At 39.7% G+C, this 55,501-nt stretch carries 64 protein-coding genes, 4 tRNA genes and 1 pseudogene; 45 read left to right on the top strand and 24 right to left on the bottom strand.

All coding sequences use genetic code 11. The features are described 5' to 3' along the window. Positions 1–65 precede the first annotated feature (65 nt). Positions 66–677 (top strand): glutathione binding-like protein, encoded by a 612-nt coding sequence (locus E0H79_RS08120; RefSeq protein ID WP_131261343.1) that lies wholly within the window; start codon positions 66–68, stop codon positions 675–677. 99 nt (positions 678–776) lie between these two features. Here E0H79_RS08120 and E0H79_RS08115 read toward each other — a convergent pair whose 3' ends face one another. The 5 genes from E0H79_RS08115 to E0H79_RS08095 all read right to left on the bottom strand — a co-directional run bounded on the left by E0H79_RS08115 (position 777) and on the right by E0H79_RS08095 (position 3,638). Continuing rightward, complete coding sequence (locus E0H79_RS08115) at positions 777–1,559, bottom strand: thiazole synthase (protein WP_131261342.1); 783 nt, start codon at positions 1,557–1,559, stop codon at positions 777–779. Positions 1,560–1,572: 13 nt separating this feature from the next. After that, entirely contained in the window at positions 1,573–1,770 is a 198-nt protein-coding gene (thiS, locus tag E0H79_RS08110; RefSeq protein ID WP_004971499.1) for a sulfur carrier protein ThiS, read from the bottom strand. 42 nt (positions 1,771–1,812) lie between these two features. After that, positions 1,813–2,178: a DUF423 domain-containing protein gene (locus E0H79_RS08105; RefSeq protein ID WP_131261341.1), complete on the bottom strand. Its 366-nt coding sequence runs from the start codon at positions 2,176–2,178 to the stop codon at positions 1,813–1,815. 170 nt (positions 2,179–2,348) lie between these two features. After that, positions 2,349–3,218, bottom strand: coding sequence for an RNA polymerase sigma factor RpoH (gene rpoH / locus E0H79_RS08100; protein ID WP_004971496.1), 870 nt, complete (start codon positions 3,216–3,218; stop codon positions 2,349–2,351). Positions 3,219–3,383: 165 nt separating this feature from the next. After that, the gene (locus E0H79_RS08095; RefSeq protein WP_096902533.1) at positions 3,384–3,638 is read right to left on the bottom strand and encodes a sulfurtransferase TusA family protein; all 255 of its coding nucleotides are present in this window, start codon (positions 3,636–3,638) and stop codon (positions 3,384–3,386) included. Between the two features lie 477 nt (positions 3,639–4,115). On the opposite strand from E0H79_RS08095, the gene E0H79_RS08090 reads away from it, so the two are divergent. Both E0H79_RS08090 and rhlB read left to right on the top strand, forming a co-directional pair. Beyond that, positions 4,116–4,328, top strand: coding sequence for a cold-shock protein (locus E0H79_RS08090; protein ID WP_004648643.1), 213 nt, complete (start codon positions 4,116–4,118; stop codon positions 4,326–4,328). A 110-nt stretch (positions 4,329–4,438) separates the two neighbouring features. After that, positions 4,439–5,590 carry an ATP-dependent RNA helicase RhlB gene (rhlB, locus tag E0H79_RS08085; protein ID WP_004971493.1) on the top strand — a complete coding sequence of 384 codons (1,152 nt, stop codon included), beginning with the start codon at positions 4,439–4,441 and terminating at the stop codon, positions 5,588–5,590. Positions 5,591–5,699: 109 nt separating this feature from the next. Here the strand turns inward: rhlB and E0H79_RS08080 are convergent, their stop codons facing one another. Further along, a complete protein-coding gene (locus tag E0H79_RS08080; protein WP_004971490.1) occupies positions 5,700–6,077 on the bottom strand; it encodes a hypothetical protein in 378 nt (125 codons plus the stop codon). 380 nt (positions 6,078–6,457) lie between these two features. On the opposite strand from E0H79_RS08080, the gene E0H79_RS08075 reads away from it, so the two are divergent. The 14 genes from E0H79_RS08075 (at position 6,458) to E0H79_RS08010 (ending at position 19,908) form a co-directional block, all read left to right on the top strand. Continuing rightward, on the top strand, positions 6,458–7,033 hold the full coding sequence (locus E0H79_RS08075) for a nitroreductase (RefSeq protein ID WP_131261340.1): 576 nt from the start codon (positions 6,458–6,460) through the stop codon (positions 7,031–7,033). Positions 7,034–7,059: 26 nt separating this feature from the next. Beyond that, positions 7,060–8,133 (top strand): NAD(P)H-dependent glycerol-3-phosphate dehydrogenase, encoded by a 1,074-nt coding sequence (locus E0H79_RS08070; RefSeq protein WP_004971486.1) that lies wholly within the window; start codon positions 7,060–7,062, stop codon positions 8,131–8,133. 154 nt (positions 8,134–8,287) lie between these two features. Further along, positions 8,288–8,743: a SixA phosphatase family protein gene (locus tag E0H79_RS08065; protein WP_004971483.1), complete on the top strand. Its 456-nt coding sequence runs from the start codon at positions 8,288–8,290 to the stop codon at positions 8,741–8,743. A 46-nt stretch (positions 8,744–8,789) separates the two neighbouring features. Then, on the top strand, positions 8,790–9,929 hold the full coding sequence (gspL, locus tag E0H79_RS08060) for a type II secretion system protein GspL (RefSeq protein ID WP_131261339.1): 1,140 nt from the start codon (positions 8,790–8,792) through the stop codon (positions 9,927–9,929). Beyond that, positions 9,929–10,408 carry a type II secretion system protein GspM gene (gene gspM / locus E0H79_RS08055; RefSeq protein ID WP_096902527.1) on the top strand — a complete coding sequence of 160 codons (480 nt, stop codon included), beginning with the start codon at positions 9,929–9,931 and terminating at the stop codon, positions 10,406–10,408. The genes gspL and gspM overlap by 1 nt, the downstream gene beginning before the upstream one ends. A 111-nt stretch (positions 10,409–10,519) precedes the next feature. Then, positions 10,520–11,521: a quinone-dependent dihydroorotate dehydrogenase gene (locus tag E0H79_RS08050; protein ID WP_004971477.1), complete on the top strand. Its 1,002-nt coding sequence runs from the start codon at positions 10,520–10,522 to the stop codon at positions 11,519–11,521. Between the two features lie 3 nt (positions 11,522–11,524). Continuing rightward, a complete protein-coding gene (locus E0H79_RS08045; protein ID WP_004971476.1) occupies positions 11,525–12,106 on the top strand; it encodes a CvpA family protein in 582 nt (193 codons plus the stop codon). Between the two features lie 25 nt (positions 12,107–12,131). Further along, a complete protein-coding gene (gene purF, locus E0H79_RS08040; RefSeq protein ID WP_096902526.1) occupies positions 12,132–13,670 on the top strand; it encodes an amidophosphoribosyltransferase in 1,539 nt (512 codons plus the stop codon). A gap of 96 nt (positions 13,671–13,766) precedes the next feature. Continuing rightward, positions 13,767–15,656, top strand: coding sequence for a M48 family metalloprotease (locus tag E0H79_RS08035; protein ID WP_131261361.1), 1,890 nt, complete (start codon positions 13,767–13,769; stop codon positions 15,654–15,656). Positions 15,657–15,826: 170 nt separating this feature from the next. Then, positions 15,827–16,477, top strand: a complete 651-nt coding sequence (locus E0H79_RS08030; protein WP_004971470.1) for a hypothetical protein — start codon at positions 15,827–15,829, stop codon at positions 16,475–16,477. 63 nt (positions 16,478–16,540) lie between these two features. After that, the gene (locus E0H79_RS08025) at positions 16,541–17,515 is read left to right on the top strand and encodes a 2-hydroxyacid dehydrogenase (RefSeq protein ID WP_131261338.1); all 975 of its coding nucleotides are present in this window, start codon (positions 16,541–16,543) and stop codon (positions 17,513–17,515) included. A 105-nt stretch (positions 17,516–17,620) separates the two neighbouring features. After that, the gene (locus tag E0H79_RS08020; protein ID WP_171458219.1) at positions 17,621–19,057 is read left to right on the top strand and encodes a M48 family metalloprotease; all 1,437 of its coding nucleotides are present in this window, start codon (positions 17,621–17,623) and stop codon (positions 19,055–19,057) included. A gap of 49 nt (positions 19,058–19,106) precedes the next feature. After that, entirely contained in the window at positions 19,107–19,481 is a 375-nt protein-coding gene (locus E0H79_RS08015; RefSeq protein WP_131261337.1) for a GFA family protein, read from the top strand. A gap of 64 nt (positions 19,482–19,545) precedes the next feature. Then, positions 19,546–19,908, top strand: a complete 363-nt coding sequence (locus tag E0H79_RS08010; RefSeq protein WP_131261336.1) for a hypothetical protein — start codon at positions 19,546–19,548, stop codon at positions 19,906–19,908. Positions 19,909–20,133: 225 nt separating this feature from the next. On the opposite strand, the gene E0H79_RS08005 is transcribed toward E0H79_RS08010, so the two are convergent. After that, positions 20,134–20,580 carry a GatB/YqeY domain-containing protein gene (locus E0H79_RS08005; RefSeq protein ID WP_131261335.1) on the bottom strand — a complete coding sequence of 149 codons (447 nt, stop codon included), beginning with the start codon at positions 20,578–20,580 and terminating at the stop codon, positions 20,134–20,136. 31 nt (positions 20,581–20,611) lie between these two features. Then, positions 20,612–20,827, bottom strand: coding sequence for a 30S ribosomal protein S21 (gene rpsU, locus E0H79_RS08000; RefSeq protein WP_001136722.1), 216 nt, complete (start codon positions 20,825–20,827; stop codon positions 20,612–20,614). A 146-nt stretch (positions 20,828–20,973) separates the two neighbouring features. Between rpsU and tsaD the strand changes: the two genes are divergently transcribed. After that, positions 20,974–21,990, top strand: coding sequence for a tRNA (adenosine(37)-N6)-threonylcarbamoyltransferase complex transferase subunit TsaD (tsaD, locus tag E0H79_RS07995; protein ID WP_131261334.1), 1,017 nt, complete (start codon positions 20,974–20,976; stop codon positions 21,988–21,990). A 94-nt stretch (positions 21,991–22,084) separates the two neighbouring features. Here the strand turns inward: tsaD and E0H79_RS07990 are convergent, their stop codons facing one another. Next, positions 22,085–22,342, bottom strand: coding sequence for an EexN family lipoprotein (locus E0H79_RS07990; RefSeq protein WP_131261333.1), 258 nt, complete (start codon positions 22,340–22,342; stop codon positions 22,085–22,087). 358 nt (positions 22,343–22,700) lie between these two features. Between E0H79_RS07990 and E0H79_RS07985 the strand changes: the two genes are divergently transcribed. Next, positions 22,701–23,012, top strand: coding sequence for a hypothetical protein (locus E0H79_RS07985; protein ID WP_004971456.1), 312 nt, complete (start codon positions 22,701–22,703; stop codon positions 23,010–23,012). 76 nt (positions 23,013–23,088) lie between these two features. Here E0H79_RS07985 and E0H79_RS07980 read toward each other — a convergent pair whose 3' ends face one another. Next, positions 23,089–23,961, bottom strand: coding sequence for an ATP-binding protein (locus tag E0H79_RS07980; RefSeq protein WP_096902520.1), 873 nt, complete (start codon positions 23,959–23,961; stop codon positions 23,089–23,091). A 185-nt stretch (positions 23,962–24,146) separates the two neighbouring features. Here E0H79_RS07980 and E0H79_RS07975 point away from each other — a divergent pair, with 185 nt between their 5' ends. From E0H79_RS07975 to E0H79_RS07955, 5 genes are all read left to right on the top strand, one after another. After that, positions 24,147–25,676, top strand: a complete 1,530-nt coding sequence (locus E0H79_RS07975; RefSeq protein ID WP_131261332.1) for a DUF3336 domain-containing protein — start codon at positions 24,147–24,149, stop codon at positions 25,674–25,676. Further along, positions 25,666–26,517: a protein kinase domain-containing protein gene (locus tag E0H79_RS07970; protein WP_004971453.1), complete on the top strand. Its 852-nt coding sequence runs from the start codon at positions 25,666–25,668 to the stop codon at positions 26,515–26,517. The genes E0H79_RS07975 and E0H79_RS07970 overlap by 11 nt, the downstream gene beginning before the upstream one ends. A gap of 117 nt (positions 26,518–26,634) precedes the next feature. Beyond that, positions 26,635–26,719, top strand: a tRNA-Leu gene (locus tag E0H79_RS07965). A 33-nt stretch (positions 26,720–26,752) separates the two neighbouring features. Then, positions 26,753–26,826, top strand: a tRNA-Trp gene (locus E0H79_RS07960). Positions 26,827–26,862: 36 nt separating this feature from the next. Next, positions 26,863–26,947 (top strand) — tRNA-Leu (locus E0H79_RS07955). A 244-nt stretch (positions 26,948–27,191) separates the two neighbouring features. Here E0H79_RS07955 and E0H79_RS07950 read toward each other — a convergent pair. Next, positions 27,192–27,395: a hypothetical protein gene (locus E0H79_RS07950; RefSeq protein ID WP_004971452.1), complete on the bottom strand. Its 204-nt coding sequence runs from the start codon at positions 27,393–27,395 to the stop codon at positions 27,192–27,194. A gap of 418 nt (positions 27,396–27,813) precedes the next feature. Between E0H79_RS07950 and E0H79_RS07945 the strand changes: the two genes are divergently transcribed. Then, positions 27,814–28,086 carry a hypothetical protein gene (locus E0H79_RS07945; RefSeq protein ID WP_104851819.1) on the top strand — a complete coding sequence of 91 codons (273 nt, stop codon included), beginning with the start codon at positions 27,814–27,816 and terminating at the stop codon, positions 28,084–28,086. A 41-nt stretch (positions 28,087–28,127) separates the two neighbouring features. Here E0H79_RS07945 and gloB read toward each other — a convergent pair whose 3' ends face one another. Both gloB and E0H79_RS07935 read right to left on the bottom strand, forming a co-directional pair. Then, positions 28,128–28,859, bottom strand: a complete 732-nt coding sequence (gene gloB / locus E0H79_RS07940; protein ID WP_131261331.1) for a hydroxyacylglutathione hydrolase — start codon at positions 28,857–28,859, stop codon at positions 28,128–28,130. A gap of 209 nt (positions 28,860–29,068) precedes the next feature. Then, positions 29,069–30,304: a pyridoxal phosphate-dependent aminotransferase gene (locus E0H79_RS07935; protein WP_004971448.1), complete on the bottom strand. Its 1,236-nt coding sequence runs from the start codon at positions 30,302–30,304 to the stop codon at positions 29,069–29,071. Positions 30,305–30,457: 153 nt separating this feature from the next. Between E0H79_RS07935 and msrB the strand changes: the two genes are divergently transcribed. Continuing rightward, positions 30,458–30,877 (top strand): peptide-methionine (R)-S-oxide reductase MsrB, encoded by a 420-nt coding sequence (msrB, locus tag E0H79_RS07930; RefSeq protein ID WP_096902313.1) that lies wholly within the window; start codon positions 30,458–30,460, stop codon positions 30,875–30,877. Beyond that, positions 30,874–31,353, top strand: coding sequence for a glutathione peroxidase (locus tag E0H79_RS07925; RefSeq protein WP_096902294.1), 480 nt, complete (start codon positions 30,874–30,876; stop codon positions 31,351–31,353). The genes msrB and E0H79_RS07925 overlap by 4 nt, the downstream gene beginning before the upstream one ends. Positions 31,354–31,426: 73 nt before the next feature. Here E0H79_RS07925 and dapC read toward each other — a convergent pair whose 3' ends face one another. The 5 genes from dapC to E0H79_RS07900 form a co-directional block, all read right to left on the bottom strand. Further along, on the bottom strand, positions 31,427–32,596 hold the full coding sequence (dapC, locus tag E0H79_RS07920) for a succinyldiaminopimelate transaminase (protein WP_096902293.1): 1,170 nt from the start codon (positions 32,594–32,596) through the stop codon (positions 31,427–31,429). A gap of 20 nt (positions 32,597–32,616) precedes the next feature. After that, positions 32,617–35,283, bottom strand: coding sequence for a [protein-PII] uridylyltransferase (gene glnD, locus E0H79_RS07915; protein WP_131261330.1), 2,667 nt, complete (start codon positions 35,281–35,283; stop codon positions 32,617–32,619). A gap of 27 nt (positions 35,284–35,310) precedes the next feature. After that, the gene (gene purT, locus E0H79_RS07910) at positions 35,311–36,528 is read right to left on the bottom strand and encodes a formate-dependent phosphoribosylglycinamide formyltransferase (RefSeq protein ID WP_096902292.1); all 1,218 of its coding nucleotides are present in this window, start codon (positions 36,526–36,528) and stop codon (positions 35,311–35,313) included. 181 nt (positions 36,529–36,709) lie between these two features. Further along, positions 36,710–37,057, bottom strand: a complete 348-nt coding sequence (gene ygaH, locus E0H79_RS07905; RefSeq protein WP_004971441.1) for an L-valine transporter subunit YgaH — start codon at positions 37,055–37,057, stop codon at positions 36,710–36,712. Then, positions 37,054–37,791: an AzlC family ABC transporter permease gene (locus E0H79_RS07900; protein WP_171062558.1), complete on the bottom strand. Its 738-nt coding sequence runs from the start codon at positions 37,789–37,791 to the stop codon at positions 37,054–37,056. Before E0H79_RS07900 ends, ygaH begins: the two co-directional genes overlap by 4 nt. A 119-nt stretch (positions 37,792–37,910) precedes the next feature. Here E0H79_RS07900 and E0H79_RS07895 point away from each other — a divergent pair, with 119 nt between their 5' ends. After that, positions 37,911–38,402 (top strand): hypothetical protein, encoded by a 492-nt coding sequence (locus E0H79_RS07895; RefSeq protein ID WP_026438320.1) that lies wholly within the window; start codon positions 37,911–37,913, stop codon positions 38,400–38,402. A 127-nt stretch (positions 38,403–38,529) separates the two neighbouring features. Here the strand turns inward: E0H79_RS07895 and ychF are convergent, their stop codons facing one another. After that, positions 38,530–39,621, bottom strand: coding sequence for a redox-regulated ATPase YchF (gene ychF, locus E0H79_RS07890; protein WP_004971435.1), 1,092 nt, complete (start codon positions 39,619–39,621; stop codon positions 38,530–38,532). 268 nt (positions 39,622–39,889) lie between these two features. Between ychF and E0H79_RS07885 the strand changes: the two genes are divergently transcribed. After that, positions 39,890–40,654, top strand: coding sequence for a glutathione S-transferase family protein (locus tag E0H79_RS07885; protein WP_096902290.1), 765 nt, complete (start codon positions 39,890–39,892; stop codon positions 40,652–40,654). A 79-nt stretch (positions 40,655–40,733) separates the two neighbouring features. Here the strand turns inward: E0H79_RS07885 and E0H79_RS07880 are convergent, their stop codons facing one another. Continuing rightward, complete coding sequence (locus E0H79_RS07880; RefSeq protein ID WP_218946623.1) at positions 40,734–41,921, bottom strand: hypothetical protein; 1,188 nt, start codon at positions 41,919–41,921, stop codon at positions 40,734–40,736. Between the two features lie 488 nt (positions 41,922–42,409). Between E0H79_RS07880 and E0H79_RS07875 the strand changes: the two genes are divergently transcribed. Next, positions 42,410–42,880: an Lrp/AsnC family transcriptional regulator gene (locus E0H79_RS07875; RefSeq protein WP_004971430.1), complete on the top strand. Its 471-nt coding sequence runs from the start codon at positions 42,410–42,412 to the stop codon at positions 42,878–42,880. 85 nt (positions 42,881–42,965) lie between these two features. Here the strand turns inward: E0H79_RS07875 and E0H79_RS07870 are convergent, their stop codons facing one another. Both E0H79_RS07870 and E0H79_RS07865 read right to left on the bottom strand, forming a co-directional pair. Then, positions 42,966–43,715, bottom strand: a complete 750-nt coding sequence (locus E0H79_RS07870) for a YebC/PmpR family DNA-binding transcriptional regulator (protein WP_070155957.1) — start codon at positions 43,713–43,715, stop codon at positions 42,966–42,968. Between the two features lie 99 nt (positions 43,716–43,814). Then, the gene (locus E0H79_RS07865) at positions 43,815–44,393 is read right to left on the bottom strand and encodes a 1-acyl-sn-glycerol-3-phosphate acyltransferase (protein WP_131261328.1); all 579 of its coding nucleotides are present in this window, start codon (positions 44,391–44,393) and stop codon (positions 43,815–43,817) included. Positions 44,394–44,699: 306 nt separating this feature from the next. Here E0H79_RS07865 and E0H79_RS15265 point away from each other — a divergent pair, with 306 nt between their 5' ends. The 5 genes from E0H79_RS15265 (at position 44,700) to E0H79_RS07850 (ending at position 46,899) form a co-directional block, all read left to right on the top strand. Further along, entirely contained in the window at positions 44,700–44,843 is a 144-nt protein-coding gene (locus E0H79_RS15265) for a hypothetical protein (protein ID WP_154320842.1), read from the top strand. A 138-nt stretch (positions 44,844–44,981) separates the two neighbouring features. Further along, positions 44,982–45,058 (top strand) — tRNA-Ile (locus tag E0H79_RS07860). A gap of 412 nt (positions 45,059–45,470) precedes the next feature. Next, the gene (locus E0H79_RS07855) at positions 45,471–46,436 is read left to right on the top strand and encodes a hypothetical protein (protein WP_131261327.1); all 966 of its coding nucleotides are present in this window, start codon (positions 45,471–45,473) and stop codon (positions 46,434–46,436) included. Between the two features lie 70 nt (positions 46,437–46,506). Continuing rightward, entirely contained in the window at positions 46,507–46,665 is a 159-nt protein-coding gene (locus tag E0H79_RS15260) for a hypothetical protein (RefSeq protein ID WP_165382332.1), read from the top strand. Positions 46,666–46,677: 12 nt separating this feature from the next. Next, on the top strand, positions 46,678–46,899 hold the full coding sequence (locus E0H79_RS07850; protein WP_131261326.1) for a helix-turn-helix domain-containing protein: 222 nt from the start codon (positions 46,678–46,680) through the stop codon (positions 46,897–46,899). 4 nt (positions 46,900–46,903) lie between these two features. Here E0H79_RS07850 and E0H79_RS07845 read toward each other — a convergent pair whose 3' ends face one another. Then, positions 46,904–47,158 (bottom strand): helix-turn-helix domain-containing protein, encoded by a 255-nt coding sequence (locus E0H79_RS07845; RefSeq protein WP_032011982.1) that lies wholly within the window; start codon positions 47,156–47,158, stop codon positions 46,904–46,906. A gap of 114 nt (positions 47,159–47,272) precedes the next feature. Here E0H79_RS07845 and E0H79_RS07840 point away from each other — a divergent pair, with 114 nt between their 5' ends. From E0H79_RS07840 to E0H79_RS07815, 6 genes are all read left to right on the top strand, one after another. Continuing rightward, complete coding sequence (locus E0H79_RS07840) at positions 47,273–47,788, top strand: hypothetical protein (RefSeq protein ID WP_032011980.1); 516 nt, start codon at positions 47,273–47,275, stop codon at positions 47,786–47,788. 19 nt (positions 47,789–47,807) lie between these two features. Continuing rightward, a complete protein-coding gene (locus E0H79_RS07835; protein ID WP_131261325.1) occupies positions 47,808–48,110 on the top strand; it encodes a hypothetical protein in 303 nt (100 codons plus the stop codon). A gap of 27 nt (positions 48,111–48,137) precedes the next feature. Beyond that, positions 48,138–48,587, top strand: a complete 450-nt coding sequence (locus E0H79_RS07830) for a hypothetical protein (RefSeq protein ID WP_131261324.1) — start codon at positions 48,138–48,140, stop codon at positions 48,585–48,587. A gap of 74 nt (positions 48,588–48,661) precedes the next feature. Next, positions 48,662–49,231, top strand: a complete 570-nt coding sequence (locus E0H79_RS07825; RefSeq protein ID WP_131261323.1) for a hypothetical protein — start codon at positions 48,662–48,664, stop codon at positions 49,229–49,231. Beyond that, positions 49,206–49,547, top strand: coding sequence for a hypothetical protein (locus tag E0H79_RS07820; protein WP_131261322.1), 342 nt, complete (start codon positions 49,206–49,208; stop codon positions 49,545–49,547). The genes E0H79_RS07825 and E0H79_RS07820 overlap by 26 nt, the downstream gene beginning before the upstream one ends. Positions 49,548–49,606: 59 nt before the next feature. Beyond that, entirely contained in the window at positions 49,607–49,885 is a 279-nt protein-coding gene (locus E0H79_RS07815; RefSeq protein WP_032011975.1) for a hypothetical protein, read from the top strand. 109 nt (positions 49,886–49,994) lie between these two features. On the opposite strand, the gene E0H79_RS07810 is transcribed toward E0H79_RS07815, so the two are convergent. Further along, entirely contained in the window at positions 49,995–50,468 is a 474-nt protein-coding gene (locus E0H79_RS07810; protein WP_131261321.1) for a hypothetical protein, read from the bottom strand. A 290-nt stretch (positions 50,469–50,758) separates the two neighbouring features. Between E0H79_RS07810 and E0H79_RS07805 the strand changes: the two genes are divergently transcribed. The 4 genes and pseudogenes from E0H79_RS07805 to E0H79_RS07790 all read left to right on the top strand — a co-directional run. After that, positions 50,759–51,502 (top strand): hypothetical protein, encoded by a 744-nt coding sequence (locus E0H79_RS07805; protein WP_131261320.1) that lies wholly within the window; start codon positions 50,759–50,761, stop codon positions 51,500–51,502. A gap of 113 nt (positions 51,503–51,615) precedes the next feature. Beyond that, a complete protein-coding gene (locus E0H79_RS07800; RefSeq protein ID WP_131261319.1) occupies positions 51,616–52,812 on the top strand; it encodes a site-specific integrase in 1,197 nt (398 codons plus the stop codon). A gap of 59 nt (positions 52,813–52,871) precedes the next feature. Further along, complete coding sequence (locus tag E0H79_RS07795; RefSeq protein ID WP_131261318.1) at positions 52,872–55,115, top strand: DEAD/DEAH box helicase; 2,244 nt, start codon at positions 52,872–52,874, stop codon at positions 55,113–55,115. A gap of 301 nt (positions 55,116–55,416) precedes the next feature. Next, positions 55,417–55,501, top strand: a pseudogene (locus tag E0H79_RS07790) (helix-turn-helix domain-containing protein); the annotation flags it as partial.

Genomic DNA, 55,501 nt, shown 5'->3' with positions numbered 1-55,501 from the left:
TCAATCACTTGCAAGTTTGTGACAAGCGATTTACAACAGAGATAGTTATATAACAAGGATCAAATATGAAGCTTTATTATTCACCTGGCGCATGCTCTTTGGCAGCACATATTATTTTAAATGAAGTGAATGTCGATTTTGATATTGAGCGTGTAGATTTAAAAACCCATAAAACAGAAAAGGGTGCCGATTATTATGAAATTAACCCTAAAGGTTATGTACCTGCTTTAGAAATTAACCCAGGTTTAATTTTGACGGAAAACGTAGCGCTATTGCCATTTTTAGCGCAGCAAGACCCTAAACAGGATTTAATTCCGCCATCTGGTTTAGGTCGTGCTAAAGTATTGGAATGGTTGGGTTATTTAAACTCTGAATTACATGACGCTTACTCAGTATTTTTTGGCGCGCCTTTAGATGCAGAAGCCAAAGAAAAAGCCTATGCAGAAATTGATCGCTTGTTGACTTATATTGATCAAGCGATTGCATCATCAGACCATGAATATTTGGTGGATGATAACTTTGGTCCAGCCGATGCGTATTTGTTTGTTATCACTAATTGGTCAAACTATATTGAGCATGATTTAACTCCGTATAGCCATGTGGTTGAAATCCGTAATAAAGTTGCTGCGCGTCAGTCGGTACAAATTGCTATGCGTGATGAAGGCTTGATTCCTTAATCGGCTTTTACTTGCCAGAATCAGATAATAAAAAAGACGTTGAGTTAACACTTAACGTCTTTTTATTTGAGTTGTCGGACTTGGAAAAGACCCTAATGATTATTTAAAGAAATAACCCGTTTCAGGTGAGCTGGCATTCGCCATACGCTTACGTGGCATACGTCCTGCCAAATAAGCTTCACGTCCTGCTTCTACTGCTTTACGCATCGCAGATGCCATTAGCACTGGGTTTTGTGCTGCTGCAATTGCAGTATTCATCAGCACACCATCGCAACCTAATTCCATTGCAATCGCAGCATCACTTGCGGTACCCACACCTGCATCTACCAATACAGGTACTTTGGCATTTTCTTTAATAATTGAAATGGTATGCGGGTTAAGAATACCTAAGCCCGAACCAATTAAACTACCCAACGGCATAATTGCCACGCAGCCCATACTTTCCAATTCTTGTGCCACAATCGGGTCATCTGAAGTATAGACCATGATCTCAAAACCATCGTCAATTAGCGTGCGCGCAGCTTTTAAAGTTTCGGTGATATTTGGGTAGAGGGTTTTTTCATCGCCCAAAACTTCTAGTTTGACGAGGTTTTGACCATCTAGCAATTCACGCGCCAACATGCAGGTGCGCACGGCACTGTTGGCATCAAAACAGCCTGCTGTATTTGGCAAAATGGTGTATTTTTCTGGTGGAATTACGGAAAGTAAGTTTGGCTGATCTGGATGTTGCCCAATGTTTACACGACGAATGGCAACCGTAACAATTTCTGCGCCACTGGCTTGAATCGCCAAATCTGTTTCGGTTAAATCTTTGTATTTGCCCGTACCCACCAATAAACGTGAATTAAAGGTACGTGAACCGATTTTAAAGGTATCTTGCATGGGTGCTCCGAGTTTAGCCGCCACCAACGGCATGAATAATTTCAATGCGGTCTTGATCGCAAATAGGGGTTTCGGCAAGTTTGCTTTTGGCAATAATTTTTTCGTTTTGCTCCACAGCAAAACGTTTGCCTTCTAAATCTAATGCCTGAATCAGTTGTAACAGGGTCGTGTGAGTGGTCTGTTGTGCTTCGCCATTCAGATAAATTTGCATGACCGAGAATCCATCTTCAAAATTACAAAATATAATTGAGCTTTATTTGGCATATTTCATGGCTTGCCACGCTAAGCTTAGCCAGCCTGCAATCATGAGTGCTCCACCAATTGGGGTAATCATGCCCAAGCCACGGGCTAAATCCAATGCCATGATATACAGTGAACCGCAGAAAAATAAAATACCCAGTTGAATCAGAATAAAACTGGCTTTAATAGGAAGTTGTGGAATTACTTTGGCCAATATGCCCAATGCTAAAAGTCCAAGGGCATGATAGAAAAAATAATCTGTTGCAGTTTGCCACCAAAGCAATTGCGCTTCAGTTGCACGGGCCTTTAAGCCATGTGCACCAAATGCACCGAGCATGACTGCTATAGCTAAATTCAGGGCAGAAATTGCAATCCACATACGCAAATTGACCTATTTAATTTTGCGCTTAACCTTAGCACATTTTTAGGGGCGGGAAAATCTGAGATTTGCCTGCCTGTATGTAGCTGTACCAATTAAAGACAATAAAAAAGGGCAGTTTGCCCAATTTTATTTTTCGATGTGTCTGCATCAATTTGGAGAATGTCAGTTTAGTTTGATGACATCGCCACTTTAATTTTTTCCATGGCATTTTTTTCGAGCTGACGAATACGTTCTGCCGAAACATTATATTCTGCTGCCAATTCATGCAGGGTCGATTTATCATCATCTAACCAGCGACGCTGCAAAATGTTACGTGAACGATCATCCAACTGCTCCATGGCTTCATGTAGGGCAGAAGTGCTTTGTTCTTCGTAGTCTTCGTTTTCGACCAAACGTGCAGGGTCGTAACGGTTATCTTCCAAATACAATGCAGGTGCAACATAAGTTGAACCTTCATCGTCATCATCGCCCTGTGCTTCAAAAGCTGCGTCATAAGCGGTTAAACGACCTTCCATTTCCAAGACTTGTTCTGCAGTTACATTTAAGTCATTGGCAATAGATTGTGCTTCTTCAAGCGTCAGTTTTTTGCTAGATTTTTTGAGGCTACGCAAATTAAAGAACAATTTACGCTGCGCCTTGGTGGTGGCAATTTTAACAATACGCCAGTTACGAATAACATATTCGTGAATTTCAGCTTTAATCCAGTGCACGGCAAATGACACCAAACGCACGCCCATATTCGGGTCAAAGCGTTTCACGGCTTTCATTAAGCCCAAGTTGCCTTCCTGAATTAAATCGCCCTGCGGTAAACCATAGCCCGCATAACTTCGTGCAATATGCACCACAAAACGTAAATGCGACATGACCAACATTTTGGCCGCGTCTAAATCTTGATCGTAATAATAACGCTCGGCTAACTCTTTTTCTTGTTCAGCCGTTAAAATAGGAATTTGGTTAACAGTACTAATATAAGCCCCGAGGTTTACCCCTGGTGCAGATAATGACAGGGGCATCAACTGATTGCTGCTGTCACTCATGAGATCTCCTTATAGGATTAGGTAGGTAAAATAACCGATGTCTTTATCTTAATGCCAATATTCTACTTAAATAAGTAAAATTGGTGTAGATATGTAAATCTTTATAGCAATAAGCGGCGAATATTAAGTCATTAAAACAAATGAACAATCAAACAGATACGCTTATTACGATGCTTTTGGCTTGGCAACATCAATCACATAATGAAACTCTGTTGCCGAAATCTGACTTGCTTCACAGCTATATTGATGTAACTGACAATAACGCGCCACATCTTGCTGGCTATGCGGATCAGATGACTTCAATAAAAACCGTGCAGAATCTGATTGTTTAAGGGCACGTTTTAGCATCAATAAAGGCATAGGACAAGGTTGTCCCATGGCATCAATCACTATGATAGGTTGTTCAGCATCACACAGCATTGAAGTAAAAATTCGCCTTAAAAAACAGAATGATCATACTAGCAAATTCGCTCACAAATCCCAAATAAATTTCATCTGAAGCATCGGGGCTATTCATTGCGCGGCTTACTGCGCATAAGGGCAAGAGAATTGGCTTATTTTGTGAGATATTTGCAATAAAATTTATAGATCAAAATTGTGCTAAGTCACTTAACAGAAATAAAAATTTTCCATTTGTTCAAATCGTTTCAAACTGAACAAGATAAATCAAAAAAAATCTATTAATTGTCATAAACCCGTGTTAAGCTCGATGCGTATTTAGGATTTTAGATAGACAATCGTTGTTTGTCGCCCTATTACAAATGGATGTAACCGGGATTTTGTTAATAGTTATACAGAATGATTACAAGCTTAGAAATAAAAATATTTTTAAACTTTGTTTGCTCTGCTGTTTGCAACACCGGGTGGTCCTTCTTTTTAATCAATGAGGATTAACTTATGACAGCTCGTGAACAAGGCGTAGTTAAATGGTTCAACGACACTAAAGGCTTTGGCTTTATCCAACGCAATGGCGGCGACGATGTATTCGTTCACTTCCGTGCGATCCAAGGTGACGGCCACCGTTCACTTCGTGACGGCCAACGTGTTGAATTCAGCGTAGTAAAAGGCCAAAAAGGCTTCCAAGCTGAAGAAGTACAGCCACTAGACTAATCACTCGATTATTCTAAAAAAACGCTCCAATCCTGATTGGGGCGTTTTTTATTTGTATTTCTGTTTATAATAGGTCAGTTTTTTGTCTGTATAAGTTCGAGCACATATTTATGTCATCTGGTTTTGAAACCTTAAATTTACATCCGCAATTGAAACAGGCTATTGATGCTTTGGGTTTCAAGGAAATGACGCCAATTCAGCAAAAGGTTTTAAAATTTACTTTGGCTGGACATGATGCCATTGGTCGTGCGCAAACAGGTACAGGAAAAACTGCTGCCTTTTTAATTAGTGTCATCAACGATTTATTGAATAACCCAATTCAAGGGCAGCGTTATCGTGGTGAACCACGTGCATTGGTTTTAGCGCCTACGCGTGAATTGGCTTTGCAAATCGAAAGTGATGCAAAAGACTTAACCAAATTTACCGACTTAAATGTGGTGACTTTGTTGGGTGGTGTAGATTTTGATAAGCAAAAGTCACAACTCAATAAAAACTTTGTCGATATTATTGTTGCGACACCAGGGCGCTTGATTGATTTTGTAGAACAAAAAGAAGTTTGGCTAGATCAGATTGAGTTTTTAGTGATTGATGAAGCAGACCGCTTGCTGGATATGGGCTTTATTCCATCGGTAAAACGTATTGTGCGTTATTCACCGCGTAAGGAACAGCGTCAGACGTTAATGTTCTCGGCAACTTTTAGTTATGATGTGTTGAACTTGGCTCAACAGTGGTTATTTGAACCTGTTACAGTCGAAATTGAACCTGAAAAGAAAACCAATGCCGATGTTGAGCAACGGGTATATATGGTTGCCAAAACCGACAAATATAAATTGCTTGAAGAAATTTTACGTGATGAGCCGATTGAAAAAGTCATGATTTTTGCCAATCGGCGTGATCAGGTGCGTAAGCTTTATGATCATTTAAAGCGTGATGGCTATAAAGTGGTGATGTTGTCAGGTGAAATTGCCCAAGACAAACGCTTAAAAATGCTGGATCAGTTTAAAAATGGCAAACATAACATCATGATTGCAACAGACGTTGCAGGGCGTGGTATTCATGTCGATGGTGTTTCGCATGTGGTGAATTTCACTTTGCCTGAACAGTCAGATGATTATGTCCACCGTATTGGTCGTACAGGTCGTGCAGGTACACGTGGTGTGAGTATTAGCTTCTTGTCGGAAGATGATGCGTTCTATTTACCAGAAATTGAAAAAGCCATTGGTCAAAAATTGCCATTAACACGTTTAGATGGTTATTGCTAATTACTCATTTAAGCTATTTTTTAGTTTAAATCCTGCTGTTCTTAGTTTAAAAGTCGCTCTCAGTGGAGCGACTTTTTTGTATTTGCTTCTTATGTCGTGCTGTAATAATTTACTTTGCCTGACATCTAAAGGTCAGCACAGTTTGATAATCATCATCACGGGCAATATCAGTATTACGTCCCGCAATTGTACCTAAAACAGTTGCTGCCGCCTGAATCATTTGTCCCGTTTGCTCATCGACTACACCTTTGAGTGCGCCGTTATAAGATGTTTTTTCATCAACCAAGACTGGAGCGGCACGAGTACCACAGGTTTTATTGGCAGCTGTAATTGCATTATTTTTGGCAATAATATTACTTTTACCTAAACCTGTGACTTCATATAGGTTGTTTTCTTTTTGAATGGCAAGAGAATTATTTGGCGTGGTGGCACATGCGGTTAAAAGTGCAAAAACGGCAAGGCTAGAAAAGGCGACTATTTTTTTCATATCTACCTCGGGGCTAAAACGCTGTAGCGCGTATTGTTTGTTGATGATATTTCAATTCAAATGTGTAGAGATTGAAAATAACAATTTGATCTAGTTGAACATAATTTGGATGGTTTTAGATGTAGACACTGTATAGGCTGTGTTGATAATTCGTCATTCATTTATACACATCAAACCCAATCCATAATGTATTTTCATGCTCTTAAACTATAGATGAATGCGTCAAAGCATCATTGTTTAGATGTGCTGAGCAGGTTCATCTTAAAAGTGCAGACATATAGACCCTAATCAGAATCTTGCAAATAAGCATACGGAAATAGCGCAATTTTTTGAGTTTATGCTAATCTTAACCGAGCTTTTTGAAATAGTTATATAAGTCAATGACGGATACAGCGGTAGAAATCGTTCATCAAAATATTCATCAACGTCAGTCTACGGGGCAGTTAGTTGAACCTGCACCAAATACTGAGCAGCTAGAAATGGCTTTTCAGGCAGCTTTAACCGCACCAGATCATCATCGTTTAAAACCTACGCGCTTTGTGGTGATTACTGCCGAGCAACGTGCAGCATTTGGTGAGTTACTTTCTCAAGCCTTGGCAGACATGGGCGAAACCGATGCGGTTCAGTTGGAGCGAGTGAAACAGCATCCATTTCGTGCGCCACTTTTAGTGTTGGCGTTAACGCAATTTCAGGATCATCCAAAAGTGCCACGTTTTGAGCAGACTTTAAGTACAGGTGCTGCGGTACAGAACTTTTTACTGTCTTTGCAGGCGCAGGGCTTTGCCAGTATGTGGCGTAGTGGGGCAGTCGTTGAGTCGAACTTGCTGAAACAAGCTTTAAACTTAAATGCAGATGATTTAATTTCAGGCATTATTTATGTGGGAACAGCGGCTAAAGCCATTCCTGCACGCGCTGAGTTGAATACGCAAGCTTATGTTCGTTATTGGAACGCATAAGTCTTTATTTTTAGGATATAACAATAATGTCAGAGTTAAATTTTGCCGATTTGGTTGAACCTGTTGCAATAGATCGAAAAACTGCGTTACGTATTACAGTATTGGGTGGTGGCAGTTTTGGCACAGCAATGGCCAATACAGCAGTACGTAATGGCTGCGACACGATGATTTGGATTCGTGATGAAGCAACTGCCAAAGAAATTAATGAAACGCATATTAATCGACGTTATTTGCCAGATTTTCAGTTGGAGCAGGGTTTAAGAGCCGTTTCAGATTTGGAAACTGCAGTTCGTGACCGTGACATTATTTTAGTGGCTATTCCAAGTCATTCTTTCCGTGATGTGTTGCGTCAAATTAAACCTTTTATTAGTGCGCAAGCAGTGGTGTCTTTAACCAAGGGTATTGAAGCCAAAACCTTTAGTTTTATGAGCGATATTATCCGCGAAGAATTGCCTGAAGTGCCGTATGGCGTATTGTCTGGCCCAAACCTTGCTAAAGAAATTGTGGCGGGGCAGCCTGCAGGTACGGTCATTGCCAGTCATTCTGAATTGGTGCGTTATGCAGTGCAGCAAGCTTTACACAGTGCATTATTCCGTGTTTTTGCCAGCGATGATGTGAATGGTGTGGAATTAGGCGGTGCGCTAAAAAATATTTATGCTGTGGCGATGGGCATGGCAGCCGCTTATAACGTGGGTGAAAATACTAAGAGTATGATTTTAACCCGCGCTTTGGCAGAAATGAGTCGTTTTGCGGTTAAGCTTGGTGCAAATCCATTGACCTTCTTAGGGTTGTCTGGTGTCGGTGACTTATTTGCAACGTGTAGCAGTCCATTGAGTCGTAACTATCAAGTGGGTTATGCATTGGGCAAAGGCAAAACTTTGGAACAAGCCACAGAAGAATTGGGGCAAACAGCCGAAGGGATTAATACCATCGTGCAAGTGCGGGCGCGCTCGAATGAATTAGATGTGTATATGCCAATCACTTGTGCGCTTTATGAAGTGATTTTTGAAGGTGCGCCGCCTATGAATATTGCACTGTCTTTAATGAAAAATGGACATCGCAGTGATGTGGAATTTGTCTTGCCGCATCATCAAGTTTAGTTTTACATCCATAAAACTGCGCCACAGTAGGTAAAAACTTGCATGGAATATGACAGTTTGGTGAACTGAATTGTCATATTCTCAGGTTATACTGAGCGCATAATTTGAGTTAAATTGACACAACTTAATGTGTATCATCCTATAAGGAAATTCTATGCAACTGACTCTTGTTCGTCATGGTGAAGCCGCTCCTGCGATTATGGGCAATGATCATCAGCGTCCTTTGACTGAGCGTGGTCATATACAAGCACAAGAAACGGCAGACTATTTAAAAAATATCATTCAGCCCGATGTGTTTGTGGTTAGTCCTTTATTGCGTGCACAAGAAACCTTGGCACATTTGCAGCAATATTTTAAAGATGTGCCTGTGGTGGTCTGCAATACCATTAAACCTGAAGATGATGCAAAAGTTGCGGTGGAATGGTTGTCACAATTGCCGTATGAGTCAATTGCGGTGGTGTGTCACATGAATGTGGTGGCACACATGGCAGAAATTTTGACTTCAGAATCTTTCCATCCCTATCATTTGGCAGAAGCACGTATTTATGAGCAGGCAGTAATTGCTGCGGGACTTTCAACCCAAATCAAAAGTTTTATTCCAAACGCATAAAATAAATGTATAAAGTTAAATACAATTCAACGGTAGAACGATAATAATGCTGTATTTATGGATGCCAGAAGCCAATGGGGTTTGGCAATGGTCAAATGGGGAACACTGGACACAGGCAGATAATCTTGATGCCTTGATTCAGGCATTGCAATCTTTTCAAGGAAAAGATGCTGTGGTGTTTTTCCCAAGCCGTGATGTGCAAATTATGCAACAAACTTTACCTAAAGCCCAATATAAACAATTGGGTACCGATGGTGTGAAGTATTTATTAGAAGAATATACCGTATTGCCAATTGATGCGATGCAGGTGGTTCATCATTTTCAGCCACCTGAGCAAATAACCGTGCTGGGAGTTGCCAAGCATAGTATTGAAACCTATTTGCATGTATTAAGTTTGTTGCCAGTTAAAATCAGTGCATTGTTACCTGATTTTTTAATTTTGCCGCAACCTGAACCAGGGCAAACGGTGATTGGAAATATTTGCGGACGCTTGTTGGTACGTGAAAGTGAATTTTTAGGTTATTCAGTTGATGATCTGGCACTTTATCTAGATTATCAAACTGCAGAACGAAACTATAAAATCACCAACTTTAGTGCAGAACAAATGCAAAGTATTGAAGCATTTGCAACACAAGAACAATTAGAAAGCTTTCATTATGTAGTACCTGCATTAGTGAAAGCCAAACAGCATCCATTCAATATGCTGCCAAAATCCAAGCAAGACACGGGTGTTTCAGGTTATTGGAAAGCCTGTGCAGCAGTATTTCTTGGGATTTTAATTGTACAGTTTAGCTATGATGCACTGCGTTGGAGCAAACTTAAAAAAGTAGCAGATCAAACAGCGGTTCAAGCCATAGAACAATATCAATATTGGTTTGGTGCAAATAGTCGTATTACCGAACAAAATATTCAAAGCCAGTTTGAAAGTCAGGTACGCATGAGTAAAAATGCAGATACTCAAGCGCTGCAATTGCTCAGTCGTGTTGGCCCTGTGTTGATGCAAAATCAAATTGTGGCCAATCGTGTGAGTTTTGATGCCAATATGTTGAACATGGAATTGAATGCCAACTCGGCAGCGACCTTACAAGCGCTCACTCAGCAATTGAATCAGCAGGGTTTTAAGGTCGAGCTGGGTAATATTCAGCCGAGCGCGTCAGGTGCAGTAGGATTGGTGAAAATACAATAATGAAAGCCATGGAAAAAATGTCAACTTGGTTCGATCAACGTATTGAACTGATACAAGATTATCTAGATCGTTTAAATACACGTGAACGTGTTTTGGTGGTATTTACCACAATCTTTGTGATCGTTGCTGCTGTGGGTTCTGCGTTGTGGTATATGCATGCCGCAGCCGAAAAACAGCAAAAACGGGTAAATGACCTTAAAGATTTGGTGGTGGTGATGCAAAGTCATGCAGTCACCATGAAACCTGCCAATGATGCACAACTCAGTGCAGCCGATAAAATTCAGCGTGTGGCTCAGCAACAGGGTTTATCGGTTGCTTCGCAGCAAAGTGGTGACAAGATGCTACTGGTGGCGAGTCATGCCAATTATGCTGTGTTGGCAAATTTTTTAACCCAATTGGCGCAAATGGGTTTAAGTATCGAAAAAATGGAATTAATTTCTGAAGCAGGGCAGATTAAATTAACAGCGACAGTCCAGTAAAGGTTAAAAATAAAGTCCGAAACTCGGAAAATAAACCCATGTCAAGCATAGCGTTTTGACTGGGCTAAGCCTATAATATGGCGACTTAGAAAGCAGTAGACTTTTGCAGATATGTTGTATTCTCTAGCCCGCCCGTTGTTATTTTCTTTAGCACCAGAGCGTGCACATGAGCTGACACTATCACTATTGAAATCGAGCCATAAAATGGGCTTGATGCGTCAAAAGACTGTAGCGAAACCTGTGACTTGTATGGGAATTGAATTCCCTAATCCAGTAGGTTTGGCAGCAGGTCTAGACAAAAATGGTGCATATATTGATGCCTTGGCTGGTTTAGGCTTTGGGTTTATTGAAATTGGCACCATTACGCCACGTCCTCAAGCGGGCAATCCGCATCCACGTTTATTCCGTATTCCACAGGCCAAAGCCATTATTAACCGTATGGGTTTTAATAATGATGGGGTCGATCAGCTGATTGAAAACGTCAAAGCGGCAAAATTTAAAGGTATTTTAGGGATTAATATTGGTAAAAATGCCGATACGCCTGTTGAAAATGCGGTAGATGATTATCTGATTTGTCTAGAAAAAGTCTATAACTATGCCTCTTATATTACTGTAAATATTTCATCACCCAATACCAAAAATTTGCGCAGTTTGCAAAGTGGTGATGCGCTGACTGAATTATTGCAAACCCTCAAACAGCGTCAGTTGGAGTTGGCAGAAGAACATCAACATTATGTGCCGTTGGTCTTAAAAGTTGCTCCAGATTTAGACCCTGAAGATATTCAGTTTATTGCCAAGCAATTATTGCAATTCAAAATTGATGGCCTGATTGTGACCAATACCACTTTGTCGCGTGAAGGCGTAGAAAACTTGCCGCATGGCGATGAAGCTGGTGGTTTATCGGGCGCGCCTGTGTTTGAAAAAAGTACTGCATGTTTGGCAGCATTTTCAGCAGCACTGAAAGGTGAAATTCCTTTAATTGGTGTCGGTGGCATTTTGTCGGGCGAACAAGCGGTTGCCAAAAAAAATGCAGGTGCAAGCTTGGTTCAGGTGTATAGTGGTTTAATCTATGCAGGTCCTGAGTTGGTTCAAGATTGTGTGAACGCCTTATAACTTATGAATACCATTGATATCGTTATTCTGATTCTCTTGCTTATTGGAGGGTTGAACGGTTTGCGACAAGGATTTATTAAAGCCTTTGCGAACTTGGTAGGATGGATTTTTGCCCTAATTGTTGCGGCAAAATATGCAGTTGTCCTAGCACCTTCGATGACAGCACTCAGTAGCGATCCTGTGGTACAAAAAATTGCAGCCTTTGCATTTATTGTCTTGGTAATTGTGGTACTGACCTGGATTGTAACCGCTGTTCTAAATGGTGTTTTAAAGAGCTTGAAGCTTGGCCCATTAAATCGTTTGGCAGGCGGTGCATTTGGTACCTTGAAAGGCTTACTCATTGTCCTTATTACCATTCAAGGCATTGGTCCTTGGGTCGAAAGCTCGCCTTATTGGAAACAGTCTAAATTTGTACAAACTTTATTGCCGTATGCACCGTGGGCAACAGAACTGTCCAAAGACGCTGCCAATGAGGCTTTACAGCACATCAAGTCGAAAGATGCCGCGCCATCTTCCGACATCGCATCTGACGCAAAAGAAAATCGCTCTGGCGCAGATGGCTCAACGAATAATCCTTTTTATTAATCCCTAGCTGGTCTGCGAGGTTGCTATGTGTGGAGTTGTTGGTATAGCTGGTAAATCACCTGTTAACCAAATGTTGTTTGATGCATTAACGATGTTACAACATCGTGGACAGGATGCAGCTGGGATCGTAACTTGCCACAATGGGCGTTTGTTCTTGCGTAAAGATAACGGTATGGTGCGTGATGTATTCCATACACGTCACATGCGTGCGTTGCAAGGTAATTATGGTATTGGGCACGTGCGTTATCCAACTGCAGGTTCATCAAGCAGTGCCGAAGCGCAGCCATTTTATGTGAACTCGCCGTACGGGATTACTTTGGCACACAATGGTAATTTGACCAATGCCGAAGAAATTCACGAAGATCTGTTTAAAACAGATTTACGTCACATGAACACCGATTCTGACTCAGAAGTGTTATTGAACGTATTTGCACATGAATTGCAAAAACGTGGCAAATTAAACCCAACTTCAGAAGATATTTTTCATGTGATCAGCCGTGTGCATGAGCGTTGTAAGGGTGCTTATGGCGTTGTTGCTATGATTACAGGTCAAGGATTGGTTGGCTTCCGTGATCCAAATGGTATCCGTCCATTGATTTACGGTTCACGTGAAACTGAACAGGGCATGGAATATATTATTGCATCAGAATCTGTGGCAATTACTGCACTTGGCTTTAAAGTTGAACGTGATATTGCGCCGGGTGAAGCGATCTTTATTAATGACGCAGGTGAATTATTTACCCAGCAATGTGCCGCTAAACCTGAATATCGCCCATGTATTTTTGAGTATGTATATTTTGCTCGTCCAGATGCGACCATTGATGGTATTTCAGTGTATAAAGCGCGTTTGAAAATGGGTGAAAAACTGGCGCATAAAATTACCCAAGAGTGGGGCGAGCAACACGATATTGATGTCGTTATTCCAATTCCAGATACATCACGTACATCAGCTTTAGAATTGGCAAATACTTTAGGGGTTAAATTCCGTGAAGGTTTTATGAAAAACCGCTATATCGGACGTACCTTTATTATGCCAGGTCAGCAATTGCGTAAAAAATCAGTGCGCCAAAAACTGAACCCTGTAGAGCTTGAGTTTAAAGGCAAAAATGTACTGTTGGTGGATGACTCGATTGTCCGTGGTACGACCTGTAACGAAATTATTCAAATGGCACGTGATGCTGGGGCGAAAAAAGTATTCTTTGCTTCTGCAGCGCCAATGGTGAAATATCCAAACGTGTATGGTATTGATATGCCAGCCAAAGATGAATTAATCGCGTCTAACCGTAATGTCGAAGAAATTCGTGAAATTATTGGTGCAGACCGTTTAATTTTCCAAGATTTAGAAGATTTAAAACAAGCCGTTCGTACCCATAAAGTACCGCATTTAACTGAATTCGATTGTTCAGTATTTGATGGCGTGTATGTAGCTGGCGGAATTGACGAAGCTTATCTGAATGATCTTGAGCAAAAGCGCAACGACTTGGCTAAAAAAGGCAAAGATGGTTATATTGATGTCAATATTGATGCCGCGTCAGTAGACTTAACTGGTGTAAAAGAGAGTTAATTTTTTTTCTGATCAGCTCAGTGAGAAAAGCGGGAAATTCCCGCTTTTTTCATTTATGATGGTGGCTCAAATACAATGTAATTCAGGATGTTTACATTGAGGTCTGTGAGTAGTTACTTGATTAAAAACAAAAATATGATTTGGTCTGCAATTTTATGTTTGGTTGCAGTCGCTTTGACCCTGTTTATCTTAAACACAGTTTTGGGTCTGTTGGTCTATTATGTCGATTCAAGCCAATCCATCTATTGGCACAGTCTAAGCCCATACTGGATTACGGTCTTGGTGCTGATTATGACGGTATCCGTCATTTTGGAATTTTACGTTTTTCGCTCAGGTGGTCATTCTTTGGCAAAACAATTGGGTGCGCGTCGTTTAACCCAGTTCGAAAGTACCCCAGAAGAAAGTACCGCACTTAAACTGACCGAACAATTGGCCGATACCTTTCAAATCCCAGCGCCTACTGTATATGTATTGCCCGATGAAATTGGGGTAAATGCCCTCACTGCAGGCTTTAGTCATAAAGATATTGTGATTATTTTGACTTGGGGTGCTTTGCAAAACTTGGATGAGCAAGAGCTTTATGGACTACTCAGCCATGAGTTTAACCATATTTTAAGTGGTGAAACCATTGATAATACCAAGCTTAAAATCCTCTACAGTAGCCTAACCACGTTTAGTAAGTGGGGCAGTAGCATCGCCAAACTTGGCTTTGGACAACATCGTGATGCACCGCCACATAAGTTAGCGACTTTTTTTGTTGCTGTAGGTGGTGGTATCTGGTTGTTTGGTAGCTTGGGCGTGTTGATTACCCGCTTAATTAAATATATTAGTCTAAGCGGACGTACCTTTAAAAATGATTTAAAAACCAAACGTTTGATTCAAAATAATGCCAATATTCAAACTTTGCTGCGAATTTATGTGCATCATGCAGGGTCGCAAATTCATAGTGAATATTCAGAATCTATTTCCCACATGTGCTTTGCTAACTCGCTCAGTCCGCAAAGCTGGATGAACATTCATCCAAGTATTGAAGCCCGTATTTTTGAGCTTGATCCAACCTTGGTACAAGACTTACAGCTAGAAAATTTGAAGCGTTTACGCAATCAGCCTTTGTTTAGCCTATTTCGTTCGTTAGAAGAAATGAATGCTGAATATTATGCGCCGTGGAGTTCACCACAACCTTTGCCTTTGCTGCGCTTATCGCCAATTAGCTTTGCAATTAATGATGCAATTAAGCCCCTCAAGCCTGAAATTCGTAATAACATGCCGCGCCCAGAGTTGATTCAGCGTGCCTTACAAACGTCAACGGGTTCGCGTGAGGTGATTGTTGCTATTTTAATGATTCGCCAATATCGTGAATTTATTCCTGCTGAAGCAGAAGTCAGCCGTGCAATTGTAGATGCTTTATTAAATTTGGATGGGCGAGTACATATCTCGATTTTCCATGAAGCATGTAAAAATATTGGTGGTATGCCGCTGAGTATCGCACGGCAGTTTTTAACCAAATTGGCAAAAATCATTCAGGAAGATGGTGAAATTGGTTTGTTAGATGCTTTGCTGCTTGAACGAATCAAGTTTGAATTAAACTTACTGCCTTTACATACACCTGCAGCGTTACACGAAGTTAAACCGCAAATTGTACGTTTAATCGATGCTTTATTGCATGTGCAGCAAATTAATAGTGTTAATCAGTTAGATGTACGTGAACGTATTTTAGAACGTGTTTTAACTGCAGATGAATTGATTGATTATGAAGAAATTTCAGATGAACCGATTGATTTATCAGAAATTTTAAATGATATGGCAGGTTTGCTGCTGCGTGATCGACTGATGGTGTTAGGCATTGCTGAAATTTGTTTGTGGAATGACCGTATTATCACCCAAGATGAATTGGATGTTTTGGAGTTGCTCTATTGGCGTTTAGGTTTTAAAACCGAAGAAATTGTCGAGCAAATGCAAAAACAAAACAGTTTGATGATTGTGTGACACTGATTGACTAGGTGTGTTTAAAGCAGATTTTGAAAAAATACGAATAGGTCAGATTGGGTGAAAGAAAGCACAGCATTGTGCAGCCTTTCTAGGTAGAATAGGTGCTATCTTGCATGTTGTTCTGTGATAAATACGTGCAGCGAAAAATTAGATGGGTGATGATAAACATGATGGGGCATCAGCGTGACATTTTAGCCAGTTTGGGAATCGATATTTGGGTTTCCAGAATGGCTGTGTCTCAAACTTTGCCACAATCATCGGTTTGGCGCGACCAAGCTGCACCTGAAATACACAGCGAAATTATTGTTCCTGCTGCAGTACCTCAACAATTAAAACAACAACAGCCGATTATTCACGAAAAGCCTAAGCAAGAACCATCTCCGCAACATACGACAGTTGAAGCGGCCGCGCCAGAAGTTGTTCCTGAAGCGCGTGTCATGCTGCAAATTGAAGCATTTAGTATTGAAGCTTTGCAGTTGCCACATTGTGTCATTTTGGTAGAAAGCACCACCTTGAGTCAGGAACAGCAACAATTGTGGCGTAATATTCAACATGCGCTACAGGCCGAATATCACGTATTGCAATGGCCTTTTGCTTTAGAAGTATTACAAGACGGCATCGGGGTAGAAAATTATGTGCAAGGTTTTGTTGATGTCTTGAGCACAGATAAAAACATGCTGATTTTAGGTCAATTACCACATTTTAAATCTGAACAATGTTTGCATTTAGCCAGCTTGCAAGAGATGTTAGATCAACCGCTGTTGAAAAAAAGTCTGTGGGATGCGATACAAATCACATCGTTACAGCCTAAAGCCTAAGTCAATTCAGATATTTAAAACTCTACATATACAAGCAATTGTAGACACGAAACAGGGATAATCATGCGTAAAAAAGTGGTAGTGTTTAGTCAAATTGATGCAGAAATTTTAAGTAAGCTAGAGCAAGATTATCAGGTGGTGCAGGTCAGCCCGAAGTTGGGTGACGTGAATCAACAGTTGCTTGAGCATGTGCAAGATGCCGATGGCATGATTGGTGCAGGGCGCTTGCTTAATCAAAGTAACTTACATACTGCGACTAAACTCAAAGTGATTTCGAGTGTAAGTGTCGGTTATGACAACTATGATGTAGATTATTTAACCCAGCAAAAGATTAGTCTTTGCCATACACCGCATGTCTTGACTGAAACCACAGCGGATTTAGCCTTTACCTTGCTAATGAGTGCCGCACGGCAAGTTCCGTATTTAGATCGATGGACCAAACAAGGGCAGTGGAAACGTACCGTAGGTGCAGCGCAGTTTGGACGGGATATTTATGGTAAAACCATTGGTATTGTAGGTTTGGGGCATATTGGTGCTGCTATCGCACGTCGAGCATTTCATGGTTTTAATATGAAGGTGGTGTACCACAATCGTCGTGAAAAAATGGAAGTGGCGAAGGCATTTAATGCAGAATATTTAAGTCTGGATGAATTGCTGCAACAGTCTGATTTTGTGGTACTGGCAGTCGATTTAAATGCAGACTCTAAAGCCTTAATTGGTCAGCGTGAACTTGATTTAATGCCGTCTCATGCAATTTTGGTCAATATTTCGCGTGGTTCGGTCATTGATGAGCAGGCACTTATTCAGACCTTACAAGCAGGCAAAATTTTTGCCGCAGCTTTGGATGTCTATGACAAAGAACCACTGCAAGAATCACCATTATTTGAGTTAGATAATGTCGTGACTTTGCCGCACATTGGTTCAGCAACTGCAGCAACTCGTCGACAAATGGCAAACTTAGCCTATAAAAATTTAGTTGATGCGCTGGAAGGACGTCGCCCGCAATATGTTGTTAATCCTGCTTGTTATACGTCTTAAAGTTAAAGATGATTTGGTAAAAATTGATAACACATCATTGCAAATGCGTTCATTTTTCAATGTTATAGTGAATCATTATGCAAAATATGTATTTGAGATCATCCATTGAAACATCTATTACTGATCTGCGGTTTGAGTTTTGCCAGTATTGCGACAACCCAAAGTGCCAATCTAACCACCACACCACAATTTAATGTGCCTGAAATAGGCAGTGGTGTGGGATTAATTGATCAGCAAAAAGAACGCAGTATTGGTGAAAAAGTCTATCGGGAAGTGCAGCGTAAAATGCCTGTCACGCAAAACCCGTGGCTGGAAGATCAATTAATCAATACGTTTTCGCATCTACTCAGCCAAACTCAATTGGGGCAACCCATTGGGCTACTCATTATCAATGATCCACAAATTAATGCTTTTGCTGTGCCGGGTGGTTTATTTGCGTTAAACACAGGTCTTATTAATTCTGCCCGTAATATGGATGAAGTTGCGGGCGTGATGGCGCATGAAATTGCGCATGTGTCGCAACGTCATTACAGTCGCTCTCAAGAGGCATTTAAAGGACAGGGTTTGTTGGCACTCGCTGGGGTTGTGGTTGGGGCATTGGTTGCCTCACAAGCCGATGGTGATGCAGGCGCAGCGGTGATGATGGGTTCTCAAGCCGCTTTAATGGATCAGCAATTGACTTATAGCCGTAATCAGGAACGTGAAGCAGACCGTATTGGCATGCAATATATGTATAGCGCAGGCTATAACCCACAAAGCATGGCAGACTTTTTTGAGGTGATGCACCGTACTACGAGTCGAGTGAGCTTCTTACCTGACTTTTGGTTTACCCATCCCTTAACCACAGAGCGGATGAGTGAGGCGCGTTTACGTGCCAATCAATTGCCACCAGTGCCAACCTCGCTGCGTGATGAAGACTTTGAGATTTTAAAGTTATATAGTTTGGTGGTTTCGCAGCAGGCGACAGAACAGCAGCTTAAAGCATTTGCAACCCGTAACCATTTTGCGGCGAATTTGGCTTTGGCGTATTTTTATAGTCAACAGGGCGATTTTGTTCTGGCACAGCAGAGTATTGATCAGGCTAAAAGTCATAATCGTTTACATAATTTATTGACACTTATTCAAACTGACATTTATTTAGGGCAAAATAAAATTGATTTAGCGCATAAGACCATTAGTTCACCTGCGCGCATTATGCCAGAAAATCGTGCCCTAAATTTTAAGTGGGCTGAAGTGTTGATTCGTCAGAATCAGTCAGCACAGGCGCAAACGATTCTGCAAGGTTTTTTAAAGAAAAATCCACGTGATTTATCGGCATGGAATTTAATGCAGCAAGCAGCAAATGTAGATCGGGCATCGCCACTGCGCACGGTAAATGTGCTACGGTATCGCGCAGAGGTGCAATATTGGTCGGGCTGGGAAGAAGAGGCGATTAAATCGTTATTACATGCACAACGCTTAGCTAAAGATAATCAAGCTATGTCGGCAAATATAAAAAACCGCGTGACCGAAATGCAAAGAGAACGACAGTTAAAAATATAACTTAAAAGGTGTAAGTTGAACCAATAACAATAAATACAAGGAGTTTAAAATGATTGAGGGACAATGTTTATGCGGTGCGGTGTATTATCGTTACCATGCCGAAATTGAAAAAACAGTATTGTGCTTTTGCCAGCATTGTCGTCGTGCACAAGGGGGGATTTTAGGTTGGAATAGCCCAGTTTCCCGTGAAAAATTTGAAGTGGTACGCGGCTTAAAATATCTGAAAGAATATTTTCATAGCCCCAATAAGGCGCGAGTATTTTGTCAGGAATGTGGGAGTCCAATTTATTCCTATCGACTCGATTTACCCGATATTATTCGCTTGCGTTTAGGGACTGTGACGCAGGGTCAAATCCCCGAACCTTCTGAGCAGGTTTTCACACAATACAAACCAAACTTTCTGACAATTGCATCGTGTGAGTAGTACTTGACGGAGCATACAGTGCTAGAATGAAACCGAAATTGCGTGATGTTGTTGTTGAATGAAAATGAAAAAATATATTTATTTATGCCTAACTTTGGGGATGTTATTACCGACAGTCTATGCTGCGAGTGCGGAGCAATATGTGATGGCGGTTGAAGAAATTAATGCACAATATAAGCAAGATACCCGACAATTTTTACGTGGCCTAAACCCACAGCAGCAAGGCTTTAGTGCGCAGCAACAACAGCAGTTTTGTGGTATTGTGAGCCGTTATGTAGATCGTTTATATCAGGCAGCGGATGAAAATCGTGCTTATTTAGACCATCGTTATCAAAATATTAATAAACAGGACGTCATTCAGCAGGTGAGTTCATCTAAAGAAATGCAATTACTTAACAAGTATCAGGTAAAGTGTGATTTAAAATGAGCTGTTTTGGAGGTGAGTGCAAAAGCATATCAACCTTCAACATAAACTTTATCCAGCCAATGATAGAGATAGATAAGCAAAAAGATCAAACAATGTTGATGGGAAAATATAGCTATTCACTATGCAATTTAAAGATCAGCTCAGAGAACCTGAGAGACAGAATGTTTCAGCATAACTATACTAATTAAATTCAATCAATATTTTGAAGAATATGGTTTAGGTCATTTAGCTTAATTTAGCTTTAATTTTTGCAGATACTTGTGCAGGATCGGCGCGCCCGGCTATGAGCGGACGCAGAGAGTTCATCACCTTACCCATATCTTTCATGCTAGTAGCTTGTTGCGCTTCAATTGTTTGCGCAATCATGGAATCAAGTTCTTCCTCAGTCATAGCTTCTGGTAGAAATTGAGATAAAACCTCAATTTCGGCTTGTTCCTTACTAGCTAAATCTTCTCGGCTAGCGCCTTCAAAGGCTTTAACCGATTCTTTACGTTGTTTAATTTGTTTCTCAATGACCGCAAGAACCTGAGTATCGTCAAGCTCTTTGCGCTCATCAACTTCAATTTGCTTAATTGCCGCCTGTAGACTACGAATTACCGTTAACTTATCCATTTCTTTCGCGCGCATAGTCGCTTTTAAAACGTCAGTGATTTGGTTTTTTAAAGTCGTCATTATTTAATCCAGACAGGCAATCACAAATTAATTAGTAAAGGCGAGTAGTACGTACTGATTCACGCGCCAATTTCTTTTGGTAGCGTTTAACAGCAGCAGCTTTTTTGCGCTTACGTTCTTGAGTTGGTTTTTCGTAGAATTCACGCTTACGTACGTCAGCTAAAACACCTGCTTTTTCGCAAGAACGTTTGAAACGACGGATAGCTACGTCTACTGGTTCGCCTTCTTTCAATTTAACTTGTGGCATGAAGAATCCTCATTAAGTTATGGATAAGACCTGGGCGAAATTGCCCACGATCACAAGTGAAGGTCAGTATTTTACTCATTTACATCTCATATCACAAGTCTATAATAGGTTTCGCAATAGAATTGATACAGGTTATAGGCAATTTAATGATCGTTTTAGGCTTAGAAACATCTTGTGATGAAACAGGACTCGCCCTGTATGACAGTGAGTTAGGTTTACGTGGACAAGTGCTGTACAGCCAAATTAAATTGCATGCTGAATATGGCGGAGTGGTACCTGAACTGGCTTCACGTGACCATGTGCGTAAACTTATTCCATTAATGAATCAATTGCTTGAGCAAAGTCAGGTCAAAAAATCTGAAATTGATGCAGTGGCTTATACTCGTGGACCTGGCTTGATGGGGGCACTCATGACAGGCGCATTATTTGGGCGCACTTTGGCATTTGCCTTAAATAAACCTGCAATTGGGGTGCATCACATGGAAGGGCACATGCTTGCGCCATTGTTGTCTGCCACACCGCCAGAATTTCCTTTTGTAGCGTTATTGGTTTCGGGTGGTCATACTCAGCTTATGGCCGCCTATGGTATTGGGCAATATGAACTGTTAGGCGAGTCGATTGATGATGCTGCGGGCGAAGCCTTTGACAAAGTCGCAAAAATGATGGGCTTGCCGTATCCAGGCGGGCCAAATATTGCCAAACTGGCGGAACAAGGTAATCCATTGGCATTTGAGTTTCCACGGCCAATGTTGCACCAAGGTTTGGAGTTTTCATTTAGTGGTTTAAAAACTGCAGTTTCAGTGCAAATGAAAAAACTAGGTGATGAAAACCGTGATGCGGATATTGCAGCAAGTTTTCAGGAAGCTGTGGTGGATACGCTAGTCAAAAAATCAGTGAAAGCCTTAAAACAAACACGTTTAAAACGCTTAGTGATTGCAGGTGGAGTAAGTGCAAATACGCGTTTACGTGAGCGTTTAGAAGCAGATTTAGCTAAAATTCGTGCAACGGTTTATTATGCAGAACCTGCATTGTGCACCGACAATGGTGCAATGATTGCTTTTGCGGGCTATCAGCGTTTAAAAGCAGGGCAGCAAGATGGTTTATCGGTTACGACTACACCACGTTGGCCAATGACGGAGCTTACCAATCCAACTGCGGGTTAAGTTGTTCGTAGCATAAAATCAATCAGAGGCAATAATCTGCCTCTGACTTTTATGCTAAGTTTTTACATTAATATTAGAAACGAATACTTAAAACTTAGCGAATTGCGTCCATTAAACCTTTGGTAAGATCTTTCATCATGCCTTGCATCACAGCATTCCCCGCATTGTTGCAGTTTTCTAATTTTTTACCTTCTAGTGATTTACCTTGATTGGCTATTTCTTCGCACTTCTGCAAAACTTTTTTAGCCTCATCTAAGTTCTCGGCATAATATTCTTGCGTTTTCACTTGTGTACATGCTGTAAGCGTTGTGATTAAACTTACCGTTATTAACAAATTTTTAAATTTAAACATTATTTTTTAACCGTTGTTTGTTTTAAAGAGATTACATCTTAAGCGAATAATGGGTTCAGAAAATAATACAATGGACTAAAGTTGATCTTGTTAACTAAAATTAAATAATTGTAATATAAGTATGTTTTAATAATTTTTCTGAAATTTTATAGTCATATTCTAACCCAAACTTTATTTCACGTATTGGTTTCAAATAGAACTTCTTTATTTTTTTTGTGCACTCATCCTACAATTTATAGAAATCCATAAAGTAGCTGACAGCAGTATTTAAATCTGTGAATCCTGTCCAATTGTTGTGTTTTCAACTTTAAACTATGATTTTTGGTAGATATTTAATATAAAACCAATTGAGATAAACATGCGATTTAAAAATACATTTTGCATTATTTGTGTGATGGGGATGATGGTATTGACCGCTTGCGAGGGCGCTGAGTCAATACAGCAAAATATAAATAGTACAGAAAATCAGCCGAGTTCAGTGACAGCCCAACAGGTCGAAGTACCGACTCGTTTGACTACTGCAGCAACTCATCCTTCGGCTATCACACCTGAAGCGACAGCACCGCAAGAAGTATATGTAGGAGAGCCGACTGTGGCAGAAATGCAGGCGCATGGCGAAGAATTTTATAAAGACACATTGGCACGGATTGCTGCAGAACAAGGTCAGTAGTCGCTCAGTCATTTAGCGCGTTTAAATAGAGTGGGTTGCTGACTATCTTCTATATGCAAACAACCCATTAAAATATTTAAAGTGCTTTAAGTTGCTGCGAGCCAATCCAGTGTTTAGAAAATTGATAGGCAGCACGCCCTGAACGCTGTCCACGTGCCTGACACCATCTTAATGCTTCTGCACGTACTTCGGCAGTCATTGGCATTTCGGCTTTGTGTAAATAATGCTCCACAATTTCTAAATATAGATTTTGATCCATTGGATAAAACGACAGCCATAGACCAAAGCGATCAGACAGTGAAATTTTCTCTTCAATTGCTTCTTGAGGATGCAACTCAGTATATTGCGGTACATCTACACGAGTGACAGGTGTATTTTCATGCATAAATTCAGGTAATAGATGACGTCTGTTACTGGTTGCATAAATAATAAAATTACTGGAACCTGATTGTAATGAACCGTCTAAAACACTTTTTAAACTACGATAATTTTCATCTTCTGCGTTAAAAGCTAAATCATCACAGTAGACAATAAATTTTTCAGGACGATGCTGAATGATTTTTTGAATTTCTGGCAATTCAGACAAATCATCGCGTTCAATTTCAATTAAACGTAATCCTTGATTGGCATACTCGGTCAATAGGGCACGTACAATAGATGATTTTCCCGTACCGCGTGAGCCTGTAAGTAACACATCATTGGCAGGTAAGCCATTTAAAAACTGCAAGGTGTTTTGAATGACTTTTTCTTTTTGCTTTTCGATGCCTTTTAAATCATCTAAATCAATTTTTCTTGGTTGTTGAATCGCTATCAATTGTCGATCTTGCCATTTGAATGCGATGGCGGAAAAGTCGGTTTCTTGTTTTAAAGCAGGTAAACTTTGCTGTAGTTGTTGGAGTACATGAGAAAGTGATAATAAGATGTTGTCGGGTAAATCTAGGTTTGCCATGATAATTCAGCTTAAAAAATGCAGATCAGATTGCTACACTTTAAGACTAGCGCAATTGACCTAGATTTGACAATCAAAGTGTGAATCGAGTCATTGACGCGTATTACAATTTTTTAGATATTGTTGTGTATAGTAGGCATAGGCAAGCGTAGTGCTGCGAATAAACCAACGGATTGAGGAATGCTATGTTATTTAAAGATTTCACCGAAGATGTTAATCCGCATCAAGCCTATCGCATAAAAAAACTCAAGCGCCAAATTCAAAATGCCGAATCGTATGAAGAATGGAAAAGTATTGCCATTCGTATAGATGAAGAAACTGGTGCGCAAGAATGGAAATATGACAACAGTTCGCCATATTTTGATGCGGAAATTATCTCGCATCGTTTAAATTTATTACGCCGTTATCGCACCACCGAACGCAGTCACGATTTAATTTATATTTTGCGTGAAGGTTTAACTTTTGACATAGCCAATATTGCCCATCCGATGTTGTTTACTGCAACCTATGTGGGTACTAAAAAAATTATTGAAGATTATGTGGATGAAGTCAGTAAAAGTTTGGCTTTTGTCGCTTCAGATGAATGTCAGGCTTTAACCAAAGTAGAAAAAATAGAGTTTTTTCAGCAATGCCAAACTGCATACGGACAACCTGCCTTGATGTTCTCTGGTGGGGCAACGCTAGGTTTGTTTCATACAGGTGTTTGTAAGGCCTTACTTGAACAGGATTTAATGCCTAAAGTGCTGTCGGGTTCGAGCGCGGGTGCAATAATGACTGCAATGCTAGGCATCGCAAAACCTGAAGAAGTACAGCATATTTTGGGTGGTGAGTCATTTTTCCACGAAGCATTTCAGTTTAGACAAATGCGCGAAATTCTTAAAGGCAATGGTGGAATTGCCGATGTGCATTATTTAAAAAAATTCCTGATCAAAAACTTGGGCGATACCACGTTTGAAGAAGCTTTTCAAAAATCAGGTTTGCATATTAATGTGGCGGTTGCGCCTTATGATGCATCGCAAGACTCACGCATTATGAACAGCTTCACTGCGCCAGATTTGTTGGTTTGGAGTGCGGTGTTGGCCTCGTGTGCTGTGCCAATTTTATTTCCACCAGTACGTTTAACCAACAAGCGTTATGATGGCGAACACACTCCATATATGGGTAAAACCCGTTGGGTGGATGGCAGTGTGCGTAGTGATTTCCCGCAGGAAAAAATGGCGCGTTTGTATAATATTAATTACACCATCGCCAGTCAGGTCAATCCGCATGTAGTGCCTTTTATGCAGGATGATATTAAGCGCTATCGTAAAGATATGCTGAGTTGGCCAGAACGGATTATTCGTCGTCAGGGCAAAGTCATTAGTCGTGGGGTAATGGATTTTGTGCGTGAGCGAGCAGGAGCTGTACCGCCTGTGCGTCGTTTGCTAGATCATGGCTATGGTATTGTCGATCAACGCTATTATGGTGATGTGAATATTGTAGGAAGCTATAACCTGCGTCATTACAGCTATATGTTGCAAAACCCGAAACCACATTTATTTAAAATTTTACAGCGTGAAGGCGAGCGTGCGACTTGGCCGAAAATTTCATCAATTGAAACACATGCACGTGTCGGTAAAACTTTGCAACATTGCTTAGAGTTATTAAATGTACCACAAATAGAGGTATCCACCGAAGTCGCAGCAGAAATGCGCACTGGCGCAAGTGTTGTTTAATGTTTTAAATTTGGATGTTCAACAGTTAGATACTGCGCAGTTCGAGCTGCGCAGTAAAGCGCAAAGTTTGCAATATGGTCGGCATATCTATCGTTTTGAACATCAAGGGCAGTTTTATTGGCTGAAAGCCCAACAACAAGGTGTTCATGCGACAGTAGAGCAGGGTTTTGCACAAGAATGGAACTTTTATAAACAGTACGCGCAATCATCATATTTATCTTTTTTATTGCCATGTGAATTGATGGATGCTGCACCCATTCATATTCAGTCGCAGGGTAATTCACATGACATTTCATCGCATTATTCACAGGTCTATTCACGTGCTTTAATTTTACCTGAAGCGCAAGCTGTTTTTGTGATGGGTAATTTACCTGAATATACAGAAGCGATTAAACACATATTTTTGCGTGTCTTTGAAGCAGTGGAAGCATTACATCAATTAGGTTGGATTCATGCTGACTTAAAAGCTGAACATATTGTGCAGTTGGATGGGCAAATCAAACTGTTAGATTTTGAGCAAGTACAGCAAATTGCAGATATTCAATGTCAGGGGATGACTGCAACGCCACGTTATATGGCACCAGAATTATTTCACGGACAGCTCAAAACTGCACAAAGTGATATTTATGCTTTAGGCATTATTTTTTATGAATGGTTAACGCAACAACGCTTGCAGGCAAATAGTTACCACGATTGGGCGTATTTACATTGTCAAAGATTGCATATCCAACTTTCTACGCATCTACAAGCATTTTTACCACTGCTGAATCACATGTTGGCAAAGTCCTATTCGCAGCGTGCAACGAGTATTGCAGAGTTGAAATTATGGCTTAGTGGCTGAATATGCTTAAGAAAAAATCAAAAAATAGTTTTTTGTTTTTTATTTAAACAGTCATTGTGCTTTTTTATAAAAAAGGCTTGTCATCAGGAAGTGATCTCTATAATATACACAGCCATCGGGGACGTGGCGAAATTGGTAGACGCACTGGATTTAGGTTCCAGCGCCGCGAGGTGTGAGAGTTCGAGTCTCTCCGTCCCCACCACTTAAATATCAAGTCAGCTTGATTTTAAGTTACAGAGGATTGGTGTAATGGTAGCATGACGGTCTCCAAAACCGTTCGTCAAGGTTCGAATCCTTGATCCTCTGCCAAATTAAAATCCAACAACTCAGTTGGTACCCGATGTTGGGGACGTGGCGAAATTGGTAGACGCACTGGATTTAGGTTCCAGCGCCGCGAGGTGTGAGAGTTCGAGTCTCTCCGTCCCCACCATACATTAAAGAGCAAGGCAATGACCTTGCTTTTTTATTGCCTGTTATTTTAGCTTTAAATCATTGCATCTCTTTGACAAGGCTTAGATGTATTTTAAGATTTAAAGTTCAGTATAAAAAAAAGCCCATAAACAGGTTATGGGCAAGATCATCTTTAAGTGTTGATGAAATACGATTTGAATTTTTATTTTTGCATCCTATCAAGTTCAACCGTTATCGCATACTTATCTATATTGTATAAGTACTTATGCTTTTAAATGGTCTTCAAATTCCTCGCCTAATTTCATTGCTAAAGCATTACCAGAAAGCTCGCAAGTGACCAAACCATATTCTTTTTGAAAGCTAAATGTGAAACCGTGACCATCCGCCAAATTTTTGACTGAATAACCTAATTTTTCTAACCAAATACGAAACGCAATTAAATTTTTTGCTTTAACAACTTTTTTCACGAGAGAACTCCTATCCATTTATTTAATTATTAATAGGGATATTTCTTGAATTTTTAAAGGGCAGAAATGTATTTCTTTGACATTTTTTTCACTGATTTTTAGAAATCTAAAGTCCTTTTAAGCAATTAGAATATTTTAAAAGAATTATTTATTTGTAAATTATTGATATTTATTATTTTAACTGAGGTGGCGTAATTAATTTTAAGGTCTTAGATATATTGCCAAAAGATGACTTAGAAATATTTTGTTAATGATTTTTAGTTTTAGGCTGTATTTATTTTCAGCATGAACATATGGGGATTATCCATTTTTCATGCAAAGCTTTAATTTAGCGCAATGCATATCAGTGTGGAGCATGTCGGCACCAAATGGACATTAGCTTATACTATGGTTGAGTTTGAAGATTTGGAAAATAAACATGACTGCACAAACAATCCAACAGCAGGCTGAGTACATAGTGAAGCAGATGCAAAATCAAGGGCTAGAGCCTTTTGCTGTGATGCTTGGGCATGAAGATTGGTTACTGTTTTCCTCGCAATCCAAAGTGGCTTATACGCCTTTTGGCAGCGCACGCCGTTATCAGCCTGCATTGTCCAATTTACTTTTGGTGCGGGTCGATGAAATGAATGCTGTGCGTGTGGTGACGCAAACTCAATTAGATGAGTTTGCTGCCAGTAATCAGATTTTATAATCCGAGAGAAATATCAGATGCTTTATGATCAAAGCATCAATTTAAAAGTTGTCTTTGAGTTCACGTAATTTCTGAAATTCTTCGACACTTTCGGCTCTTAAAAATGGATTGGTTTCCAGTTCTAGTTCGATGCTGCTTGGCAAAGTGGGTTGATTAAGCATGCGTAAACTTTCAATTTGTTGATAACGCTCTTGAATGGCAACATTGTCGGGTTCTACATGCAGTGCAAATTGTGCATTCGCCAATGTATATTCATGGGTGCAATATACTCGGGTACGCGGAGGCAGCGCTGCCAAGCGGTTTAAAGATTGATACATTTGCAAATATGTACCTTCAAAAACACGCCCACAGCCCATCGCAAATAAAGTGTCGCCACAGAACAATACATCCAACGCATCTATAAAATACACAATATGCCCCAAGGTATGTCCCGGAACGGCAATAACATCGACCTGTAAATCATGAAAATTGATATGGTCTTGGTTTTGTAAAGGATGCGTGATAAACGGAATTTTGCTCAATTCTTCACGTGGCCCATAAACAGGTAAATTACGTTCTGCAATGAGTTCAGGCACACCGCCAATATGATCTTGATGCCAATGCGTCAACCAAATTTGCGCGATCTCTAAACCATGATTTTGGCAAAAATCTTCAACAGGTTTGGCATCGGTAGGGTCAACCACCACCACTTGTTTGCTGGCACAATGTTCAAGCAACCAAATATAGTTTTGTGATGGTTTTTGCGCATCAATAAGATGGACTTGGTAGTGCATGCTCAATTCCTGAAACTTAATCGCTTGTGGCTATTACAGCATGCTTTTGCGGGCGTGTAAAAGTGTATCCCCAAGTGTCTGAGTATCGCTTTGCTATGTGACCACTTGATGATGAACAAGAGATGTAAAGATAAAATAGAAATAAAAATCAAATCCATAAAAAATGCCGTGATCAACACGGCATTTTAAAACAGAGATTCGGTTTGATCTTAGCGGATTTTTGCCAAGAAACGACCTAAACGTGTCATTGCTTCACGTAATTCATTTTCTGCAGGCAAGAACACGACACGGAAATGATCAGGCGTTGGCCAGTTAAAACCTGTACCTTGAACCAATAAAACTTTTTCTGCTTTGAGTAAATCGAGCATTAACTTTTCGTCATCTTCAATTGGATAGACGTTTGGATCAAGTTTCGGGAAGCAATACATTGCACCCTCAGGTTTGACACAAGACACGCCAGGAATGTCGTTCAGCATTTCCCATGCAATGTTACGTTGTTCGTATAAACGACCACCCGGACGAATCAAGTCATTGATAGACTGATAACCACCCAATGCTGTTTGAATCGCGTACTGCGCCTGATGGTTGGCACACAAGCGCATAGACGCCAACATGTCTAAACCTTCAATGTAGTCTGCAGCGCGTGATTTATCGCCTGTAATCGCCATCCAGCCTGAACGGAAGCCCGCAATGCGATACGATTTAGACAAGCCATTAAATGAGATACAGAGTTGATCACCCGCTAAAGCTGCAACCGCAACATGCTCAATGCCGTCATAAATAATTTTGTCGTAAATCTCATCGGCAAATAAAATTAAGTCATATTTTTTTGCCAATGCTACAATTTGTTCCAACACATGACGTGGATAAACCGCACCCGTTGGGTTATTCGGGTTAATAATGACAATACCGCGCGTATTTGGCGTGATTTTGCTTTCCATATCGGCAATGTCTGGATACCAAAAGTTTTCTTCATCACATTTGTAGTGAATAGCAGTACCGCCCGATAAATTCACTGCCGCAGTCCAAAGCGGGTAGTCAGGCATTGGTACCAGCATTTCATCGCCATCGTCCAACAAGCCTTGCATCGCCATAACAATCAGTTCAGACACGCCGTTGCCAATATACACATCATTGACATGCATATCGAAAATGCCTTTTTGCTGATAGTACTGACAAATCGCTTTACGCGCAGGGAAAATCCCTTTGGAGTCGGTATAACCAATCGCATTAGGCAAGTTCAATGCGACATCATTAATAATTTCCTGTGGCGCTTCAAAACCGAATGGGGCAGGGTTGCCAATATTCAGTTTAATAATTTTATGACCGGCCTCTTCCATTTCATTGGCCGCTCGTAACACAGGTCCGCGAATGTCGTAGCATACATGCTCAAGTTTTGATGATTTTTTTATTTCGCGCGGAGTCGTGTTACCTAGTACGGACATAGTTCCATCCAATGATTAGAAGATAAATAAATTATAGATTACTGAAATATCACAATCTATGCTGAAATTTAGCTAGATATTTTGCAAGGTCTAGCGTAAAAATGGAAGTACTGAAGCATGACACTGAATGTCAAAGATTTAAAGGAGTTAGTGATGGGAAAACTCAATAAAACAGACCGAGAATGGCAAAGAGAGTTATCACCAGAGGAATTTCGGATTACACGTCAAAAAGGCACGGAGCCTGCTTTTACGGGGAGATATTGGAATACTAAACAAGAGGGGATTTATACCTGTCGTTGTTGCGGTACAGCGCTATTCTCATCTGAAACAAAATATGACAGCGGTAGCGGTTGGCCAAGTTTCTATCGTCCAATCCAGCCTGGGGTGATTGAAGAACATCAGGATGGTTCGCACGGCATGCAGCGTACTGAGATTGTTTGTCATCATTGTGACGCACATTTAGGGCATGTTTTTGATGATGGTCCACAGCCAACAGGATTGCGCTATTGTGTCAATTCGGCTTCTTTAGAACTCAAAACACAAGAAAAAAATGATGAGGGAAATTATCCATGACCAACATTTATCAGTTTGAAGCTGAGTTGTTAGATGGACAAAATAAAGCCTTTAGCGATTATGAAGGGAAGGTTTTGTTGATTGTAAATACAGCCAGCAAGTGTGGTTTTACGCCTCAATTTGCGGGTTTGGAAAAGTTATACCAACAATATAAAGACCAAGGTCTGGAAGTTTTGGGCTTTCCGTGCAATCAGTTTGGTGGGCAAGATCCAGGCTCCAATGAGCAAATTGGGAGCTTCTGCCAAAAAAACTATGGTGTCAGTTTTCCAATGTTTAGCAAAATTGATGTGAAAGGTCCTGAAGCACATGCGATTTTCCGTTACCTGACCAATAACAGTAAAGGTATTTTGGGCAACGGAATTAAATGGAATTTCACCAAGTTTTTAATTGGCAAAGATGGCAAGGTGTTGAACCGTTTTGCTCCGACCACAAAACCTGAAGATTTGCAGGCGGAAATTGAAAAGGCTTTACGATAAAGGCTTGCGCTTGTGCAAGTAAGATAATTAAGGCGATCAGATGATCGCCTTAAATTTAATTGAAATCATTAACTTATAAAATCGCTTTAAGACGTTGAATTACTTGTTCACATTGCGCCAAATCTGCAACCAAAGCTAAGCGAACATGGTTTTCACCCGGGTTACCTTGTGCGGTTTCACGAGATAAATATCGCCCTGGTAGCACTTTAATATGGGTTTTTTCCATCAACATTTTGGCAAAGTTTTCATCATGATCGACTTTGAGCCAGTAATAAAAACCTGCATCTGGTTTTTTTAATGGCAGTAAATGCCCAAGTTCCATTTGAAATAATTCAAACTTGGCGCGATATTGTTGACGATTATCTTCAACGTGCTGTTCATCATCCCAAGCTGCAATAGATGCCAATTGATGTTGAACAGGCATTGCCGCACCATGATAGGTACGATATTGCAAATAAGGTTTTAATAAGTTGGCATCGCCCGCAACAAAGCCTGAACGCATGCCGGGTAAGTTTGAGCGTTTAGACAAAGAATGGAATACGATGCAGTTTTTGTAGTCATCGCGTCCAAGTTCGGCACAGACTTCCAGTAAACCTGTAGGAGCTTGGTCAAACCATAATTCCGAATAACATTCATCAGATGCAATGACAAAATTATATTGATCTGACAAAGCTATTAGCTTTTTAAATTGTTCTTTTGAAAGGACAGCACCCGTTGGATTTCCTGGTGTGCAGACAAATAATAAAGCGGTTTTTTCCCAGACTTCTGCAGGTACGGCATCAAAATCACCCAAGTAATTATTGTCTTCGGTGCAATTGATGAAATAAGGTTGGGCACCTGCCAATAAAGTTGCCCCTTCATAAATTTGATAAAACGGATTGGGCATCACTACATAGGGTGCATCTTCACGTCGAATCAATGCTTGTACGAAGGAAAAAATCGCTTCACGTGTACCTGAAACGGGGAGAACTTGAGTGTCTGGGTTAACTTGTTTTAAATGAAAGCGTTGTGTCAGCCAATGGGCAATGCTGTGACGTAATTCAGGCAGACCTTTGCTGTTCGGATAAGTCGATAAATGCTGAAAATTATCAATAATGGCTTGTTTGACAAATTCAGGTGCAGGATGTTTAGGTTCGCCAATAGACAGTGGAATTAACGGCAAATTTGCAGGTTGTACGTCCTGAAATAGTTTGTTTAGCTTTTCAAAAGGGTAAGGATGTAATAAGGACAAACTTGAGTTCATGGATGTTCCGTAAATTGAAGTTAATGTTGACCACAGACCTGATTAGAGGCCTCATCTAAAGCAGCTTTGAGCTGGATGGCAAAGGTATCTGCTTCAGACTTTGTCATTGGGTTGCCATCTTTTTTGGTGACGAAGAAAATATCTTCGGCACGTTCGCCCAGGGTGGCAATTTTGGCGGAGTGAATATCTAAGCCTTGCATCATAAACAAGCCGCCAATTTTGGCGAGTAACCCGGGATGATCTAGTGTGGCAATTTCGACCATGTTTTGATTCAGCGCTGCATTGAAAGTCACTTCTACTGTATTTTCAATGTCAAAATGACGTAATTGACGCGGAATGCGGCGTTGCATCAGACCCGGATATTTATCTGACTGGCTCAAGGCATTCACTAAAGCCTCAACCACCATTTCTTCACGTTCAGGGTCTGTTAAGAGTGTGCCAAAACGGTCTAAGACCACGTAAGTATCCAAACTAAAGGCTTTGGTCGCAGTAATAATTCGTGCATCCTGAACGTCAAGGTTCATGCGGTCTAAAATAGCGACAGTTGTGGCAAATAGGTTGGGTTGGTCTTGCGTGTAAATAAAGATTTGTACTGCGTCTTGTGCTGATTTTCGGTGCGCGCGCATGAGCACTAATGGTGCAGGATTATCGCCATGCTCCAAAATCGCGCGGGTATGCCATGCAATTTCATCGGCAGATTCTTTAATAAAGTATTCATCGCCCAGTTCTTGCCAGACTTTTTCAACAGCACTGAGTTCAAAATCATTGACCAGTAATTCGCTGGCAGCAAATTTGGTGTCTTCAATCAGCATTTGATAATCGACGGGACGCCCAAGTCCTGAGCGAATGACATCACGCGCTTGCGTATAAAGTTGGCGCATTAAGGATGCACGCCATGAGTTCCAGAGTGTTGGATTAGTCGCATTAATATCAGCAACCGTTAAGGTATAGAGATAATCTAAATGCTCCATATCTCCCATTTTTTCGGCAAATTCCTTGACCACATCGGGGTCAGAAATATCTTTTTTCTGTGCTGTGACTGACATCAACAAGTGATTTTTGACTAACCATGCCACAAGGTTACATTCACGTTCAGTAAATCCGTGTTTACGGCAAAACTCGATAGCATCTATCGCACCAAGTTCACTGTGATCACCACGACGACCTTTAGCAATATCATGGAAAATCGCAGCCAAATAAATAATGTCACGACGGGCTAAACGTTGAAATACCGAGCTGACCACAGGAAAATCTTTCACAAATTCAGGTTCTTTGAAGCGGCTTAAATTGCGGAGTAATAGTAAAATGTGCGCATCGACTGTATAAATATGGAATAAGTCGTATTGCATTAAACCTGTAATTTGACCAAAAGCGGGGATGTAATTGCCCAATACACCTAAGCGTTTCATAGTCACCAAGGTATTATACAAGCGGTGCGGTGAGCGCAAAATTGCCATAAACAGCGCTTGATGCGTTGGATCATCACGGAAACTTTGGTCAATACGCTTGGCTGCAAGTGTCAGCAGGCGCAGTGTTCGTGCGCGAATTCCTTCAATTTCAGGACGATTGGCCAATAAATAGAAAATTTCTAAAATTGCGCTTGGTTTTTCTGAGAAAATTTTGTGGTGCTGCACGGCAAGTTTGCCATCGACCAGTTTAAAATTTTCATTAATTTCTTCAATGTTACGTTCATAATTAGGCAAACGCGGGGTAATGACCGACTCATTAAAATAGGCCAGCAACATTTCATTTAAAGTGGAAACTTGCTGTGCAGAGCGATAATAACGCTTCATAAATTGTTCAATCGGGTAATTTTGCGGTTTACCTTCTTCTCGAACATAGCCAAAAGTTGCTGCAATATCTCGTTGATAATCAAACAATAAACGGTTTTCATCACGTTTGGTTAAACGATGGAGATGATGACGGATTTCCCATAAAAAGCTTTCGGCTTCTTCGAGTACACCCAATTCAAATTCTGAAATAAAACCTAAATGCACCAAGTCGTAAATACGATTGACGCGAAAATGGCGTTTGGCAATCCAGCCAATTTGGTTGATGTCACGAATACCGCCCGGAGCATTTTTAATATCGGGTTCTAAATTACTTTCGGTGTCATTGTGCTGCGCGTAACGCTTGCTTTGCTCCTCCATTTTGGCATCAAAAAAGGTTTTATCTGTCCAAGTCTGCGAAACAATACGACGCGGCCATTTGGCAAGCTGCTGATTTCCTGTAATTAAACGCGCTTCAATCAAGGCAGTTGCAACAGTTAAATCACTGGTTGCCTGAATCACACAGTCTTGAATAGTCCGCACGCTGGTGGCAGGTTTGAAGTTGCCAACATCCCATAAAGACGAAATAAAGGTCGAAATAAGTTGTTCTTGTTCTGCTGTAATTGCATCTTCCGATAACACCATAATATCGACATCTGAATAGGGCAGCATTTCTTTGCGCCCATAGCCACCTACCGCAAATAGGCTTAAATCGGTTTTGTCTAATTCAGCATGTTGCCATAAGAAAGTGAGCGCTTCATCAATCAGGTTAGAACGCGCCAAAATCACTTCACGAATGGATTGTCCATTTTCAAAACATTGTTGTAGCTGATTTTCGACATCGGTGCGCCATTGGTTAATGGCCTGAATGTCATGGTTGCTTTTTACATAATTCAGCAAGGGTAATGTAATGATCATGGACAATTCCGTTATGCAATGACGAGCTTAATTTTGATTTTCGTTTAAATGAACACGAACAGTGTCCGCAGTCTGCTGAGCTAGCTCACGCGCTTGCTCTGTGGTTTCTGCTCGCGCAGTGGCAACGCCCATACGACGACGTTCAAAACCTTCAGGTTTGCCAAATAAACGTAAATCTGTATCGGGATGTGCTAATGCAAGATTCAGGCCAGAAAATGAAAGATTTGTTGCATCGACACCTGCATAAATCACTGCACTGGCTGCAACGCTATGGCGTGTGGTATTGACAGGTAAGCCTAAAATCGCGCGGGCATGTAATTCGAATTCACTTTGGAATTGTGAAGCCAATGTCACCAAACCTGTGTCGTGTGGACGTGGAGAGACTTCACTGAACCAGACTTTATCGCCTTTCACAAACAGCTCTACACCAAAAATACCGCAACCACCTAAGGCAGTAGTCACTTTGTGTGCAATTCGTTTGGCTTCAGTCAAGGCAGCATCACTCATGGCTTGAGGTTGCCAGCTTTCTACATAGTCGCCTGCATCTTGACGGTGACCAATTGGGTCGCAATATGAAGTTTCAATCGCACCAGTTTCTGGATTTTTAGCACGTACGGTTAATAAGGTAATTTCAAAATCGAAGTCAATTTGTGATTCAACAATCACAGTGCCTTGATTGACGCGTCCGCCAGTCTGGGCATATTCCCAAGCTGCATCAACTTCATCAAAGCAGGTGACACGCGATTGTCCCTTGCCTGAAGATGACATCACAGGCTTCACAAAGTTTGGATAACCAATGTCATCACATGCAGCGCGGAAAGATTCGAGTGAATTGGCAAAGCGATAAGCGGATGTCGGCAAACCTAATTCTTCCGCAGCTAAACGACGTATGCCTTCACGGTTCATGGTCAAATTTACCGCTTTGGCAGATGGAATCACTGTTGCAATATTTTGCGCTTCAATTTCAAGTAAAACTGATGTCGCAATCGCCTCAATTTCAGGCACAATTAAATTAGGTTTAATTTTTTCAATCAGTTGTTTTAATTCTGTGGCATCTGCCATGTTTAAAGTATAAGCATAATGTGCGACTTGCATGGCTGGCGCATTGTCGTAGCGATCGGCGGCATGTACTTCTACGCCTAAGCGTTGCAGTGAAATTACCACCTCTTTACCGAGTTCCCCTGAACCCAATAGCAAAACCTTGAAAGCAGAAGATTGAAGGGGAGTACCAATGGTCACGCTCATGTGAATCGTCCTTGCTAAAGTGGGCTTTTAGCATAGCAGAACTGTTCCATGAGTTAAGCCCTGTTTGCAATAAAATCATGATTTTGTCATCTCGTTGTATTGCATTCAGTGCTTTATAGTAATTAGGGCTGAATCCTGAAATAGCTCATTTGGGCGATCCAACCTCTAAATTTCAGCAACATTAGAACGAAAATGGCACATAGGTATAAATTAAACCATAGGTGATGGCTGCGGTAAGCGTTGCAGGTACGATTTTCTTAAACTTAAAATACAAACCTGTGAGCACTAAAAAGCCAATCAACATCGCAAAACTTTTATTGGGTGTTTCAAGCAAAGGTGGCAAGGTTGCAACCACGAGCATAGAGCTAATTGCGGCTATACCAATGCTGCCCAAAGCGATTTTAAGCCATAAAGCACCACGTTGCTGTGAGCCTTGTTGAAACTTTTGAATCACAAAAAATGGCCCAAAACGTGAGGCGAAGTTTGCGATACCGACCATAATACCGACCAAAATAATTTCTAAACTCATGATTTTGCTCCTGTATGTTCAGGGTCGGGTTGTTTTAAAACATAGTGTTTAAATAATCCCGCCAAAATACCTGAAGAAATCCCAATAAAAATTGCAGCAGATAAGTCAATAAAATAACAAGCTACGGCAGATACTAGAATGGTGATTCCCACGACAAAGGTGTGTTTCTTTTCAAATGCTGCCAATAAGAAGCTAAGGAATAAAGCGGGCAGTAAAAAGTCGAGCGCCGCTTGCAAAAACTGTGGCATTTTAGTGACTTGATCGGCAAATAATCCGCCTAACAAAGAGCCTAATGCCCAAGACAACCAACTAAATAAACTCAGTCCAAGCATCCATGATTCAGACCATTCCTGACGGCGCTGTGACAGTTTAATCATGCCTGAGGCAAAAACTTCATCGGTCAGACCCCATGACCAAATTGCAGTTTTTTTGAGGTTTAAACGATCTTGAATCAGGTTTTGTAAGGCCGGGCCGTAAAGTAAATGTCGAATATCCAAGGCGATTACCGTTAATGCGGTCATCCAGATTGAAGTTCCACTGCCCAATAAGGCAACGACTAAAAATTGACTCGCCCCTGCATACATCGAGCAAGATAAAAATAAGGCTTCCCATGCGCTAAAGCCGAATTGAGTTGCAGAAACACCAAAAGCAAAAGAAACAGGCAGATAGGTGAAAATAATCGCCTGACTATCTTTTGCACCTTGCCAAAAACTTGCTGCGGGCGCAGTTTGAATATTGTGTACGGACACGACACACCTTGTGGGAGAAAGTTGAACGATGGGTCAAATGAAGATTGTGTATTATACTTGAATTCATTAGCATGATGCCGAATTGTTTGTATGGGCGAACCGATATGTTGAAATTGAAAACACCTGTAATCCTGCTTGCTTCAATGTTATGCAGTAGCCTGTTATTGCAAGCGTGTAGCAATGACAACAACCCGCAAAAAACAGTAGAAATTAAGCCTGCGCCAAAACTCACCAATGATGCGACTGTGTATGCGCAAGCCGCGTGGGAATTAATGAATGAAGTTGAGCCGTACGTGTATCGTAAACAGCGTAACTTAATTGAAGATAAAGTCCGCAAACCTGCCCGTAAATTAAGTACCGACTGGCGTATTAATGTCAAAATGACCGACTCTGTAACGGAAGGGAAATATGCGCTGTGTCGTAAGGCCTTGACCAGTTTGGAAATTTGGGCACGTGCGACGATTGACAGTTCAAGCAGTCTTGCACAAAAACAAGCCGATTATGAACGTGATAAAAAACAATGTGCCGATGCTTTGGCGCATCCTGAATTGGGTAATACCGACCCGAAACAAAAGGGCAATGTGGTGCAGTCTTAGTTGAGATTATTTTGCATTGATGTGATGCAGAATCGCCTATAAAAAAACCTCGATGCTTACATCGAGGTTTTTTTATTGAATCAATGCTCGGCTGTAAGCATTGTTCTAAAACTAAACATAAAAACAATTAAACATTAAAACGGAAGTGTAAAACATCACCGTCTTGTACGATATAAGTTTTACCTTCCAAGCGCCATTTACCTGCTTCTTTTGCACCTGCTTCGCCGTTGTATTGTACGAAATCCTCATAAGCAATACATTCTGCGCGGATAAAGCCTTTTTCAAAGTCAGTGTGAATTACGCCTGCTGCTTGTGGTGCAGTTGCACCTACTTTCACTGTCCACGCGCGGACTTCTTGTACGCCTGCAGTAAAGTAAGTTTGCAGACCTAACAGCGCATAACCTGCACGAATCACTACGTTCAGCCCTGGTTCTTCCATACCAAGAGCTTCTAGGAATTCTGCACGGTCTTCATCTTCAAGTAATGAAATTTCGGCTTCAATTTGGTTGCATAAAGGCACCACAATCGCATTTTCTTCTGCAGCAAGTTTTTTGACTGCATCTAAGTGCGGGTTGTTTTCAAAGCCATCTTCTGCCACGTTCGCAATATACATGGTTGGTTTTAAGGTTAATAAACCAAAACCACGAACCAATTTGCGTTCATCGTCATCTAAATTGGCTGCACGTGCAGGCTTGCCATCATCCAGTAAAGGTTGGATTTTTTCTAAAACGGCTTTGGTCGCTACGGCTTCTTTATCGCCACCTTTGGCAGATTTTGCTAAGCGTGTAATGGCTTTGCTCACCGTTTCTAAATCGGCCAACGCAAGTTCGGTATTGATGGTTGCAATGTCATCTAATGGGTCAATCTTACCATTTACGTGAATGACGTTTTCATCTTCAAAGCAACGAACTACATGCGCAATCGCATCAGTTTCACGAATGTTGGCAAGGAATTGGTTACCTAAACCTTCACCTTTAGATGCACCTGCAACCAAACCTGCAATATCCACAAATTCCATCGTGGTGGGTAATACACGTTGCGGATTTACGATTTCCGCCAATTTGTCCAAACGTGAATCTGGCACAGGTACAATGCCTGTATTTGGCTCAATGGTACAGAACGGGAAGTTTTCCGCTGCAATTGCAGCTTTGGTTAAAGCATTAAAAAGCGTAGATTTACCAACGTTTGGCAGGCCCACAATACCACAATTAAAACCCATGAATAACTCACAACGTGTTATTTAAAAATTAGGCACGATTTTACATGAAAGGGCAGATAAAGTCAGGTCATCGGACAGATGTTTCTCCAATCTAGCGTGCTTGATGCTGTACGTTGAATTTCTTTTCGGAATTGATTTTGAATTGCTGACTGTTTCGCCTGAATTTTGAATAAAAAGTACATTGTAATTATAAGAGGCTATGACTAAAGTATGACAAGCACAGTATTGATACTGCTTTGGATATCAAAATTTTAAATATGGAGATTTTATGCGCATCTTATACCAGTTTCCTTTGTCTCATTTTTGTGAGAAAGCTCGCTGGTTATTGGATCATAAAGAGTTAGATTATGATGCGCAAAACTTAATTCCAGGCGTGCATCGCGCTTTTGCCCAATTAAAAACAGGGCAAAATAAATTACCTATTTTACGTGATCAAGACCGCTGGATAGCAGATTCGACTCAAATTGCTTTATATCTAGATGATATTTACCCCGAACATGCCTTGTTACGCAGTGATGCCGAACAATATAAACATGCGTTGGCCATAAATACTTTGGCTGATGAATTGGGGCAGCATGTGCGTCGATGGGGGTTGGCGCATGCATTATCTGAAAGTGAAGAACCTTTGGAAATTTTAATTGGCGAAAAAGGCTATTTGCGTCAATTTTCTAAATATTCCAAGCCAATTATTAAAGCCTTGGTGTCTAAGGGCTATCAGCTCGATCAAGATAAAGTTGCAGAATCCAAACAGCGGATGGATGAATTAATTGTCATTTTAAATCAGCATTTGATTGATAATTACGGGCGTTATTTTGTGGGTGAGCGTTTAGGTTTAGCCGATATTTCAGTGTGTTCGATGCTTGCACCTATTTTGGAAATTTCTGGAACGCCGTGGGAAAAAGAACATGATGAAGTGATTTCTGAAGAATTTAAAGATTATAAAAAATATTTGCTGGATTTACCTTTAGGGCAATATGTTTCTCGTATTTATCAAACTGAGCGTAATGCACGTGTAGATTGGCGCGGTATTTAAATGTTATCGCCTCAGATAAAATACGCGCAATCTGCGCGTATTTTTTGGATACTGATGTATAAAAACCTAAAACCAAGGATTAGAACAAAGAATTTAAGTTATTCAAATCAAAAGTCTGTACCAAATTTGGCAGGGTAGCTAAATCAAATTGAGTGTCTGATGTGCCACCAGTTAAATTGCCAAATGCATCGCCTAATGCAGGGACTAAGCTATCAATATTGATCTCTGAACTGGTTGTAGATGACGCACCTTGCAGTAAGTCGCTGATGTTAAAATCTGAACCAGAAATTAAGTTGTCAAAACCATCACTCAAGCCATCTAAGCTGAAACCACCAGTTGTATCTCCAGTCAGATTATTTAATAAACCACCTAGATCAAAGTCACTTGCAAGCTGACCTTCAGGATTAAGCAACGCAAGAATTGGTTCTAGAGCAGCGATATCTAGACCACCTAAATCACCACCGATGTTACCGCCAATTAAGCCGCTTGCCAGTTGCGCAATTTGTGCAATATCAAGATCGCCATTGCCTTGCATTAAACCGCCTACTAATTCAGCAATGACCGCGATATCCATACCGCCTAAACCGCCACCGATATTGCTGCCAATCAAGCCGCTTGCCAGTTGAGCAATTTGCGCAATATCAAGATCGCCATTGCCTTGGATTAAACCGCCTACAAGTTCAGCAATCACTGCGATATCTAGACCGCCTAAACCTCCACCGATGTTGCCACCAATCAAGCCACTAACCAGTTGAGCAATTTGAGCAATATCAAGATCGCCATTGCCTTGGATTAAACCACCCACCAGTTCAGCGATAGCACCAAAATCCATACCGCCTAAACTGCCAGTATTGCCGCCAATTAAACCACCAACCAGTTGTGTGATTGCGGCCATATCGAGGTCACTATTACCCAAAATCAAACCGCTGACCAATTGAGTAATTTGAGCAATATCAAGATTACCCGTATTACCACCGATTAACCCACTCACTAATTGGGTGAGTTTCGTAATATCTAAATCACCTGCATTGCTGTCAATCATGCCGCTGAGTAAATTGGTGATGGAAGCAATATCGAAGCTACCGCCATTGGATTGTGTCAGTTTGCTAATTAAACTGGTGATATCTAAGTTGGTATTCGAGCTTGAAAATTGGCTGATTAGATTGGTTAGGCTAGAACTATCTAAGCTGCTGCCAGAGAGTAAACTTTTTAATAAAGAATCTAGGGTAGGTGTGGTCGAGGTCGAACTAGTCAGGCTGCCAAGCAAACCAGAAAAGGTATTGCTTAAAGAGCCACCACTTAAGAGTCCATCGAATAAAGAGCTGGTCTGAGTTTCTACGGTAAATACAGAGCTAATTTTATTTTCAGCAAGCTTAGAGATTTAAAAGCCATGACGATTCCTTGTATTTTTATTGGTTTTGTTGTGCTGCATTGTGCTTATTGTCGAGCGCATCTGTTTTAATACATTTCTATACACTTGTAAAAGATAGACGGTCGGGATTGTGAAAATGTATGAGTAGATTCGTTGTTTTGTTGAGTTTTTTAAATTTAAAAATTTGAAAATCAATAAATTAGAAAGCTGTTCCGTTTGTCTGTTAAGTTGTTCAAAACGATAAGCGGTGATCTGTTGAATCATAAACATTTTGCTTTAATAATGGAAAATAATTTTCGATAAAGATGCTTAGTCTGCAAAATAATTTAAGTATAATGGCAGCATGAGTTTAAATTTTATCAGATTAGATTGAGTGCTTGAAAATGGAATTAGATCGCTACGATAAGCATATTTTAGAAATTTTAAGCAATGAAGATGTCAATTTGAATGAACTTTCCGAGCGGGTTAATCTGTCGGTAAGTTCGGTGCATCGCCGTATTAAAAGTCTGATCGATCATAAAATTATTTCAGGTTTAAAGCGTGAAATTAATTATCAAAAACTGGGCTTTAGTTTGCATGTGTTGTTGCAGGTGTCTTTGAGCAAACACGATACCGATATTTTTGCCAAATTTTTGGATGAATTGGAAAGCATTCCTGAAGTGATACGTGCATTTTTGGTGACAGGACAGACTGCAGATTTTATTGTAGAGGTTGTGGCACGAGATATGGAAAATTACAGCGAAATTTTATTAAAACGGATTGGTAAAATTGAGCATGTGGCAGGTTTGCATTCTAGCTTTGTGATTAAAGAATATGATGTTTTAAACTGTCATGGTTTATTAAATAAAGTTTAATTTATTAGAATCTTAGAATTATTTTGACTGGATCTATAAAAAAACGCACGAGAACGTGCGTTTTTAGGAATTGCAGTTAGACCGATTATGCGTCTAATTGTGCTAAAACTTCATCAGAGAATTCAACGTTGGTATATACGTTTTGAACATCATCTAAATCTTCAAGCATATCAATCATTTTCATAATTTTTTTCGCTTGATCGATGTCTGTAATTTCTGCTTTGGTCGATGGACTCATAACCACTTCAGCATTGTCAGATTTCAAACCTGCTGCTGTTAGCGCATCTTGAACTATACCAAAAGCTTCTGGCGTAGTAATAACCAAAATGCCATCTTCAGACACTTCAATATCTTCTGCGCCAGCTTCTAAAGCCACTTCCATCACTTGATCTTCTAAAGATGAATCTTCAAATGAAATTTCACCACGTTTGGTGAATAGGAATGCTACAGAACCATTGGTGCCTAAGTTACCGTCAGTTTTAGAGAAACAGTGACGTACATCTGGCACGGTGCGGTTTAAGTTGTCTGTCATGGTTTCTACAATAACCGCAACACCACCTACACCATAACCTTCATAGGTTACTTCTTTAAGATCGTCGTTATCTTCACCGCCTGCACCACGCTGGATGGCACGGTTAATGACGTCACGTGTCATGTTAACTGAAAGTGCTTTTTCCACAACAGCACGTAAACGAGGGTTACTTGCCGCATCTGGACCGCCGAGCTTTGCAGCAGTTGTTAATTCACGAATAAATTTGGTAAACAACTTACCACGACTAGCATCTTGTTTGGCTTTACGATGCTTAATGTTGGCCCACTTGGAATGACCCGCCATGCGAACTATGCTCCTTACAGATTGGCAGTATGCCTATCAAAATTGCGCCCATTCTAACATAAGCCCTTTTTTTAGATAAAGGGCAGAGTTTTAGGTTTTTTAAGTGTTGCTTTGAGTTGTTTTTGGCTCAGGAATGACAATATCTAAGCCCACTTGTTCTTTATATAATTGTTGGATAAGTGCCATATCGTGATCTAAATCTGTCGGATAGATTTTGCCAAAAATCCCACCTTGTTTGGTTTGTGAGTTGGCATACATTAAAACGATAGGCACATTGGCTGCTTTGGCAATATGCCAAAAACCTGTACGAATTGGCTTGCGGGCTTCACCTGTTTTTGCGCGAGTTGCTTCGGGTGCGATGACCAAATTGAAATGTTCATTTTGATCAAAAAGTTCGACCATTTGCGACACAATATCTTTGTTAGATTTACGGTCTACTGGAATACCGCCGACTTTTTCTAAAATAGGTTTAAGTGGCCCTTTAAAAAGCTCTTTTTTGATTAAAGTATGAATTTTAATATCATAAATTTGGAACAGAGCAAGCGAGAGGATTGCATCCATCATTGAGGTGTGTTCAAAACCGACGATCACTTGTTTATTTTCGAGGATGTTGGGTTCTACCTGATATTGCCATCCTGCAAGTTTGAATGCGGACTCGCCTATAAATTTTTTCAACATAGATTTAACAGCTGATGAATCTGGAAATGCATAATTTCTGCTTGTTTTATATAAGAGTCAACAGAAAATTGTTTGAAATATAGCAATCTCAAGTGATGCAGTTGATATAGCGTTATATCTTTTATTGGTTTTAACTCTAAATACTTTGTTTTTAATATTAAAAATATATGAATTGAGAGAAATTAAGTCTTAAATTGAGCAAAAATGCACTATTCAAATGATTTGTAAATCATTAGACTTTGGTCGTAATTAGCTATGATTCTATTCATCATTTCACTATTCCACGCATCATGGAAGGATACTAAAGTGGCTTATTTGACGACTTTTCTTGTGGCATTGACTGTGTTGTTATTGGTCTTGGTATGGTCAATGTTTGAGTTGTTTTTAGAAGTGCGTAAAGAGAAGCGTTTAAAGTTGCATCGGGCAATGTTTCGGAAAGTGAAGGTGTAGTTTTTATATTTCAATAATAATCAAATTCGTCTGCTGACTATCTATACAGCAATTTCTGAAAATGGCTTGTGTTTTTAAAAAATCTTCGCTAGTATTCTTTGCGCTTGAACTTGTTGAAATATAACAAATTCAATTATAGGGCCTATAGCTCAGTCGGTTAGAGCAGCGGACTCATAATCCGTTGGTCCCCAGTTCAAGTCTGGGTGGGCCCACCATATTAAACCTCTTAGATCATTGATTTATGGGGTTTTTTATTACCTGTTGTTTTTAGACCATCGGATTTTTCGGTCTATTTTGTGGTCCATCCGTTTGATAGTCCGTTGGTCTGTATCCCACATGTAAATTTATCCCCCACTTAACGTTTTCTAGCACTTCGGCTTTCCACTCGATCTACGATGAAGATGAATCTTCTGCGATCTAGGTCATCGAGGCGTAAAGCGTGTGGAAAACGAAAAGGCTTGGGGGAATTTGGACTTTTTGTTGTTTGACCTTTTCCCCCTATCTGCATAGGGGATTTCTGATTGAGGTATGGGGAGTTTTTAATAAACAACTTGATCTGCTCTAGAATTGGAGTGCATCATAATTACATGTACAATCAGAATTAAAGTCGTTCTGAAAATATAGCTAATGATTAAAGCACTTAAATCTAAAGAAAAAGCAAAAATTGTAGTTCATCGAATACTTAGTGATAAGCAGCCAATTGATCAAATAAAAAAAGAATTGACTAATAATGATGAATCTGAATGGTTTCGGGTCAGTAAATTAGCATATAAAAATTATTATCAAGAACAACGAAAGCAAAGAGAGATAGATGCTAGATCACCTAATGTTGCGTGTACAAATCTTGACGAGATTAAGGAAATATTAGATTTAAACGGTAAGTTAATTGAGCATGCATTATGCATAACAACACAAGTAACGAAACACGATCTAAGAACCATTATGGATTTAAGTCAAGACATTCCTAAAAATGAGCACAAAATAAGTGATTATTTAGGCAACTTAACGATGGAGCCTAGATGGAGATCATTACAGAAAAAAGGTAGATTTGAAGATTTCCCATTCAATGCGTTTTCTAGAATAATAGAAGCTTCTGTCCTTTCATATTATAGTCAGAACTATATCTCTTCATTTCTCACACTAGTGCCAGTTATAGAGGGGACTCTTTTACGTTGGATGGGATATAACGGTAATGGGAAAAAACCTGAATTCGAAGACTATAGAAAATTTTTTGAAAATTTCCATGTACGTCAACCATGCCCAGGGAATGTATTATTTTACGAAATTTATTCAAAAGCGGCTCTAAGTATTCTCACGAATCATTTTTATAAACCTTCGGATCAAGGAAATGCATATTCAAATTTTAACAGACACTTAGCAGCACATCTGTTAAACGACTCACCGTTTGCAACTAAAGAAAACTGTATACGCCTTTTTATCTTATTAGATATACTTTCATTATTATATTTTTATGAAAATAAAGGGTTGGATCGTCAATTCTATTTAACACCAGAAGACATAGGCTCAACTTTTCATGTTTATACATTATGCCAGCACTCTAAAAATAACATTCATGAACTTTTAAATGTTTGATATTTATTGTATTTATATAAATTTTAAGCATATATTATCTTCATGGTCTTTAACCAATAAAGGAGTGACCATGAAAAAGCACTATCCAAAACTCGAATCTGTATCTAAAGTCATCGAGACTCTTCCACATCCCCAATGTAAATCTATAGCCAAAGCGATTCGTGTCTGCAATGATAAAAAGACAGACTTACCAACAAAGCTTTGTGCTGTTGCTCTTGTGTTTATTTGAATGGGGAAATCGATGATTATCTTGCAACAATGGTTGACTAAGCAACGTCAGGCAAAAAATCTCAGTTTGGAACAATTGGCAGATCGGTTAAATAAACCATTTACCTATGTTCAGGATGTAGAAAGCGGAAAATATCAGTTGGATGTTGTGGAGTATTTATTCTACTGTAAGGCTTTAGACATTAACCCTAATCACGGAATTGAACTGATTCAATCAAATCTAACCTCAATCTAGACGCTCAGTCTTGAGACTCTAAGAGCATCTGTTCAATCAAAAGCAATCCATCTTGTGGATTCACACCTAGCTTACGGCAATACCAAACATATTCAACCACGTCTAAACGTCGTTCACCTTGTTCAACTTTCTGAACAAACGAGTGTGGTTTATCCATGCGTTCTGCTAATGCGCGCATAGAAAATTTTTGGTCCTGTCGTGCTTGCTTCAACCAGTTCGTCAAAGCCTTCACTTCATTTGTATAGATGCTTGTTGTCATGGGCATATTATCGACACATTGCCTCAATGTACCCAAAACAGGTACAATGTGTTGATTTGAACTCGTAAGTTGAGCTTAAGCTATTACTTTATAATCATATTTAAAGGAAATTGTATGGGGTTTTCTAACCTAGTCAGCTCCGCTTTAACAGCGGTAGCAACGTTATCAGGTAATCCTGATATACAACGTGCAGCAAACTCTGCCAATGATCTAGTTGTGTCATATCAAACGCAGCAACAGCAAGCAATGGCTGAACGTATATTGAAATCTCCTGATGGGATTATTCCTGTCACAGAAAAAGGAGTCACTGTTTGGCGAGCATTGCAATATAACGAGAATGGAGAAGTTGTTGGCTTTTCTGACTTTAGCAGCAAAGAGGAATATTTATTGTTAAAGCAACAAGAACTCAAAGCTCAGCAATTGAGACAGCAACAACATCAAGCTGAACAAGCGGAAGCTCAACGTAAGTATGCAAGTCAACAGACCAAGAAACAAGGTGACGTATCTATCTCCGATATTGATGCCTATGGACAAACACTAGGCGGTTTAGAGCGAGCAGTCATGGCTTGCTCAAAATATCGTGAAAATACGCCCCCTTGGAATGACTGTATTTACCGTCAAGTGAATTAATTAGATATAGGAATCATTTATGAAAAATATCAAACTTCTATTCTGCCTTTTAGCAGGTTTAGCTATTTCTAATGTCGCATTAGCAAAGACTGAACAAGTCATTCTTAAAAAGAACATCGTTTTTAGTGGTGAAGCAATAATTATCCAAACAACCAAAGGTGAAGTTATATTGAATGCTTATATGCTATCAGACAAAGTAGCAAAGCAAATGAAACCATTTAAAAAGGGTCAATGTCTACAGATTCAATCTAAAAACGGATTTTTCAAAGATACCAATGATGGTCAGTACATTCAAAGCATTCAACCATGCGTGAAGAAGTAAAAGCTCTTCAAAAGAATAGGATTATTTATGAAAAAAATACTGTTTGTAGCATTATTGGCTGTTACTGGATTCACTTATGCAGCACCGAATGTATGGCAATCTGACTATGCTCAAGGCTTCTCTGAATATTCAATTCAAGATGTCAAGGGCAATACGCTTTGGGTGACTTGCAACGAGGGTGCGGGAGATATGTTTGATCATTCTGTACGCTTCCAAACACCGAAGAATAGCTATGCAAACTCTGATTCCAAATATCCTTTAACTTTCTTATTGGATGGAAAAACCAAAGTGGCTGCATCTGCTTCTACTAAGTGGCGCAATGGTGCAAATGCTTGGTATGAACTTTCACAAGGAATTTCTAAAGCCAAAAAAATTGATGTGTACCTAAACAATAAAAAGGTCACAACATTTACCCCTAATCAACAAAGCATCAAATCTGTAGCGAAACATATCGCTGCATGTGAAGCAATGTTCTAACCCACAATTTTAAATTTAGGTCCCGATGTGCTCTTGCAGTACATCGGGATTTTTTATACTTAAAGGAAGCCATTATGCAACCAAGAATTTTTGACAAAATGAACCAGACTCTCATTAAAACATGGAGTTGTAATAAGTTATCGGACAGAGCTAAAGGTCAGCTTAAATATCAACTCTGGCAAGATAATGACGATCAAAGCTTTGGTATCGCCCTAAGTGAAAATGAATCATCAGGTGGATTCAGTACAGAATTGATCAAAGTTGAGCAGATCATTTTAACCTTACAGAAGCTTTATCACTCAGCAAAGCCATTCCATGCTGTTGCATTGAAAGAATTATTCGTAGGCAAGTCAGTCAACAATGCAAGTTTTCTAGGAGCTGCTTTAGTTGATCAAGGTGTAATCCGACTGCATCCACAAACTGCACGATTACTTGAAGTAAATAATGAATATGAACTTTGGCCACTTTCATTTGATGATGCTGTACAACAAAGTTCATCACCCTCTGAACCTTCTCATGATATTAAACCTGCAAGTGGGAAACGCGGTCCTAAACCAAAGAATCAACAATCAACTCAGATTGATGACTCAGATGTCTTAGCCAATGTGGGGGATGAAAATGCAGTACATCAAGAGCCAATCTGACTTACAGCAAGTATCAGATGATTCAATTCGAGCAAGTATTTCACTGCACATGCAGACACTCGAACATCAGTATGATGAACCTTATCAAGCCACCCTGTATGGGTGGTTTGTTATTTGTGAAGATGACAATGATTTAACTGAGCCTTTTCCTGAGCTCAGTTTCAGCCTATCTGAAAAACTGTCATTAGGTGAAGTTGAATTTGTTGAGAAAAAGCATGATTGGTATGAGGTGTATATCATGCTGAACGACAATGAAGGCATTTTGATCTATGTACCGACTGAGATTTTAGAGCGCCATAAAATCAATCAAATCTAAACCTCTTCACAGACCACCACCCACACAATTTTCTATTAATTTTTATGTGAGACTTATTTATGACAAGGCAACGACTATTCGCTTTGGGTCAAGTTGTGTCTACACCCAATGCTTTGGCTTTTGCAGAGAAACATCAAACTGATTTACTCCAATTACTTTATCGTCATCAAACGGGTGATTGGGGCGATTTAGAAGATGAAGACAAAGAATCAAATGAGGAAGCATTAATTAATGACACTCGGATATTCTCTAGCTATTCGATAGCTGAAGATAAAATTTGGATCATCACGGAAGCTGATCGTTCTTTAACGACATTCTTGATGCCAAGTGACTACTGACTTAACCGTAAAATAGACCCCAAGACCGTTCTGGCCTTGGGGTGATTTTGTATCGTTTTAAGTGAGACAACCAATGATGCTTTACACAAATAACCTGTCGGACGTTCTACTAGTCCTTAGGTTTAAAATCTGTATTTTCTTCAGTATAAAAACCTTGAAGTCTAACTGAAGATTGAACGATTTTTAATTTGTACTGTGACATATTAACTTCATCACGAAATTTTTTAAAATAACGATTAAATGTTCGGTTGGTCTGATTTTTATATTTTGAATATTCCTTATAAAATCTTTCGCGTAAATCAGGTGTTGAATCAAAACCATCATTATTTAAAGTAAAACTCAAAAATAAATTTAGATGTTCCTGTTGGTTATTTAATTGTCGCCAATTTTCAATTTTCACCTTGTTAATTTTGTGATGAATTAAAACCTTGTCTGGATTTTTTATTGCAAACTCAAAATTACTTTTATAGCGATATGCAGTCGATTGATGGCATTTATTTACTTGCTGTATCTCAGCGATAGAAATCTCAGGATTCTCTTGTAAAGCATCATAGATATTCTTTGGGAAATATATTTTCTTCATGAAATTGATTAATAAATGAGCACTTGATTCACCTATATTTTACCTGAAAAGTGGTACTTTGTAAGCACCAATCCTTAGGACATATCGAATGAGAATGGATGGTATAAACACAATAAAATGTTTAATTACAAATACTTAAGTTAAATTAAGGCTTGTTTTCAATGACCGTTTTGCTATTCTTATTTGGCGGGTGAGCACAGGGAGCAAAAAATGCCTCAGATTCCACCTCAAGTAATTAGCGCAGTTTATAGCTGTCGTTAAAAATTTCTAAACTACATAGGTAAATGAACATGACTACATTCGATGCAAATACAAATGATCAAGGCCAAACTGATTTTGTTGCTTCTTTAGATCAATGCGAAAACGATGTTTTTCAAAATGATTCACATTTTGATATTTATGATGACTCTATTAATTACGATGATTTTGATAACGTTCTTGATATTCAAGAACGAATTGAATTCAGTAAAGTACAGGCTTATTTTAACGAGCGAGAAATTGATCAATCTCAGATTTTAAAATTAGATGAATCATTGACTAATATTCAAGAGAAAAATGAGTTTGATAAAGTTAATGCGGAATGCAATATTATTGTTGAAAAGGATAAAATTGCAGATTCTAAATTCTGTGAATTTTTATTTAATGCTTATTGGCATCTTGCCACACAATATGTTGTGAAAAATAACATTGGCTTATTGAAAGTTAATGAAGCCAAAGATAAATCAATCTGGTGTAGTGGCTCTTGCAACTCATCAAGTCAAAGCATTCCTGACTCTCTTGATTCTTTAGAATTGACTTTGTCCAGATTGAAGCCAGCGAAAATCGTTTATCTACAAAGCACAAATTACGCGAGTGATATGTGTAACGATTCTGTATTCGGGTTTGGTCTTTATTTGTTTGATGAAGCCAACAACCTTATTACTAAATTGGTTTACAAGTTTTTTGATGAAAGCATCGCCCCTGAAAATGCTCGTAAACTCAATACACCAACTACTTTTGAGCAGCTAGATGACAGCTCAAGACCTTTCTTCTAAGTCGTAATTTCATCGGCCTAGCTTAACTATCTAAACGCACTTATTTTCTGATTCTCTGAAACATGGTCTCATGATCAGGGGTAAGTGCGCCTTTTTTCTACAAAGAGAGCCATATGAACACACCTTTCCCACTTAAATCATCAACGAATTTTGGGCTGTCACAGTTCTTCAATATCGAACAACTCACGCTACCAGAGAATAAATCCAAAGTCGAAATCTCGGTTCCCAACGTGAAAGGACTAAAAGTTGTTATTTCTAATGCAAGTAAGACTTTTATGTTCAGAGCTGTCTTTAAGGGAAAAAAGATCAGCACGACATTAGGTAAATATCCAGAATTTTCCGTACAGCAAGCAATTAGTCTTGTAGATAGCTACCAAATTATGCTGAGTAAAGGTATTAATCCTCTTGAGGAGAAAGCACGTATTGAAAATATCCCTAAGCTTGCAGATTTCTTTTATAAGGTCTACATGCCTATGGCGAAGTTAAATAAAAAGTCTTGGAAGGATGATGTTTCAAGGTTCAAGAATCACATTGAACCCACTTTAGGCAATATCCAGTTGAATCAGATTACAGCAGCAATGCTCAGTGATTTGATGCTTGAAATCAAAACCGAAGATCGTGCCAACGCAACAGTCAATCGAACACGAGCACTATTAAGTAGCATGTTCAATGTGGCTTTTGAACGCGAGATCATCGAGCAGTCTCCGATGAGCCGTGTAAAAAAACTGGTTGAACAGAATCAGATTGAACGTTATCTCAGTGATGATGAGTTAAAACGTTTAATGCATGTTCTAGCCAATCATCACGCTCATGACATCGATAACCAAATCATTGTTGGTATTGTGGAAATGCTGTTATTGACTGGAGCTCGCAAAGGTGAAGTGTTGAATCTCAAATGGAGTGATTTAGATGAGAACAACCATCTTTGGAAGCTCAATGAGAATAAATCAGGTAAACCGCGCATCATTCAGCTCAATAGCGAAGCTCAGCAAGTGATTCGCAAGATGTCACGAAAGTATCTGTATGTGTTTGCCAATCCGAAAACTGGACTACCTTTTAATGATATACGCAAAACTTTTCAGAAAATTCTAGAAGCTGCTCAGATCGAAAACTTTCGTATCCACGATTTACGCCACAACTTTGCCAGTATGGCCGTAAACAATGGTTGTGACATTTATGTGGTTCAACATTTGTTAGGCCACGCTTCTCCAACTACGACTCAGCGTTATGCACATCTTCGCCAAGATACGTTACGTAATGCCTCTGAAATGCTCGCTGAACGTATCAACAGCGCTCGTCCAAATATCTAAATCTTAATTTTTAAAATTGTCAGGGCATATCGCAAATCGATATGCTCTAAGGAGTTCTCATGTCTAAAACCACCTTACAGCTCAGCATTGGCCAATATTTAGCTTCAATTGGTATTGAAGTCGAACCGAATCAATCTACTTTCTTAGTTGCTCCAACGGGTGCAGGAAAGACGACTCTCACTATGGAGGAGTTAAAAGCTCGATTTAAACTAGTACTCATTCTAGTGCCTACTCAAGCTAAAGTTATGGAGTTACAACACGAATATTCAGGAAAAACCAATATTATTTCTGAGTATTTGTTTTTTTGTTCAAATGAAAATCCTGATGAAACTATTCGTAAATTCAAAGGTGCCATTGTTGCGACCTATGACAAATCCGATAAAATCTTTCAATTACTGAGTAATTCTCAAAAGAAAGAAGCTCTACTCGTCATTGATGAAGCTCATAAATTATATTCTGCTGGTTCATTTAGGGATGAGGCTTTAACGCCTATAATTTGGCATCTACAAAAACGTTCGATTCCAACAAGCTTATTCTTAACTGCAACTAAAACGACAGAGCTATTTGATCAGCTTAAAATAGAGATTGATCAAGAAATTTTTGTGAAGCATAAAAATCCTCCTGTGCGTGATATCCGTGTTACCTCTTTACCAAATGGGGACCAATACACAGCAATCGCTATAATTGAGCAGAAAGTTAGAGAACTAATCAAATCATCGGATTCATCAAAAGGAAAATGCGGAAAAACAATTATTGTACGTGTCAACTCTAGGGATAAATGCGAGAGCTTTAAGCAATACTTTGAGCAACGCTATAAACTTAACTGTATTGTGGTACATAGTAAAACCAAAGGTTTAGCAGATGTTAAAGAGATTTTTGAAACACAAAAAATTCCAACTGGTGTAGATATCGTATTTACAACCTCAATCATGGATGAAGCTGTCAATCTGAATAATCCTGAGATTGAAATTGATTCAGTATTTGTTTTAGGTAAACAGGCTCATGTTGAAGAATTGGTACAATTTATTGGTCGATTGCGCATTGCAAATGTACCTTGCCACATCTTATTGCACACTGGTTTGACTAGATCTGATCAAGACCCTGAAAAACTACACCGTAAGCACCAAAAACGCTTGGATGACTTTATTACTCGTGTCAATGATATTGCTCATGCATTAGCAAGTTTAGCTGAAGACTATAAGTTTGATTTCCAAGACAATGAAAAACCAAGCATTTATGATAAAGTCAATCGAATGAATGAAAGTTTCAAAGATTGGTTTGATTGTAAACTTTTTGCCGTATATCAAGGTAAATCAATTCAGAATACGGCCAGTCTTGTTTCAGCCTTGTATTTAATTGACACAAGCTACTTTTATAGTAGCTATGAATATATGGTGTGGCGTATTAAGCAATTCTTGCCGAACTGTAAAATTCAATTCTGCGAAGATACAACAGCTACACCTAGTAATATCACTCATTTTTTTGATGAGCAAAAAGTTAATGCTGACAAGGCTTATGCTGAAAGTATTAACCCTGCGCTCAAAATATTCCTTGAAAACTTTCAGAAAGGTCATCAAAAACCTGAATCTTTAAAACAATTCTCTACTAAGTTTATCGAGCATAAACAGCAAGATGAGGATTACATTGATAATTTAGCCTATTACTATAATGATCAACTAGCTTATCCTGATAAAGTTGCGCAGATTCTGAATGAAACTGTCTATTTAGCTCAGCATATTGGCAATATACATGATATTCATCAGATCCTTACTCAAAAAAGATTTAATGAGATTGTTAAAGTAACTGCTGCATATAAAGACAATGAGTTTGTGCGGAATCTAACTCATAAGTTTTACAAGCTTAATCCCGAAAGATACTTAACCAATCAGTACCAACTGAAAGGACCACAAGCAAGTAAATTGCTGTGTAGTACTATAAAGGCTGTGCAGAAACAGACAAACCTTCCAATGAAATCCATCATTAAAGCTTATCTTATTAAGGGGATGACTCATGATCCTATTTCTGATTCATTTGAAATCGAAGAAAGCAAAGCACTTAACTATCTTGCAACATATTTTGATGTCAAAGATCGTAACAAAAACAAGCCTGAACGACGCTATCTTGAGTTTCAAGGGATTGCTCTAGGTGGTTTTGAATATTTGCATCTAAAAGATTGGCAAAGCAAACATCTTGCGCCTAAAGAGCCATTTATTATGGATGGTAAAACCTATGATGCTTATACAGGTGCGACCAATATGATACGTAAGGCTACTCAGGAAGAGGTCGATGAATTGTTTGCTTAAGTTGGCCAAATCAGCTTCTTAACTTGATTCCAACTTTCGCATAGGCCAATGTCCACAAATAAGTTACTTTCAGCTCTCACGCTTTCATAGGAGGCTCTATCTGAAAGTAACTTATTTCTGCACGATGTAGCAGAATTTTTGTGGGGGGATTTTTTTCTAGTGATGGAAAATTTTGGGAGTATATTATGTTCCATCGTATTGTGTGGAAAGCATTAGGGGGAGTTTTGTTATTTTTATCATTTAAGTTGACAAAAATAACTAATCATGCGAAAAAGTTTTTTTAGTTAACAGATGTTCACACATGCCTCGAATTGTTTCTGTACCACTTAGTTTAGAACAGCGAGAACGACTCATTTTTCTGGCCAAGCATGCAAAACATTGGCGTG

Origin of the sequence: Acinetobacter sp. ANC 5045 (assembly GCF_004331005.1) — a bacterium.
Classification (GTDB): domain Bacteria; phylum Pseudomonadota; class Gammaproteobacteria; order Pseudomonadales; family Moraxellaceae; genus Acinetobacter; species Acinetobacter towneri.
This window is presented reverse-complemented; position numbering and strand designations above follow the sequence as displayed.

Excerpts from the sequence above, each read along its gene's own strand:
- rpoH (WP_004971496.1), bottom strand. The coding sequence starts at position 3,218 with ATGAGTGACAGCAGCAATCAGTTGATGCCCCTGTCATTATCTGCACCA.
- E0H79_RS07870 (WP_070155957.1), bottom strand. The coding sequence starts at position 43,715 with ATGGCGGGTCATTCCAAGTGGGCCAACATTAAGCATCGTAAAGCCAAA.
- E0H79_RS08080 (WP_004971490.1), bottom strand. The coding sequence starts at position 6,077 with ATGAAAAAAATAGTCGCCTTTTCTAGCCTTGCCGTTTTTGCACTTTTA.
- E0H79_RS07885 (WP_096902290.1), top strand. The coding sequence starts at position 39,890 with ATGCGCATCTTATACCAGTTTCCTTTGTCTCATTTTTGTGAGAAAGCT.
- E0H79_RS07810 (WP_131261321.1), bottom strand. The coding sequence starts at position 50,468 with ATGAAGAAAATATATTTCCCAAAGAATATCTATGATGCTTTACAAGAG.
- E0H79_RS07980 (WP_096902520.1), bottom strand. The coding sequence starts at position 23,961 with ATGGCAAACCTAGATTTACCCGACAACATCTTATTATCACTTTCTCAT.
- E0H79_RS07840 (WP_032011980.1), top strand. The coding sequence starts at position 47,273 with ATGGGGTTTTCTAACCTAGTCAGCTCCGCTTTAACAGCGGTAGCAACG.
- gspM (WP_096902527.1), top strand. The coding sequence starts at position 9,929 with ATGAAAGCCATGGAAAAAATGTCAACTTGGTTCGATCAACGTATTGAA.
- E0H79_RS07820 (WP_131261322.1), top strand. The coding sequence starts at position 49,206 with ATGCAGTACATCAAGAGCCAATCTGACTTACAGCAAGTATCAGATGAT.
- purF (WP_096902526.1), top strand. The coding sequence starts at position 12,132 with ATGTGTGGAGTTGTTGGTATAGCTGGTAAATCACCTGTTAACCAAATG.
- E0H79_RS08090 (WP_004648643.1), top strand. The coding sequence starts at position 4,116 with ATGACAGCTCGTGAACAAGGCGTAGTTAAATGGTTCAACGACACTAAA.
- E0H79_RS07830 (WP_131261324.1), top strand. The coding sequence starts at position 48,138 with ATGAAAAAAATACTGTTTGTAGCATTATTGGCTGTTACTGGATTCACT.
- gspL (WP_131261339.1), top strand. The coding sequence starts at position 8,790 with ATGCTGTATTTATGGATGCCAGAAGCCAATGGGGTTTGGCAATGGTCA.
- glnD (WP_131261330.1), bottom strand. The coding sequence starts at position 35,283 with ATGATCATTACATTACCCTTGCTGAATTATGTAAAAAGCAACCATGAC.
- E0H79_RS07895 (WP_026438320.1), top strand. The coding sequence starts at position 37,911 with ATGTTGAAATTGAAAACACCTGTAATCCTGCTTGCTTCAATGTTATGC.
- E0H79_RS07795 (WP_131261318.1), top strand. The coding sequence starts at position 52,872 with ATGTCTAAAACCACCTTACAGCTCAGCATTGGCCAATATTTAGCTTCA.
- E0H79_RS07845 (WP_032011982.1), bottom strand. The coding sequence starts at position 47,158 with ATGACAACAAGCATCTATACAAATGAAGTGAAGGCTTTGACGAACTGG.
- E0H79_RS08095 (WP_096902533.1), bottom strand. The coding sequence starts at position 3,638 with ATGCTGTGTGATGCTGAACAACCTATCATAGTGATTGATGCCATGGGA.
- E0H79_RS08015 (WP_131261337.1), top strand. The coding sequence starts at position 19,107 with ATGATTGAGGGACAATGTTTATGCGGTGCGGTGTATTATCGTTACCAT.
- E0H79_RS07985 (WP_004971456.1), top strand. The coding sequence starts at position 22,701 with ATGCGATTTAAAAATACATTTTGCATTATTTGTGTGATGGGGATGATG.
- E0H79_RS08105 (WP_131261341.1), bottom strand. The coding sequence starts at position 2,178 with ATGTGGATTGCAATTTCTGCCCTGAATTTAGCTATAGCAGTCATGCTC.
- E0H79_RS08075 (WP_131261340.1), top strand. The coding sequence starts at position 6,458 with ATGACGGATACAGCGGTAGAAATCGTTCATCAAAATATTCATCAACGT.
- E0H79_RS08120 (WP_131261343.1), top strand. The coding sequence starts at position 66 with ATGAAGCTTTATTATTCACCTGGCGCATGCTCTTTGGCAGCACATATT.
- E0H79_RS07975 (WP_131261332.1), top strand. The coding sequence starts at position 24,147 with ATGTTATTTAAAGATTTCACCGAAGATGTTAATCCGCATCAAGCCTAT.
- gloB (WP_131261331.1), bottom strand. The coding sequence starts at position 28,859 with ATGCACTACCAAGTCCATCTTATTGATGCGCAAAAACCATCACAAAAC.
- E0H79_RS08065 (WP_004971483.1), top strand. The coding sequence starts at position 8,288 with ATGCAACTGACTCTTGTTCGTCATGGTGAAGCCGCTCCTGCGATTATG.
- E0H79_RS07835 (WP_131261325.1), top strand. The coding sequence starts at position 47,808 with ATGAAAAATATCAAACTTCTATTCTGCCTTTTAGCAGGTTTAGCTATT.
- rpsU (WP_001136722.1), bottom strand. The coding sequence starts at position 20,827 with ATGCCACAAGTTAAATTGAAAGAAGGCGAACCAGTAGACGTAGCTATC.
- E0H79_RS08050 (WP_004971477.1), top strand. The coding sequence starts at position 10,520 with ATGTTGTATTCTCTAGCCCGCCCGTTGTTATTTTCTTTAGCACCAGAG.
- E0H79_RS07945 (WP_104851819.1), top strand. The coding sequence starts at position 27,814 with ATGACTGCACAAACAATCCAACAGCAGGCTGAGTACATAGTGAAGCAG.
- E0H79_RS15260 (WP_165382332.1), top strand. The coding sequence starts at position 46,507 with ATGAAAAAGCACTATCCAAAACTCGAATCTGTATCTAAAGTCATCGAG.
- E0H79_RS08115 (WP_131261342.1), bottom strand. The coding sequence starts at position 1,559 with ATGCAAGATACCTTTAAAATCGGTTCACGTACCTTTAATTCACGTTTA.
- E0H79_RS07815 (WP_032011975.1), top strand. The coding sequence starts at position 49,607 with ATGACAAGGCAACGACTATTCGCTTTGGGTCAAGTTGTGTCTACACCC.
- E0H79_RS07935 (WP_004971448.1), bottom strand. The coding sequence starts at position 30,304 with ATGTCCGTACTAGGTAACACGACTCCGCGCGAAATAAAAAAATCATCA.
- purT (WP_096902292.1), bottom strand. The coding sequence starts at position 36,528 with ATGAGCGTGACCATTGGTACTCCCCTTCAATCTTCTGCTTTCAAGGTT.
- E0H79_RS08070 (WP_004971486.1), top strand. The coding sequence starts at position 7,060 with ATGTCAGAGTTAAATTTTGCCGATTTGGTTGAACCTGTTGCAATAGAT.
- E0H79_RS07875 (WP_004971430.1), top strand. The coding sequence starts at position 42,410 with ATGGAATTAGATCGCTACGATAAGCATATTTTAGAAATTTTAAGCAAT.
- rhlB (WP_004971493.1), top strand. The coding sequence starts at position 4,439 with ATGTCATCTGGTTTTGAAACCTTAAATTTACATCCGCAATTGAAACAG.
- E0H79_RS07990 (WP_131261333.1), bottom strand. The coding sequence starts at position 22,342 with ATGTTTAAATTTAAAAATTTGTTAATAACGGTAAGTTTAATCACAACG.
- E0H79_RS07850 (WP_131261326.1), top strand. The coding sequence starts at position 46,678 with ATGATTATCTTGCAACAATGGTTGACTAAGCAACGTCAGGCAAAAAAT.
- E0H79_RS08010 (WP_131261336.1), top strand. The coding sequence starts at position 19,546 with ATGAAAAAATATATTTATTTATGCCTAACTTTGGGGATGTTATTACCG.
- msrB (WP_096902313.1), top strand. The coding sequence starts at position 30,458 with ATGGGAAAACTCAATAAAACAGACCGAGAATGGCAAAGAGAGTTATCA.
- dapC (WP_096902293.1), bottom strand. The coding sequence starts at position 32,596 with ATGAACTCAAGTTTGTCCTTATTACATCCTTACCCTTTTGAAAAGCTA.
- thiS (WP_004971499.1), bottom strand. The coding sequence starts at position 1,770 with ATGCAAATTTATCTGAATGGCGAAGCACAACAGACCACTCACACGACC.
- E0H79_RS08005 (WP_131261335.1), bottom strand. The coding sequence starts at position 20,580 with ATGACGACTTTAAAAAACCAAATCACTGACGTTTTAAAAGCGACTATG.
- ygaH (WP_004971441.1), bottom strand. The coding sequence starts at position 37,057 with ATGAGTTTAGAAATTATTTTGGTCGGTATTATGGTCGGTATCGCAAAC.
- tsaD (WP_131261334.1), top strand. The coding sequence starts at position 20,974 with ATGATCGTTTTAGGCTTAGAAACATCTTGTGATGAAACAGGACTCGCC.
- E0H79_RS07805 (WP_131261320.1), top strand. The coding sequence starts at position 50,759 with ATGACTACATTCGATGCAAATACAAATGATCAAGGCCAAACTGATTTT.
- E0H79_RS08045 (WP_004971476.1), top strand. The coding sequence starts at position 11,525 with ATGAATACCATTGATATCGTTATTCTGATTCTCTTGCTTATTGGAGGG.
- E0H79_RS07925 (WP_096902294.1), top strand. The coding sequence starts at position 30,874 with ATGACCAACATTTATCAGTTTGAAGCTGAGTTGTTAGATGGACAAAAT.
- E0H79_RS08025 (WP_131261338.1), top strand. The coding sequence starts at position 16,541 with ATGCGTAAAAAAGTGGTAGTGTTTAGTCAAATTGATGCAGAAATTTTA.
- E0H79_RS07865 (WP_131261328.1), bottom strand. The coding sequence starts at position 44,393 with ATGTTGAAAAAATTTATAGGCGAGTCCGCATTCAAACTTGCAGGATGG.
- ychF (WP_004971435.1), bottom strand. The coding sequence starts at position 39,621 with ATGGGTTTTAATTGTGGTATTGTGGGCCTGCCAAACGTTGGTAAATCT.
- E0H79_RS07855 (WP_131261327.1), top strand. The coding sequence starts at position 45,471 with ATGATTAAAGCACTTAAATCTAAAGAAAAAGCAAAAATTGTAGTTCAT.
- E0H79_RS08030 (WP_004971470.1), top strand. The coding sequence starts at position 15,827 with ATGATGGGGCATCAGCGTGACATTTTAGCCAGTTTGGGAATCGATATT.
- E0H79_RS07825 (WP_131261323.1), top strand. The coding sequence starts at position 48,662 with ATGCAACCAAGAATTTTTGACAAAATGAACCAGACTCTCATTAAAACA.
- E0H79_RS07800 (WP_131261319.1), top strand. The coding sequence starts at position 51,616 with ATGAACACACCTTTCCCACTTAAATCATCAACGAATTTTGGGCTGTCA.